This window comes from Deinococcus aquaedulcis, from assembly GCF_019693445.1.
Taxonomy (GTDB): domain Bacteria; phylum Deinococcota; class Deinococci; order Deinococcales; family Deinococcaceae; genus Deinococcus; species Deinococcus aquaedulcis.
In genome coordinates this window covers 166403-220429 of sequence record NZ_JAHRBL010000004.1, presented here as the reverse complement: position 1 = coordinate 220429, position 54027 = coordinate 166403, and the positions used below count along the sequence as shown (strand labels likewise).

57 protein-coding genes and 2 tRNA genes (1 of these 59 running past the window's edge) are annotated in these 54027 nt (G+C 68.8%); 26 read left to right on the top strand and 33 right to left on the bottom strand.

The features are described 5' to 3' along the window. The 3 genes from treZ to KMW22_RS07780 form a co-directional block, all read left to right on the top strand. Positions 1-1748 carry the 3' portion of a malto-oligosyltrehalose trehalohydrolase gene (gene treZ, locus KMW22_RS07790; RefSeq protein ID WP_221089460.1) on the top strand. It extends 97 nt beyond the left edge of the window, so only the last 1748 of its 1845 coding nucleotides appear in the window; its start codon lies beyond the left edge, outside the window; the stop codon is at positions 1746-1748. 26 nt (positions 1749-1774) lie between these two features. Continuing rightward, the gene (gene treY, locus KMW22_RS07785) at positions 1775-4600 is read left to right on the top strand and encodes a malto-oligosyltrehalose synthase (RefSeq protein ID WP_221089459.1); all 2826 of its coding nucleotides are present in this window, start codon (positions 1775-1777) and stop codon (positions 4598-4600) included. A 505-nt stretch (positions 4601-5105) separates the two neighbouring features. Then, complete coding sequence (locus KMW22_RS07780; protein WP_221089458.1) at positions 5106-5792, top strand: Bax inhibitor-1/YccA family protein; 687 nt, start codon at positions 5106-5108, stop codon at positions 5790-5792. Positions 5793-5958: 166 nt separating this feature from the next. Here the strand turns inward: KMW22_RS07780 and KMW22_RS07775 are convergent, their stop codons facing one another. The 3 genes from KMW22_RS07775 to KMW22_RS07765 form a co-directional block, all read right to left on the bottom strand. Next, positions 5959-7062 (bottom strand): hypothetical protein, encoded by a 1104-nt coding sequence (locus KMW22_RS07775; RefSeq protein WP_235692748.1) that lies wholly within the window; start codon positions 7060-7062, stop codon positions 5959-5961. Between the two features lie 131 nt (positions 7063-7193). Beyond that, positions 7194-7931 carry a metallophosphoesterase family protein gene (locus tag KMW22_RS07770; protein WP_221089457.1) on the bottom strand — a complete coding sequence of 246 codons (738 nt, stop codon included), beginning with the start codon at positions 7929-7931 and terminating at the stop codon, positions 7194-7196. Between the two features lie 179 nt (positions 7932-8110). Beyond that, positions 8111-8401, bottom strand: coding sequence for a hypothetical protein (locus KMW22_RS07765; RefSeq protein WP_221089456.1), 291 nt, complete (start codon positions 8399-8401; stop codon positions 8111-8113). A gap of 114 nt (positions 8402-8515) precedes the next feature. Here KMW22_RS07765 and KMW22_RS07760 point away from each other — a divergent pair, with 114 nt between their 5' ends. The 3 genes from KMW22_RS07760 (at position 8516) to KMW22_RS07750 (ending at position 9770) form a co-directional block, all read left to right on the top strand. Then, positions 8516-9010: a GNAT family N-acetyltransferase gene (locus KMW22_RS07760; protein ID WP_221089455.1), complete on the top strand. Its 495-nt coding sequence runs from the start codon at positions 8516-8518 to the stop codon at positions 9008-9010. Positions 9011-9085: 75 nt separating this feature from the next. After that, positions 9086-9310 (top strand): hypothetical protein, encoded by a 225-nt coding sequence (locus KMW22_RS07755; RefSeq protein WP_221089454.1) that lies wholly within the window; start codon positions 9086-9088, stop codon positions 9308-9310. Between the two features lie 70 nt (positions 9311-9380). Next, positions 9381-9770: a DoxX family protein gene (locus tag KMW22_RS07750; RefSeq protein WP_221089453.1), complete on the top strand. Its 390-nt coding sequence runs from the start codon at positions 9381-9383 to the stop codon at positions 9768-9770. Positions 9771-9881: 111 nt separating this feature from the next. On the opposite strand, the gene KMW22_RS07745 is transcribed toward KMW22_RS07750, so the two are convergent. Genes KMW22_RS07745 through KMW22_RS07730 form a run of 4 tightly spaced genes read right to left on the bottom strand, consistent with a single transcriptional unit; the run spans position 9882 to position 11771 of the window. After that, complete coding sequence (locus KMW22_RS07745) at positions 9882-10103, bottom strand: helix-turn-helix domain-containing protein (protein ID WP_221089452.1); 222 nt, start codon at positions 10101-10103, stop codon at positions 9882-9884. Beyond that, complete coding sequence (locus KMW22_RS07740) at positions 10103-10786, bottom strand: hypothetical protein (protein WP_221089451.1); 684 nt, start codon at positions 10784-10786, stop codon at positions 10103-10105. The genes KMW22_RS07745 and KMW22_RS07740 overlap by 1 nt, the downstream gene beginning before the upstream one ends. Continuing rightward, on the bottom strand, positions 10783-11244 hold the full coding sequence (locus KMW22_RS07735; RefSeq protein WP_221089450.1) for a hypothetical protein: 462 nt from the start codon (positions 11242-11244) through the stop codon (positions 10783-10785). The genes KMW22_RS07740 and KMW22_RS07735 overlap by 4 nt, the downstream gene beginning before the upstream one ends. After that, positions 11241-11771, bottom strand: a complete 531-nt coding sequence (locus KMW22_RS07730; protein ID WP_221089449.1) for a hypothetical protein — start codon at positions 11769-11771, stop codon at positions 11241-11243. Before KMW22_RS07730 ends, KMW22_RS07735 begins: the two co-directional genes overlap by 4 nt. 164 nt (positions 11772-11935) lie before the next feature. On the opposite strand from KMW22_RS07730, the gene KMW22_RS07725 reads away from it, so the two are divergent. The 3 genes from KMW22_RS07725 (at position 11936) to KMW22_RS07715 (ending at position 14531) form a co-directional block, all read left to right on the top strand. Next, positions 11936-13105 (top strand): acetyl-CoA C-acetyltransferase, encoded by a 1170-nt coding sequence (locus KMW22_RS07725; RefSeq protein ID WP_221089448.1) that lies wholly within the window; start codon positions 11936-11938, stop codon positions 13103-13105. A gap of 169 nt (positions 13106-13274) precedes the next feature. Next, positions 13275-13949: an ankyrin repeat domain-containing protein gene (locus KMW22_RS07720; protein WP_221089447.1), complete on the top strand. Its 675-nt coding sequence runs from the start codon at positions 13275-13277 to the stop codon at positions 13947-13949. Positions 13950-14018: 69 nt separating this feature from the next. Beyond that, a complete protein-coding gene (locus KMW22_RS07715; protein ID WP_221089446.1) occupies positions 14019-14531 on the top strand; it encodes a hypothetical protein in 513 nt (170 codons plus the stop codon). Between the two features lie 70 nt (positions 14532-14601). On the opposite strand, the gene fabF is transcribed toward KMW22_RS07715, so the two are convergent. From fabF to KMW22_RS07685, 6 genes are all read right to left on the bottom strand, one after another. Continuing rightward, a complete protein-coding gene (gene fabF, locus KMW22_RS07710; protein WP_221089445.1) occupies positions 14602-15846 on the bottom strand; it encodes a beta-ketoacyl-ACP synthase II in 1245 nt (414 codons plus the stop codon). 135 nt (positions 15847-15981) lie between these two features. After that, positions 15982-16212, bottom strand: a complete 231-nt coding sequence (gene acpP, locus KMW22_RS07705) for an acyl carrier protein (protein ID WP_221089444.1) — start codon at positions 16210-16212, stop codon at positions 15982-15984. Positions 16213-16362: 150 nt separating this feature from the next. Further along, the gene (gene fabG, locus KMW22_RS07700) at positions 16363-17124 is read right to left on the bottom strand and encodes a 3-oxoacyl-[acyl-carrier-protein] reductase (RefSeq protein WP_221089443.1); all 762 of its coding nucleotides are present in this window, start codon (positions 17122-17124) and stop codon (positions 16363-16365) included. Next, positions 17121-17648, bottom strand: a complete 528-nt coding sequence (locus KMW22_RS07695) for a DinB family protein (RefSeq protein WP_221089442.1) — start codon at positions 17646-17648, stop codon at positions 17121-17123. The genes fabG and KMW22_RS07695 overlap by 4 nt, the downstream gene beginning before the upstream one ends. Further along, the gene (gene fabD, locus KMW22_RS07690; RefSeq protein ID WP_221089441.1) at positions 17645-18550 is read right to left on the bottom strand and encodes an ACP S-malonyltransferase; all 906 of its coding nucleotides are present in this window, start codon (positions 18548-18550) and stop codon (positions 17645-17647) included. Before fabD ends, KMW22_RS07695 begins: the two co-directional genes overlap by 4 nt. Then, positions 18547-19596, bottom strand: coding sequence for a beta-ketoacyl-ACP synthase III (locus KMW22_RS07685; RefSeq protein ID WP_221089440.1), 1050 nt, complete (start codon positions 19594-19596; stop codon positions 18547-18549). Before KMW22_RS07685 ends, fabD begins: the two co-directional genes overlap by 4 nt. 667 nt (positions 19597-20263) lie before the next feature. On the opposite strand from KMW22_RS07685, the gene KMW22_RS07680 reads away from it, so the two are divergent. Further along, complete coding sequence (locus KMW22_RS07680; RefSeq protein ID WP_221089439.1) at positions 20264-20476, top strand: hypothetical protein; 213 nt, start codon at positions 20264-20266, stop codon at positions 20474-20476. A gap of 82 nt (positions 20477-20558) precedes the next feature. Here the strand turns inward: KMW22_RS07680 and KMW22_RS07675 are convergent, their stop codons facing one another. From KMW22_RS07675 to KMW22_RS07625, 11 genes are all read right to left on the bottom strand, one after another. Continuing rightward, positions 20559-24005 (bottom strand): ATP-binding protein, encoded by a 3447-nt coding sequence (locus tag KMW22_RS07675; RefSeq protein ID WP_221089438.1) that lies wholly within the window; start codon positions 24003-24005, stop codon positions 20559-20561. Positions 24006-24130: 125 nt separating this feature from the next. Beyond that, positions 24131-25459: a trigger factor gene (gene tig / locus KMW22_RS07670; protein WP_221089437.1), complete on the bottom strand. Its 1329-nt coding sequence runs from the start codon at positions 25457-25459 to the stop codon at positions 24131-24133. 427 nt (positions 25460-25886) lie between these two features. After that, complete coding sequence (locus KMW22_RS07665) at positions 25887-27032, bottom strand: hypothetical protein (protein ID WP_221089436.1); 1146 nt, start codon at positions 27030-27032, stop codon at positions 25887-25889. Between the two features lie 139 nt (positions 27033-27171). After that, positions 27172-27257 (bottom strand) — tRNA-Leu (locus KMW22_RS07660). A 62-nt stretch (positions 27258-27319) separates the two neighbouring features. After that, positions 27320-27396: transfer RNA gene (locus KMW22_RS07655), tRNA-His, on the bottom strand. A 165-nt stretch (positions 27397-27561) separates the two neighbouring features. After that, a complete protein-coding gene (locus KMW22_RS07650; RefSeq protein ID WP_221089435.1) occupies positions 27562-27978 on the bottom strand; it encodes a c-type cytochrome in 417 nt (138 codons plus the stop codon). 2 nt (positions 27979-27980) lie between these two features. Then, on the bottom strand, positions 27981-29708 hold the full coding sequence (locus KMW22_RS07645; protein ID WP_328774632.1) for a b(o/a)3-type cytochrome-c oxidase subunit 1: 1728 nt from the start codon (positions 29706-29708) through the stop codon (positions 27981-27983). Between the two features lie 5 nt (positions 29709-29713). Beyond that, entirely contained in the window at positions 29714-30292 is a 579-nt protein-coding gene (locus KMW22_RS07640; protein ID WP_221089434.1) for a cupredoxin domain-containing protein, read from the bottom strand. 1 nt (position 30293) lies between these two features. Further along, positions 30294-30446 carry a cytochrome c oxidase subunit 2A gene (locus KMW22_RS07635; protein ID WP_221089433.1) on the bottom strand — a complete coding sequence of 51 codons (153 nt, stop codon included), beginning with the start codon at positions 30444-30446 and terminating at the stop codon, positions 30294-30296. Between the two features lie 309 nt (positions 30447-30755). Beyond that, complete coding sequence (locus tag KMW22_RS07630) at positions 30756-31595, bottom strand: DUF72 domain-containing protein (protein WP_221089432.1); 840 nt, start codon at positions 31593-31595, stop codon at positions 30756-30758. A 62-nt stretch (positions 31596-31657) separates the two neighbouring features. Next, on the bottom strand, positions 31658-32083 hold the full coding sequence (locus tag KMW22_RS07625; RefSeq protein ID WP_221089431.1) for a response regulator: 426 nt from the start codon (positions 32081-32083) through the stop codon (positions 31658-31660). 310 nt (positions 32084-32393) lie between these two features. On the opposite strand from KMW22_RS07625, the gene hisF reads away from it, so the two are divergent. From hisF to KMW22_RS07595, 6 genes are all read left to right on the top strand, one after another. Then, entirely contained in the window at positions 32394-33194 is an 801-nt protein-coding gene (gene hisF, locus KMW22_RS07620) for an imidazole glycerol phosphate synthase subunit HisF (RefSeq protein WP_221089430.1), read from the top strand. 63 nt (positions 33195-33257) lie between these two features. Beyond that, complete coding sequence (gene hisIE / locus KMW22_RS07615; RefSeq protein WP_221089429.1) at positions 33258-33923, top strand: bifunctional phosphoribosyl-AMP cyclohydrolase/phosphoribosyl-ATP diphosphatase HisIE; 666 nt, start codon at positions 33258-33260, stop codon at positions 33921-33923. A 369-nt stretch (positions 33924-34292) separates the two neighbouring features. After that, entirely contained in the window at positions 34293-35147 is an 855-nt protein-coding gene (locus KMW22_RS07610) for a DUF4394 domain-containing protein (protein WP_221089428.1), read from the top strand. 341 nt (positions 35148-35488) lie between these two features. Then, positions 35489-36280 carry a phosphodiesterase gene (locus tag KMW22_RS07605; protein WP_221089427.1) on the top strand — a complete coding sequence of 264 codons (792 nt, stop codon included), beginning with the start codon at positions 35489-35491 and terminating at the stop codon, positions 36278-36280. Further along, the gene (locus tag KMW22_RS07600; RefSeq protein WP_221089531.1) at positions 36277-36834 is read left to right on the top strand and encodes a 5-formyltetrahydrofolate cyclo-ligase; all 558 of its coding nucleotides are present in this window, start codon (positions 36277-36279) and stop codon (positions 36832-36834) included. Before KMW22_RS07605 ends, KMW22_RS07600 begins: the two co-directional genes overlap by 4 nt. Further along, positions 36831-37511: a lysoplasmalogenase family protein gene (locus KMW22_RS07595; RefSeq protein ID WP_221089426.1), complete on the top strand. Its 681-nt coding sequence runs from the start codon at positions 36831-36833 to the stop codon at positions 37509-37511. The genes KMW22_RS07600 and KMW22_RS07595 overlap by 4 nt, the downstream gene beginning before the upstream one ends. A gap of 143 nt (positions 37512-37654) precedes the next feature. On the opposite strand, the gene KMW22_RS07590 is transcribed toward KMW22_RS07595, so the two are convergent. Genes KMW22_RS07590 through KMW22_RS07575 form a run of 4 tightly spaced genes read right to left on the bottom strand, consistent with a single transcriptional unit; the run spans position 37655 to position 39946 of the window. Then, positions 37655-38290, bottom strand: a complete 636-nt coding sequence (locus KMW22_RS07590) for an SDR family NAD(P)-dependent oxidoreductase (RefSeq protein WP_221089425.1) — start codon at positions 38288-38290, stop codon at positions 37655-37657. Positions 38291-38336: 46 nt separating this feature from the next. After that, entirely contained in the window at positions 38337-38960 is a 624-nt protein-coding gene (locus tag KMW22_RS07585; protein ID WP_221089424.1) for an NUDIX hydrolase, read from the bottom strand. Positions 38961-38969: 9 nt separating this feature from the next. Continuing rightward, a complete protein-coding gene (locus tag KMW22_RS07580; RefSeq protein ID WP_235692747.1) occupies positions 38970-39479 on the bottom strand; it encodes a 2'-5' RNA ligase family protein in 510 nt (169 codons plus the stop codon). A gap of 23 nt (positions 39480-39502) precedes the next feature. Next, positions 39503-39946, bottom strand: a complete 444-nt coding sequence (locus KMW22_RS07575) for a DUF6979 family protein (protein WP_221089422.1) — start codon at positions 39944-39946, stop codon at positions 39503-39505. A gap of 70 nt (positions 39947-40016) precedes the next feature. Here KMW22_RS07575 and gcvT point away from each other — a divergent pair, with 70 nt between their 5' ends. The 5 genes from gcvT (at position 40017) to KMW22_RS07550 (ending at position 45344) form a co-directional block, all read left to right on the top strand. Further along, the gene (gene gcvT, locus KMW22_RS07570) at positions 40017-41087 is read left to right on the top strand and encodes a glycine cleavage system aminomethyltransferase GcvT (protein WP_221089421.1); all 1071 of its coding nucleotides are present in this window, start codon (positions 40017-40019) and stop codon (positions 41085-41087) included. 106 nt (positions 41088-41193) lie between these two features. Then, complete coding sequence (gene gcvH / locus KMW22_RS07565; RefSeq protein ID WP_221089420.1) at positions 41194-41556, top strand: glycine cleavage system protein GcvH; 363 nt, start codon at positions 41194-41196, stop codon at positions 41554-41556. A gap of 119 nt (positions 41557-41675) precedes the next feature. Next, positions 41676-44543: an aminomethyl-transferring glycine dehydrogenase gene (gcvP, locus tag KMW22_RS07560; RefSeq protein WP_221089419.1), complete on the top strand. Its 2868-nt coding sequence runs from the start codon at positions 41676-41678 to the stop codon at positions 44541-44543. 191 nt (positions 44544-44734) lie between these two features. Next, positions 44735-45145 (top strand): hypothetical protein, encoded by a 411-nt coding sequence (locus tag KMW22_RS07555; protein WP_221089418.1) that lies wholly within the window; start codon positions 44735-44737, stop codon positions 45143-45145. Positions 45146-45164: 19 nt separating this feature from the next. Continuing rightward, positions 45165-45344 carry a hypothetical protein gene (locus tag KMW22_RS07550; RefSeq protein WP_221089417.1) on the top strand — a complete coding sequence of 60 codons (180 nt, stop codon included), beginning with the start codon at positions 45165-45167 and terminating at the stop codon, positions 45342-45344. Between the two features lie 408 nt (positions 45345-45752). Here the strand turns inward: KMW22_RS07550 and KMW22_RS07545 are convergent, their stop codons facing one another. Together KMW22_RS07545 and KMW22_RS07540 are read right to left on the bottom strand one after the other, a co-directional pair. After that, positions 45753-46328: a type 1 glutamine amidotransferase domain-containing protein gene (locus KMW22_RS07545; RefSeq protein WP_221089416.1), complete on the bottom strand. Its 576-nt coding sequence runs from the start codon at positions 46326-46328 to the stop codon at positions 45753-45755. A gap of 128 nt (positions 46329-46456) precedes the next feature. Next, positions 46457-46771: a cupin domain-containing protein gene (locus KMW22_RS07540; protein WP_221089415.1), complete on the bottom strand. Its 315-nt coding sequence runs from the start codon at positions 46769-46771 to the stop codon at positions 46457-46459. 206 nt (positions 46772-46977) lie between these two features. Between KMW22_RS07540 and dnaG the strand changes: the two genes are divergently transcribed. Continuing rightward, on the top strand, positions 46978-48753 hold the full coding sequence (gene dnaG, locus KMW22_RS07535) for a DNA primase (RefSeq protein ID WP_221089530.1): 1776 nt from the start codon (positions 46978-46980) through the stop codon (positions 48751-48753). Positions 48754-49337: 584 nt separating this feature from the next. On the opposite strand, the gene zapE is transcribed toward dnaG, so the two are convergent. Both zapE and KMW22_RS07525 read right to left on the bottom strand, forming a co-directional pair. Further along, positions 49338-50345 (bottom strand): cell division protein ZapE, encoded by a 1008-nt coding sequence (gene zapE, locus KMW22_RS07530; RefSeq protein WP_221089414.1) that lies wholly within the window; start codon positions 50343-50345, stop codon positions 49338-49340. A gap of 10 nt (positions 50346-50355) precedes the next feature. Next, positions 50356-51054, bottom strand: a complete 699-nt coding sequence (locus tag KMW22_RS07525) for a S4 domain-containing protein (protein ID WP_221089413.1) — start codon at positions 51052-51054, stop codon at positions 50356-50358. Between the two features lie 56 nt (positions 51055-51110). Between KMW22_RS07525 and KMW22_RS07520 the strand changes: the two genes are divergently transcribed. The 4 genes from KMW22_RS07520 to KMW22_RS07505 all read left to right on the top strand — a co-directional run bounded on the left by KMW22_RS07520 (position 51111) and on the right by KMW22_RS07505 (position 53581). Beyond that, a complete protein-coding gene (locus KMW22_RS07520) occupies positions 51111-51521 on the top strand; it encodes a DUF3197 domain-containing protein (RefSeq protein WP_328774630.1) in 411 nt (136 codons plus the stop codon). Between the two features lie 73 nt (positions 51522-51594). After that, positions 51595-52122: a DinB family protein gene (locus KMW22_RS07515; RefSeq protein WP_221089411.1), complete on the top strand. Its 528-nt coding sequence runs from the start codon at positions 51595-51597 to the stop codon at positions 52120-52122. Then, complete coding sequence (locus KMW22_RS07510; protein ID WP_221089410.1) at positions 52119-52559, top strand: hypothetical protein; 441 nt, start codon at positions 52119-52121, stop codon at positions 52557-52559. Before KMW22_RS07515 ends, KMW22_RS07510 begins: the two co-directional genes overlap by 4 nt. A 185-nt stretch (positions 52560-52744) precedes the next feature. Further along, positions 52745-53581, top strand: coding sequence for a sulfurtransferase (locus KMW22_RS07505; RefSeq protein ID WP_221089409.1), 837 nt, complete (start codon positions 52745-52747; stop codon positions 53579-53581). Between the two features lie 30 nt (positions 53582-53611). Here KMW22_RS07505 and KMW22_RS07500 read toward each other — a convergent pair whose 3' ends face one another. Beyond that, positions 53612-53890 (bottom strand): hypothetical protein, encoded by a 279-nt coding sequence (locus tag KMW22_RS07500; protein WP_221089408.1) that lies wholly within the window; start codon positions 53888-53890, stop codon positions 53612-53614. Between the last annotated feature and the right edge of the window lie 137 nt (positions 53891-54027).

Here is a 54027-nt window from a genome sequence, read left to right as displayed (position 1 = left end):
GCACCCGCGCCCAGACGGTGCAGGTGCGCCTGAATGGACAGACCCTGCCCCTGCAACCGCAGGGCGACGGCTACTTTGAAACCACGCTGCCCGTGGGGGCCGGCACCCGCTACCAGTTTGTGCTGGACGGTCAGGCGCTGCCCGACCCCTACGCCCGCTTTCTGCCGGATGGCGTGCACGGCGAGGCCGAGGTCGTGGACCTGCAGGCCTACCCGTGGCAGCACCAGGACTGGGCGGGGCGGCCCCTGCACGACTGCGTGTTTTACGAGCTGCACGTCGGCACCTTCACGCCCGAAGGCACCCTGAACGCCGCTGCCGAGCGCCTGCCCGAACTGGCGGCCCTGGGTGTGACGGCCGTGGAACTGATGCCACTGGCCGCCTTCCCCGGCCAGCGCGGCTGGGGCTACGACGGCGTGGCGCTGTACGCCCCCTTTGCGCCCTACGGCCGCCCCGAGGACGTGATGGCCTTTGTGGACCGCGCGCACGGCCTGGGGCTGGCGGTCTTTCTGGACGTGGTGTACAACCACTTTGGCCCGGACGGCAACTATCTGTCGGCCTACAGCCCGTCGTACTTCACCGAGCGCTTTCACACCGCCTGGGGCCAGGGCCTGGATTACGCCGAGCCCCACATGCGCCGCCTGATCACCGACAACGCCCGCATGTGGCTGCAGGACTACCGCTTTGACGGCCTGCGGCTGGACGCCACCGCCTCCATGCAGGACGACAGCCCCGAGCACATCCTGGCGGAACTGGCGCGCGAGGTGCACGCCCTGGGCGGCCATCACCTGCTGCTGGCCGAGGACCACCGCAACCACCCCGAACTGGTCACCGAGGACGGCCTGGACGGCATCTGGGTGGATGACTTTCACCACGAGGTGCGGGTGGCGATCACCGGCGAGCAGGAAGGCTATTACGCGGGCTACCGGGGCCACGCCGAGGGGCTGGCGCGGATTCTCAACCGGGGCTGGCTGTACGAGGGCCAGTTCTGGAACGTCAGCGGCGAGGAACACCACCGGGGCCGGCCGGCCGACGGCCTGGAAGCCCCCAGCTTCGTGTACTGCATCCAGAACCACGACCAGATTGGCAACCGGGCGCTGGGCGACCGCCTGCAGGCCCACGAGGGGGTCACGGCGGCCGAGTTCCGGGGCGCCAGCACCCTGCTGCTCTCGCTGCCCATGACGCCGCTGCTGTTTCAGGGCCAGGAATGGATGGCGGGCACACCCTTTCCCTTTTTCAGCGACCACTACGGCGAATTGGGCCAGATGGTCACCGAAGGGCGGCGGCGCGAATTTGCGTATTTCTCGGGCTTCAGCACCCTGGCGGTGCCGGATCCGCAGGCCCAGGGCACCTTCGAGAGCGCCAAGCTGAACTGGGCCGAGCGCGACCAGGGCGAGCACGCCCGCACCCTGGCCCTATACCGCGCCCTGCTGCGGCTGCGCCGGGAAGACCCGGTGCTCGCTGGGCGCACGCGCCGCGCACTGTCGGCCGGCACCTTCCGCGCCGCCACCGAGACCGAGGGCCTGTGGGTGCGCTGGCAGACCGAGCACGGCGAGCGGGTCCTCGTGTGGAACCTTACGGGCGAGGCACTGACCCCCCGCACGCTGGCGCTGCCTTTTGCCCTGCTGCCCGCCGTGGCGCTGTATTCGGAAGGCGATCCGGCCCAGCCGCCCGCCCTGGACACCCTGACCCTGGGCCCCGGCGAAGCGGCCCTGTTTGCCCCGGCCGAAGCCGAACAGGCGCGCGCATGACCAAAGGCGGCATGATGGCAGCCGTCATGACCGAACCCGCCTTCACGCCCCACCTGCCCGGCAGCACCTACCGCCTGCAGCTGCACGCTGGCTTCGATTTCGCGGCGGCCCGGCGCACGCTGCCCTACCTCGCGCGGCTGGGGGTCACCGACGTGTACCTCTCGCCCATCTGGGCCAGCACGCCGGGCTCGACCCACGGCTACGACGTGACCGACCACGCCCAGGTGAACCCCGAACTGGGCGGGCTGGCGGGCCTGCGCCGCCTGTCGGCCCGCGCCCGCGAACTGGGTCTGGGCCTGATTGCCGATTTCGTGCCCAACCACATGGGCATTCAGGGGGGCCATAACCCCTACTGGGAAGACGTGCTGAAACACGGGCAGGCCAGCCGCTACGCCCATTTCTTCGACATCTCCTGGCAGCCCCTGAAGCGCGCCCTGGAAGGCAAGGTGCTGCTGCCGGTGCTGGGCGACCAGTACGGGCGGGTGCTGGAACGCGGCGAACTGCAGCTGACCCAGGAGGGCGGGGAGTTCGCCCTGCGCTACTGGGAGCGGCGCCTGCCGCTGTCGCCACGCTCGGTGGCGCTGCTGCTGGCGGCCCTGCAGGACGCCCTGCGCGGCAGTGACCCCGAAACGCTGGGCGAACTGGCCAGCATCCGCCGTTCGGTGGACCACCTGCCGCGCAGCACCGAGCCCGGCCTGGCGGATGAAGACCGGGTGATCCGCGCCCAGGAAGCCCAGGTGGTGAACCGGCGTCTGCAGGCGCTGCTGGAGCGCAGCGCGGCCGTGCGCCGGGCCCTGGATGACACGGTGGCGGCCATCAACGCTGACCACGCGCAGCTGGACCGGCTGATCAGTGAACAGAATTACCGCCTCGCCTTCTGGAAGGTGGCGGCCGAGGAAATCAATTACCGGCGCTTTTTCGACATCAACGATCTGGCGGCGCTGCGCATGGAGGACCCGCGCGTGTTTGCCTGGGCGCACGCCACGCTATTCAGCCTGCTGCGCGAAGGAGTGTTGCAGGGCGTGCGGCTGGACCACACCGACGGCCTGTACGACCCCGCCGGGTACTTCCGCGCGCTGCAGGCGGGCGCCGCGCACGCGCTGGGCCAGGACCCGCTGATCACCACACGCGGCGAAAAGGCCCTGTACGTGGTGGCTGAGAAGATTCTGGAACCCGGCGAGGCATTGCCGCGTAACTGGGCGGTCCACGGCACCACCGGCTACGACTTTCTGGCGCAGCTGGGCGGCGTCTTCGTGGATCAGAGCAGCGAGGAGGACCTGAGCGCCATCTACCGCCGCTTTACTGGCGACCGCGCCAGTTACGGCGAGCACCTGTACCGGGGCAAGCAGCTGATTCAGCGCCTCAGCCTGCCCGGCGAGGTGAATGTGCTGGCCGAGCACCTGGAGCGCCTCTCGGAAGCGGACCTGCGGGCCCGGGACTTTACCCTCAGCACCCTGCGGCAGGCCATCCGCGAGGTCATTGCCACCTTTCCGGTGTACCGCACCTACGTGCGCGAAACCGGCGAGCGCGAGGCCGGCGACGACGCCAAGATTGACCACGCCATCCGCGACGCGGCCGGACACAACCGCCGTGAGGGGGGCGCGCTGGACCCCAGCGTGTTCGAGTACCTGCGCGCCGTGCTCACCCTGGACGCCCCAGACGACACCACCCGCGCCGCCTACGCCGAGTTCACCCTGAAGTTCCAGCAGCTCACCGGGCCTGTCACGGCCAAGGGGGCCGAGGACACCGCCTTTTACCGCTACGGCCGCCTCGTGTCGCTGAATGAGGTGGGGGGCGACCCCGCGCTGTTCGGCACGCCGCTTTCGACTTTTCACGCCGAGGCGGCGGCGCGCGCCCGCCACTGGCCCCACGCCATGCTGGGCGGCAGCACCCACGACACCAAACGCGGCGAGGACACCCGCGCGCGCATTCACGTGCTGTCCGAACTGGCCCAGACCTGGGCCGCGTACCTCAGCCGCTGGTCGCCGCTGATTCGCGGCCTGGAAACGGAACTGGACCTGGGCCCGGCCCCCACCCGGCTGGACACCTACGTCTTCTTGCAAAACGCGCTGGGCGCCTACCCGCTGAACGGCAACCTGGACGGCTTTGCGGGGCGCCTCAGCGCCTACATGCTCAAGGCCGCCCGCGAGGCCAAGCTGCGCACGAGCTGGGCCGCCCCCGACGCTGACTACGAAGCTGCCCTGGACCGCCTGGTGCGCGGCTTGCTGGAGAGCAGCGACTTCCTGGCCTCGTTGCGCGAATTGCATGAGCGCGTTAGCCCCTACGGCGCGCAGAACAGCCTCTCGGCCACCCTGGTGCGCCTGACGGCCCCCGGCGTGCCGGACACCTACCAGGGCAGCGAGGGCTGGAACCAGAGTCTGGTGGACCCGGACAACCGCCGCCCTGTGGACTACGCCGCCCTGGCCCGCACCCTGGGCCGCCTGGAACGCGGCGGCGCAGGCACCGACCCGGCCCGGCTGCTGGCCCGCTACGAGACAGGGGACGTGAAGGTGATGGTCACCCACGCGGCCCTGCGCGCCCGCGCCGAGCGGCCAGAACTGTTCCGGCACGGCAGCTACGCGGCGCTGGGCGGCGGGCGCCACGTGCTGGGCTTCGTGCGCGAACACGGGGGCCAGCGCGCCCTGACCGTGGCCCCGCGCCTGACCCTGAGCCTCACCCGCGAGCGTGCGCCGTGGGCCCTGGGCGGGGTGTGGGGCAACCGCCAGCTGACCCTGCCCGCCGGCACCTACCGCAACGCCCTGACCGGCGAGCGCCTACGCGTGCGCGGCGACAAGACCCCGCTGGCCAAGATTCTGGAGGACTTCCCACTGGCCCTCTTGCTGAGCGAGTAGGAACAGGCTGGGCAGCAGCGCCTTTTGGGAAAAGCCCGGGAGGCGCTGGGCGTTTCTCTAGAGCAGTTGACATCAAGATGATGTTGGTTCTCGACCCTCTCCCCTCGTGGGACTCGAAGAGCTGCGCCGCAGAGAGGGCCTCGCGCAACAAGGGGTGACGGGGTTCTTTGGTCAACCGCTCTAATGGTTCGGCCAGATTCAGCATCCACGGCAAGGAGCAGCGATCAACACGGCACTTTTGCCCCTCCCCCCTTGCGGGAGACTGGGACAACTCGCACTGCGAGGGGCTGGGGCTCGAAGCTGCGCAGCAGAAGGGATGGACGGGCTCGGCGTCCCAAAGGACGTTTTCGGAACTGCCCCTTTGACAGCCTTGAATCGTGTCCAAACGATTGTTCTCTCGTCTGCCCAGGCAAGGGGACACACCCCTGTCCCCCCACCCCCAATCTTCAGAATCTTGAACGAATCTGGGGAACTTTGGCGCGCTGTAGCCCGTATCCTGAGGCGTATGCAGACCTATCCCACCACTTCGGCCCGAACCACGGACCTTGTCCGCACGTTCATGGCCCGCACCTATTCCTGGATGGCGGCGGGGCTGGCCCTGACCGCTGGCGTGGCCTACCTGACCGCCCAGAACGAGGTGCTGGCCTACCAGGTCATGAACCTGCGCCTGCCGCTGCTGCTGGCGCAGCTGGCCCTGGTCTTTGTGCTCAGCATGTTCGCCCAGCGCCTGAACAGCGCCGTGGCCGGCGCCCTGTTCATCGCCTACGCGGCCCTCACCGGCCTGACCTTCTCGGCCCTGCTGATGGTCTACGACGCCAGCGCCGTCACGGCCGCCTTTGCCACCACCGCCGGCACCTTCGGCCTGATGAGCGTGGCGGGCTTCATGATCAAAAAGGACCTCAGCGCGATGGGCCGCTTCTTTATGTTCGCCCTGATTGGCCTGTTCGTGGCGATGATCGTGAACCTGTTCGTGGCCAGCGGGCCGCTGACCCTGATGATCTCCATCGTGGGCGTGCTGCTGTTCGCGGGCCTCACCGCCTACGACACCCAGATGCTGCGCAACCTCGCCCTGAGCGGCGTGCAGGGCGAAATGGCCGAGCGCGCGGCGATCAACGGCGCCCTGGCGCTGTACCTGGACTTCATCAACATGTTCCTGTTCATCCTCCGCCTGTTCGGTGCCAGCCGCGACTGAGCGCTGAAAAGCAGAAAACACCCCCCGAGTGTGACGCTCGGGGGGTGTTTTCTGGCTCTGGGCTCTGAGCCATGAGGAGGCCGCTGTTGGGGCGCTGAACCCTCCTCTAAAGCGGAACTTGCTCGCGTCCCCAAGCGCCGCTGCCCCGAGCCCCATGGCCTGTCTCCTACCGCCCGTACACACTGCTGAAATACTTCGACGCTGAATTCGCCTCGGCGCGCAGGGTGGCGAAGGGAATCACGCCGGTTTCTGCGCAGGCGGCCACCACATGCGGCAGGCCCGACGGGGTGAGGTTCAGGCCTGCTGGGCTCAGGTGGGCGGTGAAGTCGGGGGCCTCTTCACGCAGCACATTCAGGCACTCGCGGTCCATGCCGCTCTGCACGGCCTTCAGGTACAGCTCTTTTTGCCACGCCGGGGTGAGACGAGGCCATAGGGCCTGCAGCGCCACCGCCTTTCCCGTCGTGCGGTCCAGAATCGCGCCCTCGGTGAAGCCGTCCGGATGGGCGCCGCCGCAGTCGTAATACACCTCGTCGCGCAGGCTCAGCAGCTGCCCCTTCTGAAAGGTGAACTGCGTCCGGAGCTCATAGCCCGCCTGGGGGTCGTTCTGCAGGTCCTGCGGCAGCATGGCGCGGCAGTCCAGGGCCATCACGGCATGCTCCAGCTGCCGGTCCTGCAGCGCCGCGTTCAGGGCCGTGCTGGCGCCGGGCAACCGGGGATAGGCCACGCCCGACGCCGGTTCGCGCACGCTGCGGCCATCTGCCGCCTTGACCCACAGGCGGTTCACCTTCAGGAACGCCATGGGGTCGCCCGTGCGCAGCGACAGCAGCCCCGGTGAGGCACTCAGTGCCAGGGGCAGCCCTTCCGGGTCCACCCGGTTCAGGGTCACGGGAAGAGGCGCCTTGCCCGGGGCCTGCCAGGTGCCCTTCACGCCGGTGGCCGTGGGGCTCAGGCGGAAGCAGCCGGTCACGACGGGTTCCGAGGCCCGTGTCTTGCGCACCGTCTCTTCCAGAATCAGGGTCTGACCGCTGCGGCGCGGTGTCAGGTCCAGGTCAATGGCCCGGCGCTCGTAGAAATAGCGGGTGTCGTCCTGTGGGGCCAGCCGCAGAGCAATGGGCAGGCCGCCAATGTCGCCGCGAAACAGCGCCGCGCCCTGGGTGGCCTTGGGCAACCACTCGGGCCAACCGGTCGTGCCGCCGCAACTGCCGGGAGCCTGCGCCCCGGCCCAGCCCATTGTCAGAAGTGCCGCCGCCGTCAGATGCCGCTTTCGCATGGCCGCAGCGTACCGCGCCGCCAGATACCGGTCGGACGACATCCGAAAGTGGTTCGGCAGCGCGGGCAGGGCAACACGTCCCTCCCGGCGTGGAGACGGTCAATCGGCTCTCTCCTGTGATGGACACCGGATCAGCCGTCGTCGCCGCGCCCGTCCATCGTGCCGGTGCGCAGCAACCTCGCCTCGCCTTCGCCAAAGGGCGTGTGGGTGCAGGACCACGCCACGGCCGCCTCGATGTCGTAGGGCACCGTGTGGAAGGTGACGCTCCACTGCCCCCCCACCCGGTCCAACTGCGTCCAGCGGGCGCGGGGGTCGCCGTCCACCTGATCGCTGACGGACCCGGCGTTCACCACCAGCGTGTCGCCCACCCGGGTGGCCCCGGCGCGGTGGGTGTGACCGCACAGCACCACGCCGGCACCCAGCGGCTCGACCAGCGCGCGCAACTCGCGGGGGTCGCGGGCGCGGTAGTACCCCGCGTGGTCCCACACCCACAGCAGGCTCTCCCAGGCGCTGGCAGGCGTGCCGTGGCAGGCGTACAGGTCGCCGCAGCGGGCCCTGAGGGGCAGGGCCGCCACCCGGGCCAGCACCCCCGGCGGTGTGTGGGCCTCCAGCCACTCGCCATACGCGCGGGTCAGCGGGCCACGCCGACCGCCGGGCCACAGCTTCTCCTCGTTGTTGCCGCGCACTTCCAGGGCGCCGTTTGCGGCCAGCTCGGCCTGCCGGGCCAGGGCGCGGGCGGGGTCGGCGCTGCCCTCGGCCTGATCGCCCAGATTCACGATCAGGTCTGGCGCGCTTCTCTCCACCTCGCGCAGCACCGCTTCCAGGGCAAAGGCATTGCCGTGTACGTCGCTGATCACTGCCACCCTCATCTAGGGCCCAGGGTAGCGCGTGGGGTCGGTACCTCCGCTCTGTACAACATGGCGGTCAGAGACAGAGAAAAGACGTGAGGTAAAGGATGTTCCGATCTTGTCCATACCCTTCAGGTCAAGACGTCACCTCGCACCCAGTGCTCCAAGCCCAGTTCATCTTTTCTGTAGAGAGGCGCTGATCAGTTGGGGTGGGCGTAAATCGTTTCACCACCCACCGTCAGCTCAACAGGTTTGCCCGCCTGAACATGGCAGATGGCGCTGCCACCGCCTTCCGATGCTCCGTCAAACGTGTACACCTCGCCGCTCGTCTGTCCGGAAGCACTGCTGCTCCACGATTCCCCCCGCACAAGCTGCAGGTTGGGCTGCCCCTTCTCGGCCAGCAGGGCGCGACATTCTGTCTCCACTGACGCGGAGACCCGTGGGGCACAAGACGCGAGCAGAACCACGACGAAAAGGAAGGCGGCGCGCATTCCTCAGGGTAAGGTTCCACCGGCGGCCAGGACCCTTTCCATGAACATTCGGCCCACCCGGCCTAGACTGCACCCCATGCCCCTTCCCCCACGTTCCCACCATCTTTCTCCTCCATGCTGACCATCCGCCCGCGCACCCCGGCGGACCTGCCGGCCCTGGCGGCGGCGCTGCGCGCTGTGCACGAGGCGCAGGGCTACCCGTCGCTGTGGCCCGAAGACCCCCAGGCGTTCGTGGCTGGGCAGGGGACGGCCTGGGTGGCGCTGCATGCCGGACAGGTGGCCGGGCAGGTGATCCTCTCCCCCATTGCCGACCCACCGCCGGCCTGGACGGGCGCGCTCACGGTGCCTGGGCCCTGGCTGGAGGTCAAACGGCTGTTCGTGGCCCCGCGCGCCCAGGGACAGGGGGCCGCGCGCGCCCTGCTGGCCCACGCGGCTGATCAGGCGCGGCAGGCGGGCGCGCGGGCCGTGCTGCAGGTCAACGAACGCAGCGCGCCCGCCATTGCCCTGTACGACCGCGAGGGTTGGCAACGCCTGGGCACGGCGCGCGGCAGCTGGCAGGAGGCCGACGGCACCGTGCCCACCGTGCTGGTGTACGCGGCCCCGGCTTGAGGCTCGCTTCATCTCTGAACGGCCATTTACGTGGCTTTAGGGTCTTTGTGGCCTTTTCCCTGGCACCCTGAAGCCATGCCAGACAAAGACGACAAGAACAAGGGCCACACCAGCCTGCCGCCGCAGTACGAGCGCAACGAGCAGGAGGTCCACGAGATCGAGGACGGCCACAAACCCTCGCTGAAAAGCGTGAACGACCGCGAGGCCACCGCGCCGCGCAACAACGACAACGGCCTGAGCGCCAAGGAGCTGCGCGACCGCGAGGAAGCCCGCAACGTGCCGGCCACCAAGCAGGGCTAACAGCGTGCAGGCGAAGGGGGCCAGGGGTGAATCCCCTGGCCCTCTTCCCTGGTGTGGCACCCTGAAGGCCATGACGCGCCCCACCCCCGGCATCCTTGCCCTGGCTGGCCTGTTCGTGGTGGCCGGGGCGCTACATTTTGTCGCGCCAAAGCCCTTTGACCGCATCGTGCCGCCTTGGGTGCCCCTCAGCCCGCGCGCAGCCACCCTGCTGAGCGGCGCTGCCGAGGTGCTGGGCGGCCTGGGCCTGCTGCACCCGACCACGCGCCCGGCTGCCCGCTGGGGCCTGCTGGCGCTGCTGGCTGCAGTGTTTCCGGCCAACGTGTACATGGCCCAGCATCCAGAACGGTTCGGCGTGAGCCCCGGGGTGGCCTGGGGCCGCCTGCCGCTGCAACCGCTGCTGATGTGGGCGGTGTGGCGAGCTGGGCGGCGCTCAGTCGCTGTTGATCTTGAGATCAACTGAGCGGGCTGGAACAGCTGCGTTGCAGAGCGAGAAGCGAAAAAAGTGCCTCGGCCCGAGAATGGAAACCTTTCTGCGCTTTGCTGAAACGTTGAAATGGGAGGGGCGAGGCTCTTAATCCGTGTCGGGCGGGCCATCCTCCCAGGCCAGCAGATCGCCGGGCTGGCAGTCGAGGGCGCGGCACAGGGCGTCCAGGGTGGAAAAGCGCACCGCCCGCGCCTTACCTGTTTTCAGAATGCTGAGGTTGGCCAGCGTAATTCCCACGCGGCCCGATAGCTCCGACAGGGTCATACCGCGCGCTTCAAGCACGCGGTCCAGGTGAACGCGAACTGGCATCAGACCGTCAGGGCCTGTTCGGTGCGCAGCCGCCGCTCAGCCTCGCGCAGGTCGTGGGCACGGCGGAACACCACCGAGAGCAGGGCCAGCGCCGCCCAGACCAGCAGCAGCGTGGAGGGCAGTGAAGGCCAGATTCCCCCACCGATCATGACGCGGGCGCCGGTGCTCACCAATTCCGCCCCCGGAATGCCCGAGAGGGCGCTGTCCAGCCCCCTGAGCTGTCCCGTGGCCACCACCTGTCCCCAGCCCAGCAGCGACCACGCCCAGAGGGCCAGTTGCCACAGCAGCGCCATGCGGCTGGCCAGGGCCAGATCCTGGCTGTTGCTCAGGGCGAAGGGATCAACCCACAGGCGGCGCAGCAGCGCAAAGCCCCGGCGGGAGATCAGCCAGGCCGAGGCCAGGGCCAGGGCTGCCAGGCTCGCCATCACCAGCACCTCCTGCCAGGCCGACAGAGGCACCGTGGCGCCCGTCGTCCGGTAGACCGCGTCTCCAATCCTGAGCTTCAGGCTCAGTGGGGCCTCAAACCGGGCGCCGGCCCCTGGGGTCACCAGCAGCCAGACCGTGCCCAACAAACACAGCGCCCCTGTGAGGGCCAGCCCCAGGCCCAGCAGCCCCAGGGCCAGATCAAGCACCGTGCGGGCGGTGTTCAGGGAGAGCGTGGGCAGACGGATCAGGCGGCTCATATGGTCAGCTCCTCGTCCCGGCGCAGGGCAGCGATCTGGCGCAAGGTCAGGGAGAGCGCCACCAGGAACACGCCGGGCAACAGCAGCGGCACAGCCAGCCAGAACCCAAGGGCTGCCACGCCCCAGAAGGCATCTGCTTCAAGGGGCGCGCCCCTCAGGACCTCCAGACCGCTGCTCAACCCAGACGCGGCCAACCAGATCACCCCGGCCCGCCCTAGCTCCCGCGCCGTCACCGAGAGGGCACCGCGCAAGCCTGCCTGAACCGCCCGCCAGATGAACCACAGGGTCAACACCTCGGGCACGGCCCACGCCAGCACCTCAAGGCGCGTCTCCAGTGGCCCGCCAGCGGCCACCCACCACACGGCACTCAGCGCACCCAGCAGCAGGGCGGCCACCCGGCACAACCCGTCCAGCTGGCGCAGCACATGCCGCAGGGGGCCATGGGGCAGAGCAGTCATACGGTCTCCTGCAGCCGGTGCTGCAGCTGATGCCCCTCGCGCAGCCAGTGGGCCAGCGCGATGAGGAGGAGGGGCAGCGAGAGCCCCACGGCGGCCGAAGCGCACCCAGCGGGCGTAATGACCTCGAACCAGGGAAGGGACGAGACGCCCTGAGCCGGCAGGCCCCACGAGAAGCTCCAGACCGTCAGCCAGAACACAGGGGTCCCCAGCAGGAAGCGCCGCCCCGCCGAGAGCAGATGCGCGCTCACCCGTTCGTCAAACGGGCCAGCCACCCTGGCCATCTTCGAAGCCACCACCAAGTGGCGGAATGCCAGGGCACCCAGCATGCCCGCAAGGATCATCAGTGGCAGACTCGGGAGAACGCTGCCCTGCAGGTGCATTAACTCGGGCATGTTCAGGACGGGAAGCAGCGACACCAAACACCAGAGCTCAAACAATGTAGCGAGCACCAGTCCCAGGAACGCCAGCACGCTTCCCAAATGCAACACCCAGAGCAGCCGATCAAACGAACGTGGCACAGCAGTCATAGCCCTCCCCTCCGGCGCAGGGTCAGCCCACGCCGTTTATCGAGAAACAATATTATCGTTTTTCAATATGGCCCTTCCTCCTCGCCCCGTCAAGCGGACGTGCCTCTGGTCCGTTCCCCGCCCGGTACACCCCGCTCTTGCCTAACGCCCGTTAGACTCCAGACATGAGCAAACTGGTGATTGTGGCGGCGCGGCGCACGCCGATTGGCAGCTTTCTGGGCAGCCTGAAGGACGTGTCGGCGGCCGACCTGGGGGTGGCGGCGGCCAAAGCGGTGCTGGACGGCGTGAACGGCCACGACATTGCCGACGTGATCGTGGGGAACGTGCTGCAGGCGGGCGGCGGCATGAATGTGGCGCGGCAGATCGGGATTGGGGCCGGGCTGCCCCACGACGTGCCGGGCCTGACGGTCAACCGGGTGTGCGGCAGTGGCCTGCAGGCGGTCATCAGCGCGGCGCAGGGCATTCGGGCGGGCGACGGCGACCTGTATCTGGCGGGCGGCACCGAGAGCATGAGCCGCGCGCCCTACCTGCTGCCCCGCGCCCGCGAAGGCTACCGGCTGGGCCACGCCCAGGCCCTGGACTCCATCCTGTCGGACGGCCTGACCGATGTGTTCGGCGGCTACCACATGGGCGTCACGGCCGAGGCGATAGCCACCCAGTGGAACCTGAGCCGCGAGGAACAGGACGCCTTTGCCCTGGAGAGCCAGACCCGCGCCGCCGCCGCGCTGGAGGGCAACCACTTCGCCGACGAACTGGTGAGCGTCGAGGTGCCGGGCAAGGAGGGCCCCACCCTCTTCGAGCGCGACGAATACCCCCGCGCCACCACCGCCGAGGCCCTGGCGAAGCTGAAGCCCGCCTTCAAGAAAGACGGCACCGTGACGGCCGGCAACGCCAGCGGCATCAATGACGGCGCCGCCATGCTGCTGATCGCCAGCGAGGATTACGCCCAGGCAAACGGCCTGCCGGTGCTGGCCGAAATTGCCAGCTACGCGGCCATTGGCGTGGACCCGGCGATCATGGGCATTGGCCCGGCCAAGGCGGTCCCGGTGGCCCTGAAGCGCGCCGGCCTGAGCGTGAATGAGGTGGACCTGTTCGAGCTGAACGAGGCGTTTGCGGCCCAGTCCCTGGCCGTGGTGCGCGACCTGGACGCCGACCCGGCCAAGGTGAACGTGACGGGCGGCGCGGTGGCCCTGGGGCACCCGATTGGCGCCAGCGGCGCCCGCGTGCTGGTGACACTGGTGCATCAGCTGCGCCGCCTGGGCAAGGAAACCGGCGTGGCCAGCCTGTGCATTGGGGGCGGTATGGGCATCGCCGTGGTGGTCCGCGCGCGCTGACAGCGGATCTGGGGCGAACGAAGTGAGTCTCCGCCACAGACAGCGGCAGAAGTGGAATGGAAGGGCTGGGGTTTGGCCCTTCCATGGAACTGGCAGCCGCTGTGTGACCACAGGACCCGCTGGCCGCCCCCTCTTTGCCTTCTGGCGTGGGGGCGGCTAGCCTTTGCCCATGACCGAGCGCGCCCCCACCGACCAGGAAGCGGCCCTGTTTCTCGCCATCAAGACCCAGGACGCCGAGCTGCTGCGCCGCTTGGTGCGCGCCGACCCGGGCCTGCTGACGGTGCCCAGCCCTATGGGCGTCTCGCCCGTGCTGTTCGCCACCTACTACGGCCGGCACGAGATGGCGCGCGTGCTGATCGAGGAAGGCGCGCCCCTAAACCTGTTCGAGGCGGCGGCGGTGGGCGACGGGGCAGCGGTGCGCGCGGCGCTGGACGCCGACCCTGCGCAGGTGCATGCCTTCAGCCCCGACGGCTTTTCACCGCTGGGGCTGGCGGCGTTCTTTGGCCGCGCCGAGGTGGCCGAAGACCTGCTCTCGCGCGGCGCGGATGTGAATGCGCCCAGTCAGAACGCCATGCGGGTGCACCCGCTGCACTCGGCCGTGGCGGGCAGGCACGCCGCCCTGGCCCGCGCCCTGGTGATGGCAGGGGCCGATGTGAACGCCGCGCAACAGGACGACTTCACGCCCCTGATGGCCGCCGCGCAGAACGGCGACGCCGAACTGGTGGCCTTTCTGCGGGGCTGCGGCGCCGACGCCGGGGCCACCACCTCTGCTGGGCAGCGCGCCGCCGACTTTGCCCGCGAGGAAGGTCACCACGAACTGGCCGAAGCCCTGACCAGTTCCTGAACGTTCCTGGCAGCCTGCCTGAAGAAAGCCGGAATGCACCCCCTGGGCCCCTGGGCGCACACTGACCCCATGAGCAACGACAGGCGCGATCCCCCCAGCGAGCTGGCTGTGACGAACGTGCAGACCGGCTTCGAGACCCCCGACCCCAAGGACCACGCCCAGGTGACCTACACCACCACCCCGGGCGACGACCGCGTGAGCACCGCGAACGAGGGCAAATACGAGCCTGTGGCGGTGCCCAGCGCCCGGGAGGTCACCGGGCAGTTCGACCATCTGGCCACCCGCGACCCGGCGGCCATGGAGCACGCCCCCCAGGCCCCGGAATTTGCGGGCGCCGAAACGGTGGCCGGGCTGGGCGGCGAAAACCTGGACGCAGTGGTCCCCACCGCCGGTCTTGGCATCAACGCTGGCACGGCGATGGCTTACCAGACCCGTCTGGGCAGCGCCGACCCCAACCCCGGCTACACCCCCCCCAGTGAACTCAGCCCCCCCCACCAGGCCGAGCGCCCCGGCGACCTGCCCCAGGGCGAAACGAGTGAGCTGGAGCACCAGATCAAGGGCGACCGCGAACGCGGGTTCTAAAGGGGCCATAGGCTATGGGCCATGAGCCATGGGGCAACCCCCCAAAGCTCATGGCCCATGGCTCATGGCTCTAGACCCTTTTAAATAGCAGCGCAGCGTTCTGGCCGCCAAACGCAAACGAGTTGCTCAGGGCGTAGTCCACCTGGGCTTCGCGGGCGTGCAGCGGCACGTAATCCAGGTCCAGTTCGGGATCGGGGTCGGTGAGGTTGATTGTAGGGGGCAGGATGCCGTCTTTCAGCGCCTGGGCCACTGCGATGGCCTCGGCGGCGCCAGCGGCGCCCAGCAGGTGCCCGGTCATGCTCTTGGTGGAGCTGACCGCCAGCCGGTAGGCATGGTCCCCAAACACCGACTTGATGCCCTGGGTTTCGTGCAGGTCGTTGAAATAGGTGCTGGTGCCGTGGGCGTTGATGTACCCCACCTGCTCGGGGTTGACCCCGGCCGTTTTCAGGGCCATGCGCATGGCGACCTGGGCACCCCGGCCTTCGGGGGCGGGCATGGTGATGTGGTGGGCGTCGGCGCTGGTGCCGTAGCCCACCACCTCGGCATAGATGGTGGCGCCGCGTTTCACGGCCTTGTCGTACTCTTCCAGAATCACCACGGCCGCGCCCTCGCCCAGCACAAAGCCGTCGCGGGTGGCGGAAAAGGGGCGGCTGGCGAGTTCTGGCTCGTCGTTGCGGGTGGACAGCGCCTTCATGTTGGAAAAGCCGCCGATGGCAATCGGCGTAATAGCGGCCTCGCTGCCCCCGGCGATCATGGTGTCGGCCAGCCCCAGCTGGATATAGCGCGCGGCGTCGCCAATTGCCCCGGTGCCGGTGGCGCAGGCGGTGACCACCGTGCTGCTGGGGCCGGTGGCGCCGTACTGCATCGCCACGTGCCCCGAGGCCATGTTCGCAATCTGCATCGGGATGAACATGGGGCTGATGCGTCCGGCCCCCCGCGTGTGCAGCACCTGCGCCTGATCCTCGAAGGTTTTGACGCCACCAATGCCGCTGCCAATCAGGGTGCCGGTGCCTTCACCGCGCAGTTCCTCGGGGCTCAGGCCGCTGTCTTGCACGGCCAGCGCGGCGGCGGCCAGGGCCAGCTGCACGTAGCGGTCCAGCTTGCGGGCCTCGCGCGGGTCCACATAGGCCGAAAGGTCGTCGTTCACCTCGCCCGCAATCTTGCTGGCCACATCGGCCGGGTCAAAGCGGGTAATGCGCCCAATGCCGCTTTTGCCCGCGCGCTGTGCCTGGGCAAAGGCCTGCGCCCCCACCCCGATAGGCGTGACCGGCCCCACCCCTGTGATCACCACCCGTTTGAGTCCTGAAACGCCCATGCTCTGTGCCTCCTCTGCCGGGGGCCGCCACTGCGGCAGCGCCCGGCCGTGAAGAAGGGGCGGGCAGCGGCCCTGTCCAGCTCCCGCGTCCCGCCCCAAGGTCCTCATCCGCTTCCTGTGGGGAAGCCGGCGGGTTTACTGCTTGCTCTCGATGTAGTCCACCGCCGCCTGCACGGTGCGGATGCTCTCGGCGTCCTCATCGCTGATGGTGATGCCGAACTTGTCTTCCAGGCCCATGATCAGTTCCACGGTTTCCAGGCTGTCGGCGCCGAGGTCTTCCACAAAGCGGGCTTCCGGGGTCACCTTGTCGGCGTCCACACCCAGCTTGTCCACGATCACGTCTTTCACATCTTCAAAAGTCGCCATAAATTCGTACCTCCTGCGGTTGAAGTCTGCGCCAGTCTACACGCGGCGCGCGAAAAGGGCCGGGGCTTTGAACAGAGTTCAAAGGGCGGATGGCCCATGGCAAATGGCATAGGGCCTTTCGCCATCTACCATTTGCCATGGGCCATCGGCTCAATGCGGGTTCAGCCCCCCGTCCACGCCAATGGTCTGCCCGGTGATATAGCCCGCCGCGTCGCTTGCCAGGAAGGCGACGAGGGCGGCCACCTCGTCCGGCTGGCCCAGGCGGCCCAGGGGGATGCTGCTCAGGTAGCTCTGGCGCACCTGTTCAGGCAGTTCGGCCGTCATGTCGCTCTCGATAAAGCCGGGGGCAATGGCGTTAACCGTGATGCCCCGGCCGCCGTATTCCTTGGCCAGCGCCTTGGTCAGGCCGATGAGGCCGGCTTTGCTGGCCACGTAGTTGGCCTGCCCCGGGTTGCCGGTCAGCCCCACCACCGACGCGATGTTGATGATCCGCCCCGTCCGCGCACGCATCATGTGTTTGATGGCGGCGCGGCAGGCGATAAAGGCGCTCGACAGGTTGGTCTGCAGCACGGCGTCCCAGTCCTCGTCTTTCATGCGGATCGCCAGGGTGTCGCGGGTGATGCCCGCGTTATTGACCAGCACGTCCAGGCGGCCCATGTCCCCAATGACCCCCTCCACCAGCGTGCCGGCGTTGGCGGGCGTGGTCAGGTCGGCGCCGTAAACACGGGCCTGCACGCCCAGGCTGCGGGCTTCTTCGGCCACCTTCTCGGCCTCAGCGGCGCCCCGGCCGTAATGCACCGCCACATCAAAGCCCGCGCGGGCAAGGTGCAGGGCCATGGCGCGGCCCAGGCCCCGGCTGCTGCCGGTGACCAGGGCGACTTTGCGGGGAGCGGATTCAGGGGTCTGGGTCATGGGGTCTCCAGTGCGGCGTGCGCGCCGCGCAGATGGTGGTCGTTGTGATAGTGCGTGAAAAACAGCAGCTCGCGCAGGCTGAGTTCACCCAGCGCCGGGTGCGGCAGCGTGGCCGTGTCCAGTTCCGCTTCGTCGGTGTAGGCCAGCAGGTGATGGGCCAGCAGGGCGTGGGACTGCCGGTACGCCTCCACCTGCTCGGCTTGCGTGCCCCGTGGATCAGGCAGAAACCGCCCGGAGGCCCGGAGACCCTGTTCCCTGAGGCGCCGCTGGTACTCGGTGCGCAGGGCTTCCTCCGACTGGCCCGGTGTTCCAGCCGGGCGCCTGCCCCAGCCGAAACGGTCCCGGGGCATGGACAGGGCCATCGCCAGCACGGTGTTCGAGCGCGTCAGGTGGTCCAGATGATAGGCCGGCGACCACTGCTCAGCGGTGCCCCGGTGAAAGGTCTGCTCGTCCAGCCCTGCAAAACCCGAGGCCACCTCCTCGGTGCGCGCGGCCAGCGCCTGAAGCAGGTCGTCCCGGTTCACAGGGCGAAGGCCTGCACCTGCTCGGCGGTGCCCACATTCAGGGTGCGGGCCTCGGGCAGGATGCGCCTCACCAGCCCGGTCAACACAGTACCGGGGCCAAACTCAATAAAGACCTCAGCGCCGGCCTCTGCCAGGGCCTGAATGGTTTCCACCCAGCGCACCGCGCCCGTGATCTGGGCGGTCAGCAGCCCCGGCAGGGCCGCTGCATCGGTATTCGGCTGGGCCGTCACGTTGGCGTACACCGGAAAGGCAGGCGGGGCGAAGCGGGTGGTCTGCAGCTGCGGCGCCAGGCCCTGGGCGGCGCTGTCCATCAGGGCGCAATGAAAGGGCGCGCTCACCTTCAGGGGAATGGCCTTCAGGCCGCGCGCCTTCAGTTCGGTCCCGGCCGCCTCCACCGCTGCCCTGGTGCCGGAAATCACGGTCTGGGTGGGCGCGTTGAAGTTGGCGGGCTGCACGCCGTCCAGCGCGGCGCACACGGCCTGCACGGTGGCCGGGTCGCCCATCACGGCGCTCATGGCGCCCTCGCCCACCGGCACGGCGGCCTGCATCAGCTCGCCCCGGCGGCGCGTCAGGCGCAGGGCGTCGCCCAGGGACAGCGCGTCGGCGGCCACCAGCGCGGAATATTCACCCAGCGAGTGCCCAGCGGCAAAGGCCGGGGTCAGGCCAGTGTGGGCCCGCCACGCGCGGTAGGCGGCGACAGAGGCAGACACCAGCGCGGGCTGCTGGTTGGCCGTCAGGGTCAGCTCGTCCAGGGGCCCGGTTTCAATCAGGGTGCGCAGACCGGGCAGCACGGTGTCAATCTGGCTGTAGACCTCGCCCGCTTCGGGAAACGCAGCGGCAAGGTCCGCCCCCATGCCCACCGCGTGCGAGCCTTGGCCGGGAAAAAGGGCCGCGATCTTCATGCCCAGGCCCCCACTTCGGCCGCCGGGCGCGGGTGCAGGCTGGGTGCGCCGCCCCACCACTTCATGGTGCCCGCCACCCAGCTCAGGCCGCCGCCAAAGGCGATCAGCAGCAGCTGCTGGCCGTCCTGAATCCGCCCGTCGTCGATGGCCTCGCGCAGCACCAGCGGCACGGTGGCCGAACTGGTGTTGCCGTAGCGGTCCAGGTTCACGGTGGCCTTGCTTAGGGGCAGGCCAAAGCGTTCCATCGCCGCCTCGATAATCCGCACGTTGGCCTGGTGCGGCACCACCCAGTCCACATCGGCGCCGGTCAGGCCGCTCTTGGCCAGCACCTGGGTGCCGCTGTCGCCCAGCACCCGCACGGCGAATTTGAAGACCTCGCGGCCGTTCATGCCCACGCCCTCGGTCATGGGGACGCCGCCGGGCAAGCGGGGCGCCACGCAGCGCAGGTAGAGGCTGCTGCCCCCATGGCCATCGGCGCCCAGTACAAAGTCCTGAAAGCCGTAGCCCTGGGGCACCGGGCCCACCACGGCCGCGCCCGCGCCGTCCCCGAACAGAATGGCGGTGTTGCGGTCATCGTGGTCAATCACCTTGCTCAGGGCCTCGGCCCCCACCACCAGCACGCGCCGGGCGCTACCCGTCAGAATCAGGCCCTGGGCCACGCTCAAGCCATACACAAAACCGCTGCAGGCGGTGCTCAGGTCAAAGGCGGCGGCCCCCACCAGGCCCACCTGCATGGCGATCAGGGCCGCCGTGGAGGGCATCAGGGCGTCGGGGCTCACCGTGGCGCAGATCACGGCGTCCACGCCATTCAGGGCGTCCGGGTCGCGCGAGAGCAGGTCGCGCACCGCCCGCACGCCCAGGTCGCTGGTGTACTCGTCGGAGCCGGCGTAGCGGCGCTCGCGAATGCCAGTGCGCGACTCGATCCAGTCGGCGGTGGTGTCCATCCGGGCTTCGAATTCGCTGTTGGGCACCACGCGCTCGGGCACGTAGGTTCCCAGCGCCATGATGCCCAGCGGCGGCCGGGCGGGGGCAGAAGGGTCGCTCATGCCCCCCACGCTAACATTCTTTGAACGCCCGTTCAATGAATTCGGTACAGAGTTCAGAAGAGTGGACGGGGGAGCAAGGGCGGGCACCAAGGTTGAGGTGTCTATGCCGGCGAAAAGTCGAGTTTGCCCGCCTGGAGACAGCTCTTCTCGCACAAAGGTAGCGGGACGGCGACGCGGATCGTGGCGTGAGGCGACCTCCTTTTCCGAGCCGTGCGAGGGCCTGAGGCGTGCCACCGCTTTAACGGTGAGCCTGACGGTACAGGCGGATTGAGATGAGTCTAGGCCAGACATTGCCCATCGGACCCCCTGGACCGTCACCTCGCCGGGCCGCTCCACCAGAGCTGTTCGCCGGCCAGCCTCGGCCCTCTCTCCTTCCCTGGGCCGGACCCTCGGAAGCTCGAAACGCCTCAAAGTTCTGTTCGCCCCTCAGTGCATCGCGGGTCAGCAGTTGTGACAAATCACATTCGTTCGCGGCCACACTTTATGTTTCGCCCACCTCGGCGCCTCGCCCACCCGCACAGATTTTTCAGCGCCAGAACGTCTTCGGGGCGCAGGGTGGGCGGCAGCATCCCCCCTCTTCTCCGCGTGGAGCTCGTGGTGCAAGGCCCTCAACCTGCCTCCGCTTTACGAATGAATTCCGACAGAACCCTTGTGACACAGTCAGGGCGTGGAATCCGACGTTGTCTTGAACCAGCATCAGATCCGGGAGGAGGTGGCCCGCGCTAGCGCTTCGCTGCGGCGACATGCGCGGGGGCGCACCGCGACCGCCCTGGAAGAGTGGTATCTCAGCGCCTTTCACTCGCCGGAGGAACTGAAGTACATCGGCGTGTGGGCGCGGTTTCTGAACCAGCAGGTGACCCGTAAGGACATCGCCGCTTAAAGAGCACCGCGCGGCGCAAGGGGGTTGAGGACCTGTGGCCTCAACCCCCTTGCGCTGTCGGCCCGCTGTGGCCCAGCCCGGCTTACTCGGCCCCCTGCAGAGTGAAGTGAAAGGCCGAGCCCTGCCCCGGCACCGACTCCACCCACAGCCGCCCGCCATGCTGTACGGCAATCTTTTCGCAGATGGCCAGCCCCAGGCCGGTGCCCTCGTAGCGGTCGCGGCCGTGCAGGCGCTGGAACATCTCGAAGACCTTGTGCTGGTACTGTGGCTCAATGCCAATGCCGTTGTCGCGCACCGTCAGGCGCCACAGGGGCCCCTCGCGCTGGGCGCTGATCTGCACCAGCGGCGGGGCCTCGGCGCGGAACTTGACCGCGTTGCCAATGAGGTTCTGAAACAGCTGCGCCAGCCGGGGCACCGAGCCCAGCACCCGGGGCAGCGGTCCCACCTCTAGCTGCGCGCCGGAGTCCCGCAGCGCCGCGTCCAGGCGGCCCAGGGCCTCGCGCAGCGCGTCCTCCACCTGCACGGGCTCCAGGGGCAGGCGCTCGGCGTTCAGGCGGGAGAACACCAGCAGATCGTTCACCAAGAGCTTCATGCGCTCGGCACCCTGTTCCACGGTGCGCAGGTACAGCTGCGCGCGCTCGTCCAGGCGGTCGCCGTAGCGGTGCGCCAGCAGGCCTGCGTAAGAGCCCACGGTGCGAATGGGTTCCTGCAGGTCATGGCTGGCCACATAGGCAAAGCGTTCCAGTTCCGCGTTGCTGCGCGACAGCTCGGCATTGGCCCGCGCCATCTGGCGCTGCAGGGCTTCCTGCTCGGTGATGTCCGATCCCACCGCCACCGCGCCCACGATGGCCTCGCCCTGCCGGATGGGCGCGGCCGCCAGGCGCATCACGCGGTCCTCGCCACTGGTGCGGTGGCGCAGCAGCACGTCGCGCCGCACCTCATGGCCCTGCATGGCCTGCACAAAGGGCTCTTCCTCTAACCGCAGGCGCTCGCCGGTCTGGGGGTCGCGGCTGCTCAGTTCCTCGCTCAGTTCGCCCATCGCGCGGTCAAGCTGCGCCGGGTCAGTAAAGCCCAGCAGGGTCAGGGCCGGACCGTTGGCGCGCTTGATGCCGCTCAGGTCACCCACATACACGGCGTCGGGCAGGCTGGAGAGGATGGCGTTCAGTTCGGCCGCCTGCCGCTCGCTGTGGGCCAGGGCCCGCTGCAGTTCGGCGGTGCGCTCGGCCACCCGCGCTTCGAGGTCCGCCGAGTGCGCCTGCTCGCGGGCCAGGGCCTCGCGGCGCAGCGCGGCCAGGGCCAGCTGGGCATTGACCTTGGCCAGCAGTTCCCGGGCACTGAAGGGCTTGACCAGATAGTCGTCGGCGCCCGCTTCCAGGCCCTGCACCCGCGCTTCCTCGCCCGCGCGGGCCGAGAGCATGATCACCGGCAGGTCGTGCAGCGCCGGATCAGCGCGAATGGCCGCGAGCAGCCCCAGGCCGTCCAGCCCGGGCATCATCACGTCGGTCAGCAGCAGGTCCGGGGCCTGGGCCCGCGCCGCGTCCAGGGCCGCCTGCCCGTCGGCCACCACTTGCAGGTCGTGGTGCGGCGACAGTAGCCGCGTCAGGTACTCGCGCAGGTCGGCGTTGTCGTCGGCCACCAGCACGCGGCGGCGGCGCACGGCGGCCCCCAGCGCCGGGGCCTCGGGGGGGGCGTCCTGCGCGGGCACCTCGTGGGGCAACCAGCGCAGGGCCTCGTCTACAAAGGGCAGGGCGCCGCGCGCGCCGGTCTGCGGCGGCGGGGCGTCAGTCAGGCGCTCCGGGGGCAGGTGGGCCGAGCCCAGGGGCAGGCGCACGGTAAAGGTGGTGCCCTGCCCTTCTGCGCTGCGGGCCTCAATCTGCCCGCCGTGCAGCCCCACGATTTCGCGCACCAGGGCCAGCCCGATCCCGCTGCCTTCAAACGAGCGCCCGCGCTGGCCTTCAACCCGGTGAAAACGCTCGAACAGGCGGCCAACCTCGGCTTCCGGCACGCCCACCCCGGTGTCCTGCACGCTCAGCACCGCGTGGCGGCCCTCGGCGCGCAGGCTCAGCGTCACCTCGCCCTGCAGGGTGAACTTGAAGGCGTTGGACAGTAGGTTCAGGACCACCTTCTCCCACAGGTCGCGGTCCACGTACACGGGCCCCGGCAGCGGCGAGAGCTGCACCCGGAACCCCAGGCCCGCGCGCTCCATGGCCGCGCGGAAACTGCTGGCCAGATCGGCGTTCAGCGCCAGGAAATCCACCGGGGCAAAGCGGGCCTGCGCCCGGCCCGATTCCAGGCGCGAGAAATCCAGCAGGCTATTGACCAGCCGCAGCAGTCTCAGGCTGTTGCGGTGGGCCAGCCCCAGCGTCTGCTGCTGCGCGGGGGCCAGGGCCCCCAGTTCGCCGCTCAGCAGGTCTTCCAGCGGGCCCAGCATCAGGGTCAGGGGCGTGCGCAGTTCGTGGCTGGCGTTGGCAAAAAAGGCGGTCTTGGCGCGGTCCAGTTCGGCCAGGGCCTCGGCGCGCTGGCGTTCGTGCTCGTAAGCCCGCGCCCCCGCCAGCCCCGAAACAATCTGCGCCACACACAATTCCAGAAAGCTGCGGTAGGCGTCGTCCAGCGGCCGGTAGGGGTTGAGGCCCGCGATCAGCAGTCCCGCCGGGCGCTCGGCCCCGGGCTGGGTCAGCGGCAGGCTCAGGGCGCGCGCCGGGGGGCGGGCCCAGGGGCTACCGGGCAGGTCCGGTACGTTGCTCAGGTCGTGCTGTTCGCTGCTCACCTCGCCGGCCAGCACGGCAGCAACGGCCCAGGGGCCGCTGTCGCCCTCGGGCGGCAGCTGGTCCGGGGCCAACGGATGGTGGTCGGGCAGCCCAAAGCGCAGGGCGCAGCGCAGGGTGCCGTCCTCGGCGGGCAGATAGATCAGGGCAAAAGGCAGGTCGTGGGCCTCGGCCTCCAGGCCCACGCGCACCGCGTCCATCACCTCGGCGGTGCGGCGCGCCTCGTTCAGCTGCGCCGAGAGCCGCCCCAGCACCCGCAGGCGGCGCTCGCCCACCACCCGCTCGGTTTCCTCGGTCACCACGCACAGCATCCCGGTCACGGCGCCCGCGTCGTCGGCCAGGGGGCTGTAGGAAAAGGTGTGGTAGGTCTCTTCTGGATAGCCGCTGCGTTCCAGAAACAGCTGCAGGCCCTCGTCCCAGGTGGCCTCGCCGGTCTGCAGCACATGGTCAATGCGTGGGCCCGCCGCCGACCAGACCTCGGCCCACACCACGTCCGAGCGCGTCCCCAGCGCCCAGTCGCCCTTAACCCCCAGCGTGGGCAGGTAGGCGTCGTTGCAGAAGAAAATCAGCTCCGGGCCCCAGGCCATCCACATCGCAAAGCGCGAGGTCAGCATGATGCGCACGGCCGTTTTCAGGCTCTGCGGCCAGCTGGCGGGCACGCCCAGCGAGGTCCGGGCCCAGTCGAAGGCCAGCATGCGCCGCGCCATCTCGCCGCCACCTGCGAACAGGCCCAGCGACAGGTCGAAATCGGGAGGGGTGGTCATGGACAGTCAGGAGCATACGGCACCGCTGCGGCCCGCCCCATGAGTGCGCCTTCCCCTGGCCCAGCGCCCAAACGGCCAGCGGGAACCGTGGCATGCACGGTCCCCGCTGTGGCCCCTACAGGCCGTTATTCGGCGCTGGTGGCTTCGGTGCTTTCTTCGGTGGTGGCCTCGGCGCTGCTGGCTTCCTCGGTGCTGGCCGGCTCGCCGCCCTGCTTCTGGGCGCCGCTCAGCTGGCTCATGGCCTGCTGCAGGCCCTTTTCACGCACGAGGCTGGTGTAGTAGGCGTTGATGCCATTCGGGCCCAGCTGCTTGCTCAGCTCGGCGGGGCTCAGGCCGTTGGCCTGGGCCAGGGCGTTCATGGTCTGGTTGAACTCGGCGTCGCTGACCTGCACGTTCAGGTCCTCGGCCAGCTTTTCCAGCACCAGATCACGCTTCACGCGGGATTCAGCGTTCTTGCCCAGGTCGGCCATGAAGTCCTCGAGCTTGCCCTGCTCTTTCATGAAGCTCTCGTACTCGCCCCACTTCACGCCCTGGCGGCCCAGGTCGTCCTTGATCTCTTCGAGCATGCTCTCGCGGCGGCGGGTCAGCAGGGCCTGGGGAATGTCGGCTTCCATGCCCTCCATCAGGGCGCTGATGAATTCCTCGCGGCGTCCGGCCTCGCCTTCCTGCTGCGCGCGGCGCTCCAGTTCGGCCTTCAGATCGGTGCGCAGGCGCTCCAGGGACTCGAAGTTCAGGCTGCTGGCGAACTCGTCGTTCAGCTCCTGCAGCTGCTTGGTCTTCACGTCCACGATCTTCACGGTGACCGTGTGCTCGGGGTGCTCGTGGTCGCCGTGCGTGTGGGCGGGCACGGTGATCTGCACGGTGTCGCCCTTGGCCTTGCCCAGCAGCGCCTCGCGCACGTGGGGCTCGGCCACGTCGAGGTACACGGGGTAGGTGCCGCCCTCTTCGCCCTCTTCTTCAATGGTCACCTGGTCGCTGGCCTCAATGGGGCGCTCGGCGCTCTCGAAGGTGGCGTTGCGCTCGCGCAGGTCGCTAAGGGTGCGCTCCAGCACCTCGTCGGTGATTTCGGGGGCCTCGGCGCTGAGTTGCAGGCCGCTCCAGTCCGCCAGTTTGACTTCGGGGTAGGTTTCGCCCTTCACAGTGAATTCGAAGGACTGACCGCTCTGCAGGGCCTTGGGGTCAATGGTGGCGTCCACCAGGCTCAGCTTCAGCTCGCGGGCGGCCTGGGGGTAGTGGGTCTGCAGCAGGCGGTCACGCACTTCCTGCTCCACGTAGCCCTTGCCCACGCGGCCTTCAATCACCTTGCGCGGGGCCTTGCCGGGGCGGAACCCGGGCACGCGCACGTCGCGGGCCAGGCCAGCCCACACCTGGTCGTAGGCGCGGTTCACTTCGGCGGCGGGCACCGACACCTTGAATTCCACCTTGTTGCCTTCTCTGCTGATCAGCTCTGCCATTGGGTCTCCCGTCTGCGCCTGGGTCCGGCGGCTTCGCGGCGCGCCCCGCCTGAGGGGGCTGTGCTGGGCGAACCGCCGAACGCGCAGGCGCCCGATCTTGATTCTGCCGTGTCGCGGCACGCCTCCGCTGAGGGTGGGCACGCGACATGCCGCCGAGCATCATAGTGCATTTGCCCAGGGTCTGGGCGCGCGCCCTCACAGCGGAACCCAGGGCCTTGGAGGTGACGCCCCGCAACGGGCCTGGGGCGAGCGAAGTGAGTGTCTGCGACAGAGGGCGGTTGGCGTGGCCTTGAGGGGCTGGTCTTTGATCCCGGGGTAGCACTGGCAGCCACTGTCAGACATCCGGCGCAGGGCGAGCCGCGAGGGGCGCGCGCAAATCCCCCTGGCATACCACCAGGGGGTTCACCGCTGAGGGGCAGCCCTGCCTTCAGCGCTCCTGCACGGCGCTGCAGGCGCCCGCCTCCTCAATGTCTGCGTCCGCATTCTTCCCGTACAGGGCGTCGCCGCTCATCTTGTCCGGGGCAATGGTGCCCAGCTGGTCAATGCGGCATCCAAAAATCCGGCCGTCATCGGCAAAGATGGCCAGCACGGCGCTCGTGGGGGTGATCTTGAGCAGCATCTCGCCGGGAATGGCTCCAGAGACGCGCCCTTGCCACAGGTCGCCCTCGGCCTTCAGGCTGCCCTTCCAGCTGCCCAGCGGGGTGGTGACTGTCCAGGTGTCGCCGTCCCGGGGCGCCAGGGGCCACGAGGGCCGGACAGCCACCACGCGGCTGGCCAGCGCGGAGGCCGGCCCCTGCGCCGCGCTGCACTGGCCCAGCGAACGCTCGCTTTTCATGTCGTAGGCGGTGCCAGTGAGCACGGCCCCGCTGGCCCCTGCGCGCTCAATGACGCACAGCTGCTCGGCCGTTTGCGACACCACCATGAAGGTCAAATTCGTGGTGTCGGCCACTGCGCCCAGCACGGCAGGCGGCGTGCGCGAGATGATGCCCGAGAGGTTTCCCGGCTGGCCCTCCAGGGTCGCCGTCACTGTGCCGCTGGGCATCTTGACACTCCAGGTCTGCCCCGCTGCCAGCCGGTAGGGCCAGCTTGGCGCGCTGGTGTTGGGGGGGGCCGCCCGGCCCTGCAGCTGCCCGGTGCAGGTGCCGCGCGCCTCGCCAGGGCCATCGGTCTTGGCGAAGAACGACAGTTTGCCGCTGTACACGGGCCCCGCACCCCGTTCCAGACGACACGCCCAGTAGCCACCGCCGGGCTGAAGCGTCAGCAAGGACCAGAGCGTCTTGTCGGTTGACAGCACCAGCCAGCCTTTCTGAGTGCCGCGCGGCGTGCCCACCTGCAGTTCGCGGTCACCGTCGCTGTCGAGCTTGCCGGCGGTTGCGGTCCAGGTCTCCCCGGCCGCCGAGAAGATCCAGGTCTGGCCCTCGGCGGTGACTGGCGGCCAGCTGGCCCCGCTCTGGGCCGAGGCCGCTGGACCCATGGCGACCGCTGCTCCCAGTGCGGCGCCCGCCAGCAGACGGGCCACGGCGGCGCGGCGCGGTGAACGGCGTGTGGGCTGGAGCAGTGAGGTGGTGGTCATGGGTCCACCGTACGGACACGGCAGGACACTTGGCGGGACACTTGAGGCGAGCGGCCGGCCGGGTGCCGGGAAGCGCCCCTGCCCCCAACCCGCCCAAACAGCGAACAAGCACCAGGCCACCCGGTGCTTGTTCGCGCTGTGGTGCGAGGAAAGGGACTTGAACCCTCACTCCCTACGGGAACCAGATCCTAAGTCTGGTGCGTCTACCAATTCCGCCATCCCCGCACGTTGTGTTGACTGCCTGCTGAAAAGACTCGGCCCCGGGCATGCGCCTGGGGCCGGGTGTCTGGGGTGGATTATGGGATTTGAACCCACGACCTCCGCTTCCACAGAGCGGCGCTCTAACCGGCTGAGCTAAACCCACCACGCGCCCACGTCTTGCAGGCCCACACAGCTTAGAGGGGGCGGGCCAGGGTGTCAATCCCGGCCCTCTATGCCTGGGCCATTTGGCGGAGCGGGCCGCGTGCCTGCACGCCAGCGGCGCCGCCTGCCCACAGCCGGGCGAGGCGGCGCCGCGAGTGCCGCCGCGCTACTTCAGTGTCTGCACGTACGCCTGAATAGCGGCGATCTGGGCGTCGGTGGCAGGGGCGCCGTCCAGGCCGGTCTGCCGGAAGCGGGGCATGACGGTGCCCAGTTCCCGCCCCTGGGGCGACTGGCCGTCCAGCACGGCGTGGGCGAATTCGGCGCTCGCCCAGGCGGCGGTGTGAACCAGTCCCGGCCCCAGGCCGCCCTCGGCCTTCGCGCCGTGGCAGCCCGCACAGTTGCCTGCGTACAGGGCCTGACCGTTCGGGGTGCTGGGCGCAGCCGCCGCGCTGACCTCGGCCCCGCCCCCGGTGCCGGCCAGCCGCCCCCCGGCCTGGTAGGCGCCCAGGCCCAGCACGGTGCCCAGCACCAGAAAGGTCACGAAACCCGCCACCTGCTTGCCGCTGTAGAACTCGCCGCTCACGCTTACCACAACCTCTGGCCGGGCACGAACTGGTAGTTCGCCAGCATGGGGCCAATCACCGGGGCGTACACCAGAATCACCAGCAGCAGCGAGGCCACCGTCAGGGCCAGCAGGGGCTCGGTGCGGCGCACCAGGGTGCTGGCGCCCGCCAGCTGCTCGCCGGCCGCACTGATCGCCTCGCTGTAAGGAATGGGGGTGCTTTCGGGGTCGTCCACCCGGGGCGAGAGCAGGGTTTTGAACAGCACCCCGAAGAAGAAGATGGCCGCCACGAACAGCACCATGCCGCTCACGGCCGTCATCAGCTTGGGCAGGGCAATGTTCATGCCGTCGTACACCGCCTGCTGGGCGGCGGCGCTCACCTGCGCGCGCCGGGGCACACCCGCCAGCCCCTGCCAGTGCATGCCCACCGCAAAGAGCATCATGCCGCCGAACCACAGCCACACCGAGGCCAGCGCCGCGCGGGGCCACGCCAGCCGCTTGCCGGTCAGGTGCGGCACTAGCCAAAACACCAGCCCCATGAAGGTGAGGGTGGTGGCGGTGCCCACCGTGATGTGAAAGTGCCCGGGAATCCAGGCGGTGTTGTGCACCACGGGCGAAAAGGCCATGGAGGCGTTCACGATGCCGCCCGCGCCGCCGAAGATGAACGAGATCATGGCCAGCACCTGCGCGGTCATGGAGGCGTTGCCCCAGGGCAGGCGCGTGACCCAGCCAAAGAGCCCGCGCCCGCCGCGCGCCCGCGCCGAGTCTTCCAGCGCCGCGCCCACCGAAAAGGCCGTGAGCAGGCTGGGCACCGCCACCAGGAAGGTCAGGAACATGTGAATGACCTTCCAGGTGTTTTGCACGTTGGGGTCGGCGTACTGGTGGTGCAGGCCCACCGGCACGCTGAAAATCAGGAACATGGTAAAGGCCAGCCGGGCCAGCCCTTCACTGGCGATGCGGCCCCCCGCCTGCCGGGGCAGAAAGGCGTACCACGAGATATAGGCGGGCAGCAGCCAGAAGTACACGATGGGGTGCCCGGTCCACCAGAACAGCGTGCGGGCCAGCAGCGGGTCCACGCCGCGCGTGAGGCCCAGCGACCAGGGAATCAGCATGAACACGACTTCTGCCACCAGCCCCAGCGAGGCCACGCCCCACATCAGCCACGTCGCCACGCTCATGTAGGCCACCAGCGGGGTCACGCGGCCCGGGTTGGCGCGCTTCCAGCCGAGCCACAACAAGACCACCTGCGCCGCCACCAGCAGGCTGGCCGCGACCATCACGGCCGCGCCAATGTAAAAGACGGGGCTGCCCTCCAGCGGCGGGTAAAAGGTGTACAGCACGGTGGCGTCGTTGGTCAGCAACGGCACGGCGGCCGTCAGCAGCCCGGCCGTCATCATCAGGTAGGTGAACCACGCAAAGCGCATGTTGGGGCGCACCTGCAGGTCCCGCGCAGGCAGGTACAGCATCCAGCCGCTGATAAAGAACTGGGTGAACACCAGCGCGTTCAGCACGCCGTGCAGGGTCAGGCCCTGGTAGTAGGACTTGATCAGGTTTTTCAGCAGCGGGTACTCGTAGAGGTTGATGCCGCCGTAGTTCAGCGCCTGCAAGGGGCCCAGCAGCACCCCGATAAAGAGCGCCAGAAAGGCGGTGACGATGTAGTACTGGGTCAGCTTTTTCAGGCTGGTCAGGGTGGCCGCGTCCAGGGCCGCAGGCGCGCGGGCCGGGGCCGGTTGCGCAGGAAGGGTGGTCACAGGGGTTACTCCTTGGCCGCCGGGGCAGGCGGCTCCACCAGAAAGCGGGTGATCATGTTGTGGTGGCCCAGGCCGCAGTACTCGTTGCAGATGACGTGCTGCTCGCCGGGGTGACGGAACGTGACGGTCAGGGTGGCGACGTGGCCGGGCAGCAGTTCCACGTTCACGTTCGTGCCGGTGATCTGAAAGCCGTGGGCGACATCGGTGGCGGTCACATGCAGGGTCACGGGGCGCCCGGCGGGCAGCCGCAGGACGGCGGGCTGAAAGGTAAAGTTCCCGGCCACGATGTAGGCGTCCAGCGTGCCCTGGTCGTTCACCACCGGCTGCCCAGCGGCGTCCACCACCAGCCCGGGTTTGGCAAACGGCGTGGCGGCGAGATTGGCGGGGTCAATGCGGCCCTTGGTCACCGCCATGCTGTGGCCGCCGCCCTGACCACTGAGGCGCGGGTAGGTGCCGCTGATCAGGCTGGCGAGCACGCCCACGAACAGCAGCACGCTCATGACCACCGCCAGCCCCAGCCAGATCCGCTCGTAGCGTTCCAGGGCGTGGTGGTCCAGGCGCGGCACGGACGAGGTGCGGCGCATCTCAGGCCCGGCCCTGGAAAATGCCCAGCACCAGCAGCCACAGGGTGGAAATGCTGAGCAGCAGCACGGCAATCACCATCAGCGTGCCCCGGGGCGGCGAGGTGCGCTCCGGGGGGGCCTCGTGGGGGTGAGGCTCGTGGGGCGGGCGGCTCATGACCGTTCCTCCCGGCCCGGTTGCGTGACCTGTGTCCGTTCAAGAATCCGCATGAAAGACCTCCATGCGGCGAGCCTCGCGCCGGAGCGTTACGGGGGCATTACGGGTGTGGGGAATGGGGAGGTGAGCGGCATGGGCAAGCGGCTAGCACAGCCTGGGGGCCGCACTGGCCTGACAAGCCCAGAGCTGGAGAAGCCCAGCGCCTCTGTCTGAGGACGGGCCAAGCAGCTGGGGCCACTGGTGGAGAAGTCCCCACCTCTCCGCTGAGCCTTCAGCGAGATTGGACGCGCAGCGTTGCGGGCTCCTGCTTTACAGCAGACGGCCCTGATCCGCCGAGCGCTCGGCCGGGTCCGGCGTAGCCACCGGCACGCCGTGGGCGTTCAGGGCCTCGCGCAGCATGGGGATGTTTTTCAGGGCGTGCCCCTTGGTGGTGTTCTCGAAGAAGATGTACAGCTCGGAAAGGTCCTCGGCCACCAGGGCAATCTTCTGCGCCCACTCGTCCATCTCGGCGCGGCTGTAGCGGTAGTCGTGGCGCTCGGCGGCGCTCTGGCCTTCCCACCAGCTGCCCGCGTTGCGCCCGTGCAGGCGCAGGTAACCCACATCGCCCGTGGCATGCAGCTGCGGTTCGGGCAGGCCGCCTACCGGCGGGTAATCGGGGCTGACCCAGATCAGGCCGCGTTCGGCCATGCCCTCGCGCACCTCGGGGCGGTCCCAGTCGGCGCCGCGCAGTTCCACGGCCAGTTCGTGGCCAGTAAAGCGCTCGGCCAGGGCCTGCAGGTACTTGCGGTTCTCGGCCGTGCGGTGAAACGAATAGGGAAACTGCGCCAGATACGGGCCCATCACGCCCGCCTCGCGCAGCGGCTGGGGGCTTTGCAGCATGCGGTCAAAGTCGGCGTCGGTGGGGGCGCGGTCGTGGGTAAACACCTTGTTCAGCTTCACCGCAAATCGGGTCTGGGCGCCGCTTTTGCGCACCATGCCCTCAAAGGCCTTCAGACCCGGAATGCCGTAAAAGGAACTGTTCAGCTCTACAGCGTCAAAGTGCGCGGCGTAGGTGGCGAGATAGTCGTCCTTGCGCACGCCCTCGTACAGCAGGCCCGGCGCGGCCCAATCTTCGTTACTAAAGCCCCCACAGCCGATATACACACGCATACGGCCAGGGTAAGCGCCCCCGGGGCCCAGGAGCGCGAAGTCTGAAGATTTCCGTCAGTGGGCTAGTGCGTGCGTGGCACGCGGTTCAGCGAGGTCCAGAAGGCCTGAATGGTGCGCAGCGCCTCGCGGAACTGGGCAAAGTCCAGTGGCTTGACCACGTAGCCGCTGGCGCCGTGCGCGTAGCAGTCGCGGATATCGCGGCCCTCGCCGCTGGTGGTCAGCATGACCACGGGCAGCCCCTGCAACCCCGGCTCGGCGCGGATGGCGTCCAGCACGGCCAAACCGTCCATCTGGGGCATCTTCAGGTCCAGCAGCACCAGGTCCGGCAGGCAGCCGGCCGCGCGGGCCTCGCGCAGCAGTTGCAAGGCAGCGGGGCCGCTGGAGGCCACTTGCACCTCTGGGCGACCAGGAGCGTCGTCCAGCGCGGTCAGGGCCAGTTCAAGGTCGTTGTGGTTGTCGTCAACAAGCAGGATACGGCGGGTGTTCACAGTGCCCCCAGGTGCAGGTGAGACCGAATCCAGAACAGGCCACAGGACAATCGGGACCGGGGACCCACCGCAGGGAGAAAAAGACAGAGGAAAGAAGATGCTGAGAGCAGAGGGAAACAGAGGAGCAAAAAACCCCGGTGAGGACAGAGGGCGGCCGGTGGCGGGGTGCCACCAGTGACCCCCAGTTTAACAAAATCCCGTGAGCGGACCTTAAAGATCCGCTTATCTGCCTGAGCTGCACCCTGGCACCCCCTTCCCCCTCTTGACAGCCCCGCTGCCCGCATGGGCGGGGCCGCGTAGACTGGCGCGCATGTTGACCAAGCGCATCATTCCCTGCCTGGACGTGCAAAACGGGCGGGTGGTGAAGAACGTTCGCTTTTTTGAAAACCACCGCGACGCCGGCGACCCCCTGGTGCTGGCCCAGGCCTACGAGGCGCAGCAGGCCGATGAACTGGTGTTCTACGACATCACTGCCACCCACGAGGGCCGCAGCCTGATGCTGGACGTGGCCGCCCGGGTGGCCGAGCAAGTGATGATGCCCCTGACGGTGGGCGGCGGGGTCAATGGGCTGCCGGATTTCCGGCAACTGCTGCTGGCGGGCGCCGACAAGATCAGCGTGAACAGCGGGGCCCTGAGCCGCCCCGAGCTGATCCGCGAGGCCAGCGACCACCACGGCGCGCAGTGCGTGATGCTAAGTATTGACGCCAAGCGCCGCCCGGAGGGTGGCTGGAACGTGTTCCGCGCGGGCGGCCGGGTGGACACGGGCCTGGACCTGATCGAGTGGGCGGTGCGCGGGCAGGCGCTGGGCGCGGGCGAAATCTGCCTGAACGTGATGGATGCCGACGGCACCCGCGCCGGCTTTGATCTGGAGGCCACGCGGGCGGTGGCCCGCGCGGTGGACCTGCCGGTGATCGCCTCCGGGGGAGCCGGGAAACTGGAAGACTTCCGCGACGTGCTGCGCGGCGGGGACCAGGGCGGCCACGCCGACGCCGCCCTGGCCGCCAGCGTGTTTCACTTTGGCGAACTGACCGTGCCGCAGGTGAAGGCGTACCTGAAAGGTGAGGGCCTGGCCGTGCGGCCGGAATGGGGAACGGGGCGTGGGCAGTGGTAAGTGGGCCGGCGCGTTGTTCCACTGCCCACTGCCCCCTCACCACCCCCTGCCCGGAGGGCCCCCATGACCACTGACCTGCCCAGCACCCTGACCTTTGACCCCCAGACCGGCCTGCTTCCGGTGGTGACCCAGGACGCCCGCACCGGCGCGGTGCTGATGCAGGCGTGGGCCGACCGCGCGGCGGTGCAGCGTACCCTGGACACCCGCGAAGCCACCTACTACTCGCGCAGTCGTCAGGCCCAGTGGATCAAGGGCCAGACCAGCGGCCACACCCAGCGCATCGTGAGCGTGCAGGCCGATTGCGACGGCGACAGCCTGCTGTACCGCGTGGAGCAGACCGGCCCGGCCTGCCACACCGGGGCCTACAGCTGTTACCACCAGCCGCTGCTGGCAGGCGACGACCCCGGCAGCGGCCTGGACGGCACCCTGGAGCGGGTGTACGCCACCATTGCCGAGCGGCTGGCCACCCTGCCCGAGAATAGTTACGTGGCCCGGCTGCACGCAGGCGGCCTGGACCGGGTGCTGAAAAAGATCAGCGAGGAAGCGGGCGAGGTGTTGCTGGCCGCCAAGAACGGGGACCGCACCGAACTGGCCACCGAAGCCGCCGACCTGCTGTTTCACCTGCTGTTCGCCCTGGCCGAGGTGGGCGTGGGCCCAGCGGATGTGGCCGCCGTGCTGCAGGCCCGCGAGGGCAAAACCGGCCTGAAAGGCCCCAAAGAGGTGGGCTGAGCCGGACGGCCTTCCAGTGCTGAGGGTGGAGAACCCAGAGGGCTTGAGGGTGTGGAGTCTCAAACCCTCCCGGGCGACCAGAGCGGGGGCCACAGCAGACAGCGGCGCCGGGCCCGCCTGGGTGGTTGCCGGGGGACCTGCCCCCTTCAGAGCAGGCTGCTGTTCATCTGCAGTGCCGTCCAAGTCCAATTCACAAACATCCAGACTTTGACGGCCGCCGGCTGAAGAGCTGCCCCAGCAGCACAAGCCTAAAGAAGGCATGAACGGCGGGGCTGATCCGCCGTTCCCCGTACCGCTTACCCCTGATCAGGAGTGCCCCGGCCACCTGAGGAAGGGTCTGGGCCCTCCCCCACCTCAGGAGGGACCCTTATGAAATATGCTGCGCCCCTTGCCGTGCTGTCTTCACTCGTTCTGGCTGCCTGCAATCCACCAGTGACCCCGGCCGCCCCCAGCGGTCAGGTGGTCTACGGCCTGGGTGCCGGGGGCCAGCTGGTCAGCTTTGGCCTGGACAATGCCAGTGCCAGCCTGCGCACCATGCCCATTACGGGGCTGGGCAACGGCGAAACGCTGGTGGACCTGGACCTGCGCAACACCGACAACATGCTGTACGCCATGTCCAGCGCGGGGAACGTCTACCGCCTGAGCATGACGGGCGCCGCCACCCGCGACAGCGCGACCCTGGGCGACGCCGCTGTGGCGATGGACTTCAACCCCGTGGCCAACCGCCTGCGGGTGCTGGGCACCGCCGACCGCAATTACCGCCTGACCCTGGCCAGCGCGCCGGTCCCGGGCACCTCGCCCGCTGGAACGGTCACCAACGACGGCACCTTCGCCTACGTAACGGCCACCCCCAACCCCAATCTGGTGGCGGCGGCCTACACGAATTCGTTCAACAACAGCGCCAGCGGCGCGGTGAACGCGGGCACCACCACCGAACTGTTTTCCATTGACGCCGACACCGATGCCCTGGTGCTTCACAGCAACAACCCGACTGGCCCGGCTGGCAACTTCAGCCTGCTGACCACGCGCGGCGCGCTGGGCGTGGACGCCATGCCCGGCATGACCGGCTTTGATATCGCTGGGGCCAGCAGCGCCTACCTCAGCACTGCGGGCAGTGGCAGCACGGCGTTCTACACCGTGGACCTGGGCACAGGCCGGGCCACCCTGAAAACCACGGTGGGCGTGGGCCTCAAGAGCTTTGCGCTGGGACTGAACCCACAGTAAGGCCGCTTTCCACGCCCCGCGTTCCCGCGCCAGGAACGCGGGGCGTGGTCTGACAGCGGTCTTCCGTTCCGCCCAGGGGAGGAAGAGAGCCCCCTCAACGCCACTTCAACCACTGTCTGTCGCGGTCACTCGCTCTGCTCCGCAGCTTTGCAAGTCCGCTCGCCCCACATGACCTGAAGGATTCGCCTTCAGGTCATGTGGTTCCCGCTCTGAATGGCCGCAGCTGTGCTCGCGTGCCCGGGGAGTTCCTGCCACAATGAAGGCCTTCATTCCCCGGCACGCGCTCCTGCTTCTGTTCTGCGCGCCTGCTCCGTCTTCTTCCCCCACGAGGTCCCCCTCCCATGTTCATCGCCCAGCTCAGTGACACGCATGTGGACACCGCCCAGCCGCACAAGGCCGAGGCGCTGCGCCGCGCCGTGGCTTTTCTGACCACCCTGCCCCGCACCCCCGACGCCGTGCTGATCACCGGCGACTGCACCGAGCACGGCCTTCCTGAAGAGTACGAGACGTTCCAGGCCGCGCTCTCGCCGCTGACCATGCCGGTGTATGTGGTGCCCGGCAACCACGACGACCGTGCCCAGATGCTGGCGCGCTTTCCGCTGCCGGGCGAGGGGCTGAGCGGCTTTTTGCAGTACGTCGTAGAGGACGGGCCGCTGCGCCTGATCGGGCTGGACACCCACTGGCCGGGGCAGGGGGCGGGGCAACTGTGCGCCGCGCGCCTGTCGTGGCTGGACGAGGTGCTGGCCCAGGCCCCAGAGCGCCCCACGCTGCTGTTCATGCACCACCCGCCCATCCAGAGCGGCCTGCAGGTGATGGACGCTATTGGCCTGCGGGGGCGCGCGGAACTGTGCGAGGTGGTGCAGCGCCACCCCCAGGTGGTGCGAGTGCTGGCCGGTCACGTGCATATGCCGCTCACCGCTGGCTTTGCCCACACCACGGTCATGACCTGCCCCGGCACCGACGCCACCTTTCAGCCGGACTGGGCGCAACCCCACAAGCTGGTGATCCAGTACCAGCCGCCCCTGGCGCTGCTGCACCACTGGCAGGAGGAGGCGGGGCTGGTCTCCTTTACGGCCGCCCCCGAACGCGCCCCCTGGGTGACCCTGCACGACGGCCAGCGGTGGGCGGGCTGAGGCCCCTTCTGGATGCCCCCAAACCCGAATGGCGACGCTGGGCGCGCGAGGTTCGGGCCGGGCTTCCCGACCCATCCGAGGCGATCACCGCGCACCTGCGGGCCTTTCTGCGATCCCACGGCGCCCGGCGCGTGCTGGCCTACCGCGCGCTGGCGGGCGAGCCCGACCTCTGCGCGCTGGCGGACGAGTTTGAACTGCTGACCACCCGCGCCCGCTTTCGCCCGCAGCCGCACCTGACCCTACACCCCTGGCACACGGCCACCGAGCCCAGCCGCTTTGGCGCCCTGCAACCCCCGGCCGACGCGCCGCAGGTGCCACTGGACACGGTGGATGCCGCGCTGCTGCCCGCCCTGGCGTATGACCGCGCTGGGGTGCGACTGGGCTACGGCGGCGGCTTTTATGACCGTCTGCTGCCCGGTTTCGCGGGCCTGACCGTGGGCGTGATCCCGGCGGCCCTGCTGGTGCCCGCGCTGCCCCGGGACCCCCACGACTGCCCGGTGGCGTGGCTGGCCACCGAGGACGGCGTGCAGGCCACCGGGCGGAGCGAGGCATGAGCCGCTGGCCCTTTCGCCTGGGCGCCGCTGCTACCGTGGCAGCCGGCATGGCCGACCACGCCCGCGCCCACCAGACTGCCGAAACCAGCCTGATCCTGGCCCTGATGACCGAGGTCCTGGCCCAGGCCCCGGCACGGTCACGCACTGATACCGCTCTGCTGCTGGGAGCCCTGGGGGCATCGGGCCTGGGTGGGCTGCACATTGCCACGGCCACGCACCTGCCGGACCCCCAGGGGTATCCCGCTGGCTTCCGGCGTGGCGCAGCGTGGTACGCGCTGGCCCAGACGGCGTATCTCGGTCTGCTGTGGCGTCACGGGGCCCGGCCGCACGCGGGCGCGTGGCCCCTGCGCCTGGGGGCCGCTGGGCTGGGCCTGGGCCTGCTGCTGCGGCACGACCGCGCCAGCCTGCCCACGCTCAGCGGCTACGGCACACTCCTCTCTGGGATGGCGCTGCTGGCCGCCGACCCCCGGCTGGCCCCGGCGGCGGGCCGCGCCTTGCGGGTGGGCGGCTGGCTGTTCGTGGCCTCGGACCTGCTGATTCTGGTGCGGCGCTACCTGCTGCGAGGCCGCCTGAGCCGCGCCCTGGCCGAAGGGCTGATGCTGGCCCTGTATGCCAGCGCCCAGCGCCGGCTGATGGACGGGTTGCTGGAATTGACGCGCCAACAACAGGAGAGGTAAGCGCTCAGAACGGTCACCACCTGACCTGGAGGTTAACCCTTCAGATCATGTGGAGCGAGCGGCGCGAGTCACCGCGACAGAGAGCGGTTGGCGTGGCGTTGAGGGGGGTGCGTTTCTCCCCTGGGTGGAACGGAACACCGCTGTCAGCCCTCTACGCGCAGTTCGGCCTGCGCTGGCCCCGCCCGGTCCGCCACGATGGCCTGCGCCACCGCTTCGGGCGCCAGCGCCCCCTTGGGCGCCCGGCCCACCTGGGCCCACAGCCCCGTGTCCACCGCTGGTGGCAGCACCAGCGTCAGGCCCAGGCCCCGGTGTTCCAGCCGGGCAATATCGGCGGCGCGGGCCAGGGCGGCCTTGCTGGCGGCGTACTGGGTAAAGCCGCGCGCCGTGACCAGTTCGGGGCGGGCGCCCAGCAGATACACGCGCCCGCCCGGATGCAGCCGCCCCAGGCCGTGCTTGAGCACCCACAGCGCCCCAAAATAATTGGCGTTCCACACTGCGCGCACCTGGGCGGGGTCGGCCCCGGCCAGCGGTTCGGGGTGGGCGGCCCCAGCGGCGTAGACCAGGGTGTCTACCGGCGCCGGCAGCCCTTCAAAGAGCGCCCGCACATGGCTCTCGTAGCCCAGGTCGGCCCCTTTGGCATGCGCGCCCAGTTCGCCGGCCAGCGCCGACAGGCGCGCTTCGTCCCGCCCAGAGAGCGTCAGCGAAGCCCCCGCCTGGGCGAACGCCCGCGCGGTGGCCGCCCCGATGCCCCCCGTCGCCCCAACAATCAGCACGTTCATTCCGTCAGTCAAGCCCTTTCCAGCGCGGCAGACGGTAGGCGGGCGTTCAGTCCACATCCACCCCCAGCGCGGGGTGCCGGGCCAGTTCGGCGGCGCGCTGGACCTGCTGGGGCAGATTGCGGCTCAGGCTCAGAGGGGGCAGGGCATCCAGGGGGAAAAAGCCGCTGTCGGTGGTTTCCAGGTTGGCGGCGTGCGCCCCATCTTCTGGCCCGGTCAGCTCGCAGTGCAGGAACAGCTTGTACACCGCCCACAGGTCCGGCGGGTGGGGATGCTGGGCCTTGTCCAGCACAGCCAGCAGGCGCAGGGCACGCACCTGTCGCCCCGTTTCCTCCCAGACCTCGCGCACCGCGATCTGGCGCGGGCTCTCGCCGGGGTCGGCCCAGCCGCCGGGCAGGCTCCAGCGGCCGTCGGCGGCCTCGCGGGTCAGCAGCACCTCGCCCCGGGTGTTCAGCACCACGGCGCGCACGTCCACCTTGGGGGTCAGGTAGCCTTCCTCCACCCGCAGCAGGGCCGCCACCTCGGCGGGGGCCTGCCCTGTCTGCTCGGCCAGCAACTCGGCGGTCAGGTCGCGCAGGCGCTCGAAGCGCTGGCGGTCGTAGGGGTCGCGGGTGTAGGTCAGCCCGGCCTGGGCAATGGACTGCAACTCGCGGAGCTGGGCCAAGGTGGGCATGGGGTGACTCTACCCGCCCTCCAGCGGCCACGCCTCCAACGGAAGATAGACGGCACCGGGCCCGGCCTTTCGCAGCCAGACCAGTTCAGTGGCCGTGAAGGTCAGCGGCTGGGCCTCCAGATCGGCAAAGGTGACCTGCGCGGCGGCCAGCAGGGCCCCCAGGTCCACCCCCCGCCGCCCCAGCGCCACCGACAGGTGCGGTGTCATCCCCGGGCCCTCATAGCCGAAGCGTTCGGCAGGGTTCAGGGCGGCCAGCAGCGCGAGGTGCAAGCCCACCGCCTCTGGACTGTGCACCTGCAGGTACAGCGCCGTCCCGTTGCGAAAGAGGCGCGGCCCGCCGATGGTGAGGGCCACCGGCGAGACCTGTGCCGCCACCGCGCGCGCCTGGGATACCCACGCCAGGTCCTCGCCCAACCCGCTGCGCGCCTTGACCGTGACATGCGGGGTGGCGGCGGCGTCCCGAATGCCGTGCGCGGCCCGGAAGGCCACGACCTGCTCCGCCAGAGCGGGTGGGGGCAACAGGGCCAGGAGGTGCGAGGCGCTCAAGGCTGGGCCCGAAACACGCCCAGCCGGATCAGGGCGCGGAGTACGTCCAGAACACCGTTTTCACCTTTACGTGTTATTCCGCTTCTGCGCTGGGTGGCCTCCCACCAGGCCCGCTTGTTGTTCAGCACCTCAGGGTGCTCGCGCTGCACTGCGGCGGCGACCAGGGCATGCTGCGCGTTCAGGCTCAGCGCTGACGCCGCTTCTCCGGGCAAGTAAACCGTCACATACCCGTGTTCGGCTAGCGACACGAAAGTTGAACGCGGGCAGCCCTTGTTCAGCGTACTCTGGCGGCCCTCCACCTGCGTTTGGGCCCAGGCCCAGGCGTCTGCGGGCGGACGCCCCGCACGTAGGGCGGAGACCGCTTGCTCCGTCAGCCTTTCATAGACCGTGGTGGCTACGCTTTCTGACTGCACCTGCACGTCATTTTTCTGCACCTGCATCTCCTGGCCCCCTTGACCTTTCGTCCAAACCCCCCGGACGGCTGACCACCCGTTCCGCTACGATTTTCCCATGACCGACACCCCCACCGAGCCGCTGAAGCGGACGCCGCTGCACGCCGCGCACCTGCGCGCCGGGGCCCGCATGGTGCCTTTTGGCGGCTGGGACATGCCGGTGCAGTACAGCGGCCTGAAAGCCGAGCACGAGGCTGTGCGCAAAGGCGCCGGGGTCTTCGACGTGTCGCACATGGGTGAATTCCGCGTGACGGGCCCCGGCGCCCTGGCCTTCTTGCAAAGCGTGACCACCAACGACGTGAGCAAGCTGAAGCCCGGCCGCGCCCAGTACAACTGGCTGCCCGGCGTACAGGGCGGGCTGGTGGACGACATTTACATCTACATGGTCCGTGACGGCGAATACCTGATGGTGGTGAACGCCAGCAACATCGCCAAGGACTGGGCGCACCTCAGCGCCCATACGGCGGGCTTTGAGGTGCAGCTGAGCGACGAATCCGACCGCTGGGGTCTGCTGGCCGTCCAGGGCCCGAAAGCCGCCGAACTGCTGCAGCCTCATGTGGACGTGGACCTGAGCGCCAAGAAGAAAAACGCTTACTTTGCGGCCAAACTGTTCGGCTTTGACGTCATGCTGGCCCGCACCGGCTACACCGGCGAGGACGGCTTTGAGGTCTTCGTGGACGCCAGCGAGGCCGAAACTGTCTGGGACAAGCTGCTGGGCATTGGCCTGATCCCCGCTGGCCTGGGCGCCCGCGACACGCTGCGGCTGGAAGCCGGTTTCCCGCTCTACGGCCACGAGTTCAGCGACACCATCCATCCCTTGTCCAGCACCTACAGCTGGGTGGTCAAGGACAAGGCCCATGTGGGCCGTGAGCACATCAGCCTCGCGCCGGCGCACAAGCTGATTGGCCTGAAGCTGGAGCGCGTGCCCGTGCGCGAAGGCTACCCGGTGAAGGTGGCCGGGCAGGTCGTGGGCCACGTGACCAGCGGCACCAGCAGCCCCACCCTGGGCCACCCCATTGCGATGGCGCTGGTGGAGGCCGCCTTCGCCACCGCCGAGACCTTTGAAGTTGAAGTGCGCGGTAAGGACCACCCAGCGACGCGGATGGACCTGCCGTTTTACAAAGGGTAAGTGGGAAGTGGTCAGTGGTGAGTGGAGACCACACCGCAGGACCACCCACTGACCACTTTCCACTCACCACTTACAGTGAACCGAATTCCCCACAGGAGAACCTGATATGACGAACACCCCCTCTGACCTGAAATACGCCGCCTCGCACGAATGGCTCTCTGCAGACGGCACCGTGGGCATCACCGACTTTGCGCAGGAGCAGCTGGGCGACGTGGTGTACGTCGAGCTGCCCGAAGTGGGCCGCGCAGTCGAAGCCGGCGAGACGATTGCGGTGGTCGAAAGCGTGAAGACCGCCAGCGACATCTACGCCCCGGCCAGCGGCACCGTGGTCGCCGTGAACGACGCCCTGACCGCCAGCCCCGAACTGGTGAACAGCGCCCCCTACGAGGGCGGCTGGCTGTTCAAGCTGGATGTGACGGGCGAGGGCGACCTGATGGACGCCGAAGCCTACGCCAGCGCGAACGGCTGACAGAGGCTGTGAGCCATGAGCTTTGAGCCTTGGGGCCGTGCGCCCACAGGCTCCTTTGTTCTGCCGCCTTTTCCTCATGGCTCATGGCCCACAGCCCAGAGCCCTTCCCAGGAGTCCCCATGACCCCCAATCACCCGAGAACCGCCCTGACCGACCTGCTGCAAACCGCTGACTTTACCGACCGTCACATTGGCCCCACCGACGCTGAACAGGCCCAGATGCTCAAGCATCTGGGCGTGGGCAGCCTAGACGAACTGAGCGACTCGACCCTGCCCGAAAGCATCCGCTTTGAGGGCGAGCTGAACGTGGGTGGCCCGGTCACCGAAGCGCAGGCGCTGGCCGACCTGAAGGCCGTGGCCCAGAAGAACAAGGTGTTCCGCTCCTACATTGGCATGGGGTACTACGGCACGCACACGCCCGGCGTGATTCTGCGCAACATGCTGGAAAACCCCGGCTGGTACACCGCCTACACCCCCTACCAGGCCGAGATTTCACAGGGCCGCCTGGAAATGCTGCTGAACTTCCAGCAGACGATCATGGATCTGACGGCCATGCCAGTATGCAATGCCAGCCTGCTGGACGAGGCCACCGCCGCCGCCGAGGCCATGACCCTGGCCAAGCGTGCGGGCAAAAGCAAGGGCAACACCCTGTACGTGGCGCAGGACGTGCACCCCCAGACGCTGGACGTGATCCGCACGCGCGCCGAATACTTCGGCTACGACGTGGTGACGGGCCCCGCCAACGCGGAACTGCCGGAAGGCACCTTCGCGGCGCTGGTGCAGACGCCCGGTACCTTCGGTGAGCTGCACGACCTCTCACCTATTGCCGAGCGCGTGCATGCGGCGGGCGGCCTGCTGATTGCCGCCACCGACCTGCTGGCCAGCGCCGTGGTCAAGCCCGTGGGCGAGATGGGCGCCGACATTGTGATTGGCAGCGCCCAGCGCTTTGGCGTGCCCATGGGCTTTGGTGGCCCGCACGCCGCCTTCCTGGCCTGCCAGAAGGCGTTCGAGCGCTCCATGCCCGGCCGCGTGATCGGCGTGAGCAAGGACGCGCGCGGCCACACGGCCTACCGCATGGCCATGCAGACCCGCGAGCAGCACATCCGCCGCGAAAAGGCCACCAGCAACATCTGCACCGCGCAGGCCCTGCTGGCGAACATGGCCGCCGCGTACGCCGTGTACCACGGGCCCAAGGGCATCCGCACCATCGCCGAGCGTGTGAACCGCATGACCGGCATTCTGGCGAAAGCCCTGACGGACGCCGGGATCACGGTGACCCCCACCTTCTTCGACACCGTGAGCTTTGAGGGTGACGTGAGCGCCATCCGCGAGCGGGCCGAGGCCAAGGGTATCAACCTGCGTTACGAAGGCAGCCGCATTTCGGTAAGCCTGGATGAGACCGTGACGGTGGCCGACCTGGGCGAGCTGATTGAAGCGGTGACCGGGGAGCCGGCTGACGTACTGACCCTGGACGCCCAGGCGGTAGACGGCATCCCCGCTGCTCTTACGCGCACCTCCGAGTACCTCACCCACCCCGTCTTCAACACGCACCACAGCGAACACGGCATGCTGCGTTACCTGAAGACCCTGGAGAACAAGGACTACAGCCTGACGCACGGCATGATTCCGCTGGGCTCGTGCACCATGAAGCTGAACGCCACCACGGAAATGATTCCGGTGACGTGGCCTGAGTTCGGGCAGCTGCACCCCTTTGCCCCCGCCGACCAGACCCAGGGCTACGCCGAGATGCTGGCCGAACTGGAAGCGTGGCTGGCGGACATCACCGGCTACGACGCCGTGTCCCTGCAGCCCAACAGCGGCGCCCAGGGCGAATACGCGGGCCTGCTGGTGATCCGCAAGTACCACGAGGCGCGCGGCGAGGGCCACCGCAACGTCTGCCTGATTCCCGCCAGTGCCCACGGCACCAACCCCGCCAGCGCCGCCATGATGGGCATGCAGGTGGTCGTGGTGAAAACGGACGCCGACGGCAACATCGACATGGATGACCTGAAGGCACAGGCCGAGAAGCACAGCGCCAATCTGGGCGCGCTGATGATCACGTACCCCTCCACCCACGGCGTGTACGAGGAGCGCGTGACCGAGGCCTGCGAGCTGATCCACCAGCACGGCGGGCAGGTGTACCTGGACGGCGCGAACATGAACGCCCAGGTGGGGCTGACCAAGCCCGGCCTGATCGGCAGTGACGTGTCGCACCTGAACCTGCACAAGACCTTCGCCATTCCCCACGGCGGCGGCGGCCCCGGCATGGGCCCCATTGGCGTGAAGGCTCACCTCGCCCCCTACCTGCCCAACCACGCCGTGCGCGCGGTGAACGACAGCCAGACCGGTGCCGTGAGTGCAGCGCCCTACGGCAGCGCCAGCATCCTGCCCATCTCGTACCTGTACATTCGCCTGCTGGGCGCGCAGGGCCTGAAGAAGGCCACGCAGGTGGCCCTGCTGAACGCCAACTACATTGCCCAGGGCCTGAAAGGCGCCTACCCCGTGCTGTACACCGGGCGCAACGACCGCGTGGCGCACGAGTGCATCATTGACCTGCGCCCACTTAAAGCGTCCACGGGCATCACCGAGGAAGATGTCGCCAAGCGCCTCATGGACTACGGCTTCCACGCCCCCACCATGAGCTTCCCTGTGCCCGGCACCCTGATGATTGAGCCCACCGAGAGTGAGCCTAAAGCCGAGCTGGACCGCTTTATTCAGGCCATGCTGGGCATTCGCCGCGAGATTCAGGACGTGCAGGACGAACTGATCGCCGCTGGAGACAGCCCGCTGAAGCACGCGCCGCACACCCAGGCCGATCTGATGGACGCGGCGTGGAACCGAGCGTACAGCCGCGAAACGGCGGCCTACCCCACGGGCACGCAGAAGCTATGGAAATACTGGCCGGCCGTGAACCGCGTGGACAACGTGTATGGCGATAGGAATTTCGTATGCTCCTGCCCGCCGGTTGAGGACTACGTCGAGGCGTAAACCAACCCACGGCCTTCAACCAGCAACGGTTCCTCAGTTTGGGAGCCGTTGTTTTTCGTTGCGGCCTGCCGCACGCCAAGGGGCAGTCTTTAACAGGCCCTGAGCCTTTTCTCGTGGTGCAGCTAGTTTTTTGAGGATGCCGTCAATCTGCTCCCCCTCCGCTTTTCACCTGCCACACCGATCATGCCCCCATGACGAACCCATCCCCGACCACCGTCCTGAACCGCGTCACCAATTTCCTAGGCTACTTCAGCCTGGGCCTGGGCGGGCTGGAAGCGGCGGCGCCAGGGGCCCTGGCCCGCACGCTGGGCATGGAGGGCCGAGAAGGGCTGCTGCGCCTGTACGGGGTGCGCGAGATTGGCGCCGGCACCGCGCTGCTGACCCAGACCGGCACCGGCAAATGGCTGTGGGCACGGGTGGCGGGGGATGTGTTGGACATTGCCACGCTGCTGCCGGCGCTGGGCGCCAGCAACCCCAAGCGCGCGAATGCGGGGGTGGCCCTGGCCTCGGTGGTGGCGGTGACTGGGGTGGACCTCTGGGCGGCGCTGCAATGGGCCAAGCACGAGGCAAAGGCTAAAAAGCCGCTGCCCGCTGGGGCATGACGTTTTAGGCTGATGCCGCATGCCTCGCAAAGCCACCGCCAAGATTTACCAGAAGGGCACCGAGCCTCCAGCTGCAGCCGAATGGCGTGACCGTACGCCCGAGGAACGCATCATGGAAGTGTTTCGCCTACGGGCCATGTGGGGCGCCGACCGCGAACATATGCAGCGCGTTGTCACGATTCGTCTTTTAAAAAAGTAGATCAGCCGCCTGAAGCGTTCCCAACCCTCAAACCACCGCAAATGGCCGCCAGCCCTTGGACGCGCAGCGTCCGGGCCTTCCAGCGGGTTCGGAGGATGGCGTCGAGGCCGGACACGTTACTGAATGGAGCGAGCCAGCCGACTTCAGTAGAAACTCTTGCCTAGCGCAGCGCCGCTCCCCCTGCCCCTTTGGAGTAGGGGGCTGGGGGGTGGGACAAGCCGCAGCCCAAAACAAAAAACCCGCCTTCTTCGGCGGTGATAAAACCAAGATAGCCCGGTATGCACCCGGCGTCAAGCCCCACACGCCCACCCGATTCACGCCGTCCAGCACAGCACTTCTAAACCATCACAAGCCCAGATATGCAGGCAAAAGGCGGGCCGCCCTCTTCCGGCGCCCGCCTCTCCCCCTTTACCGCTTGCTGCTGTGGTCGCCTTCCTGAAACTCTTCAATCATCTTCTCGATGAACGCAGGCAGGTCGTCCGGCTTGCGGCTGGTCACAATGCCCCGGTCCACCACGACTTGCTGGTCCACCCACTCCGCGCCGGCCAGCCCCAGCTCGTGCTTCAGGCTGGGCCAGCTGGTCATCTTCAGGCCCTTGGCAATGCCAGTTTCGCTGAGGCTCCAGGGGCCGTGGCAGATGGCGGCAATGGGCTGGCCGTGGTCGTAAAAGGCGCGCACAAACTGCATGGCGTAGGGGTCCAGGCGCAGCTTGTCGGGGTTCACGGTGCCGCCGGGCAGCAGCAGGCCGTCGTAGTCGCTGGGGCTGGCCTGCGTGACCGTGTGGTCCACGTCGTACTTCTCCCTGGGCACCAGATCGCCTTCCATGCTCTGAATCTGGCCCGGCTTCAGGCTGATCAGGTGGGTGGTGGCCCCGGCCGCTTCCAGGGCCTGCCTGGGTTTCACCAACTCCACCTGTTCCACCCCATCGGCGGCGAGAATGGCGATCACTTTGCCCGCCAGGGGCTGTCCCGTCTGGTCGCTCATGCGCCCCAGCGTGCCGCCTTAAGCTGAGGCGTGGGGTGACGCCGCGCTGAAGGGGGGTTCATGAGGGCCCCCGCAAGGAGAAGGGCCGCGCCAGAGGGACCCTCCGCGCGGCCCGGGGCACAGGCCCCTTATTTGCTCGTGGGGGGCGTGTTCACTTCCACGGCGGTCAGCGTTTCCAGAATGCGGTAATGGTGCGGCGCGTTCATGGGCACGTAGTAGGAATCGCCCGGCTCCAGCGTGACCGTCTCGCCGTCCACCGTCAGCTCGGCGCGGCCCGAGATCACGTAGCCCAGGGTCTCGTACTCGGCGCGGGTGTCGGGCTTGTCGCCCTGGGGTTCCTCGCGGTGCCACAGGCGCATGCTGGCGTGCTGGCCGCGAATCAGGTGGTGTTCGCCGTCGGGGCCGTGGGTGGTGTCGCGCTGGCTCAGCTTGTACTGGGTCATGGGTTCCAGCCTGTCCTGCCCCGCTGCGGGGGGGATGAGGGGGGCCTTCAGAGAAGGTCATGTCGGGCGAACGCCGCCCTGCACAGCCTTGGCAGACGGCCGCCATTTTTTGCTGTCCCAGCGGTCACTTTTGGCCTCTAGCCGGAACTGCAGCGCTGGGGGTACACTGGTCGTCTATCGGGCGGCGCCCAGGGGGGTGAGGACACATCGGCACCAAGGAGGAGGTTCGTTCGCGGCTGAGCATCGCGGACGTGGTGGGCGAGTATGTGCGCCTCGCCCCGGCGGGCAAGGGCCGTCTGAAGGGCCTGTGCCCCTTTCACAAGGAAAAGAGCCCCAGCTTTCAGGTGGACACCGAGCAGGGCTACTTCTACTGCTTTGGCTGCAAGGCGGGCGGCGACGTGTTCTCGTTTGTCCAGCGCACCGAGAACCTGAGTTTCGGGGACGCCCTGCGCAAGCTGGCCGAAAAAGCCGGCGTGCAAGTGGAAGCCAAGTACGGTGAACGCAGCAGCCGCGACCTGTACGACGTGAACGCCTTTGCCCTGGCCTATTTCCGCGAGGGGCTGGCCGGCCCGCAGGGCGCCGCCGCTCGCGACTATCTGGCCCGGCGCGGCCTGAGCCCCGCCACCATTGACGCCTTCGAGCTGGGTTTTGCCCCGGACGGCTGGGACGGCCTGCTGAAGCACGCCCGCGTGAAGGGCGTGGGCGAAAAGCAACTGCTGGAGGCCGGCCTGCTCACCGAGAACCCGGAATCGGGGCGCGTGTACGACCGGTTCCGCGCCCGGGTGATGTTCCCCATCCGTGACCACCTGGGCCGGCTGGTGGGCTTTGGGGGCCGCGTGCTGGACGACAGCAAGCCCAAGTACCTGAACACCCCAGAAACCGAGGCCTTTCGCAAGGGCGAACTGCTGTACGGGCTGGACAAGGCCCGGGGTGGCCTGGGCAGCGGTGCCGAGCTGGTGGTGGTGGAAGGCTACATGGACGTGATCACCATGCACCAGCATGGCTTTACCGGGGCCGTGGCGTCCCTGGGCACCGCCCTGACCGCCGAACACGCCGCGCTGCTGGAGCGCCTGGGCGCCCAGAGCCTCGTGCTGCTGTTTGACCGCGACGAGGCGGGGCTCAAAGCCACCCTCTCGGGGCTGGATCAGGTGGTGGGGGCCAAGTTCCGGGTGCGCGCCACCAGTGTGCCCAGCGGCAAGGACCCCGCCGATACTCTGCTGGCCGGGGACGACGAGAGCCTGCGCCGCGCCCTGAACAGCGGCCTGGATGAAGTGCGCTACCGCGTGCAGGCGGCCGTAGAAAAGCACGGCACCGCCACCAGCGAGGGCAAACGCCGCATCCTGATGGAACTGCTGCCGCGCATGCAGAACCTGGACCCCCTGGACGAGATTGCCGAGGGGGTGCGCGCCGCCGCCTGCGAGACCCTGGGCATCAAGCCCGACGCCCTGATGGAATGGATTGCCAGCAAGGCCAAGCGCCGCACCCTGACCGACACGCACCTGGCCGGCATGAGCACCGCACGCCATGAGGAAGACCGCGAACTGGCGCTGCTCAAGCAGTTGCTGGTGGACCCCACGCTGCTGGCCAAGCTGGACGGCTCTATGCCCTGGCGCAACGAGGCCGTGCGCAAGGTGATGCTGGCCGCACGCGGCGCCCAGAGCCCCGACGACATTCTGGAGGTCTTCCGGGGCCAGCCCGAAGAGCAGCTGCTTATTCGCCTGATGTTCGAGGGCCGCGACGCCGGCACCATTGGGCGCGAGAACAGCCAGCACTACGAGCAGAAGGTCACGGCCTATGCCGCTGCCGCCGTGGACGACATTCAGGTGGGCCTGAGTATTGACGCGCTGCGGGCGGAGGTGGACCTGCTCAAAAGGCAGGTGGCGGGTGCGCCGGCGGCGGAGCAGGTGGGGATGCTGCGGCAGATTCAGGAGTTGCAGCGGGCGATTGAGGCGGAGAAGCGGGCTCGGCGGGGGGGGGCGTAGGGGGGGGTTTTACTGGGTTCGGGGGCGGCGGTGTGGGGCGGAAACGGTTTCGACATTTGCCCCACCCCCCAGCCCCCTACCCCAGAGGGGCAGGGGGAGCAGACGTTAGCACTGGGCAAGAGTTTTTACTGGAGTCGGCTGGGTTTCTCCATTCGTTGACGTGTCCGGCTTCGACGCCATCCTCCGCCCCAGCGCAATGGCCCGCGCCCTTCGGGCACGACGGCCTCGTCTGGACCCGGGCGGTATGGGGGCAAGGGAACTTGGTGCGACCGAGAAGGTTCTACTTTCAAAAGCAGCAGAGGCAACAGCGGCTCTTGCCTTTCAAAAGTAGAACCTCGTGCCCTCAGCGTTCCCACCCTTCACCCCTACGGGGCCAGCAACGGAAGCCGTCGTGCGCGCAGCGCGCGGGCGTCTGGCGATGGGCGCAGGTAGGCCACGGCGTACAACGCGGGGCGAAGCCTGGCCACCCCAAATCGTCAGTCAACGTTTGCCGAGCGCAGCGGAAAACTCCCCCCTGCCCCTCCGGGGTAGGGGGGCTGGGGGGGTGGGGCAAATGTCGAAACCGTTTCCGCCAAAACCACTCCCTAACCTCCCCCCCGCGCCTCCTTCAACAGCTCCGACAACCGGGACAAACACCGGCTGTACTTCTTCGCATACGCCCCATGCCGATACGTATCAATAAACAGCCCCCCCAGACCCTGCCCCGTCAACCCCGCCGGCAACCCCAGGTCATACAGCTTGTCAATAAAGTGCACAAACCGCAGCGCCACGTTCTGGTCCGGCATGGCGGTCAGGTCTGTGACGCCCACGGCGCCCACCCCCTGCAGCAGCCGGGCAAAGCGGCTGGGGTGCACGTTCAGCAGGTGGCGACTCAGGTCCCGGTGGCTGATCCGGGCCAGGGTCGCGGGGTTTTGCCGCGCCTCCCAGGCGGCGTATTCGGCCGCGCTGAGGGTGTCCTCGGGGCGCACGCCGCGCTGGCGGTAGTCCGGGCCGTCAATCCGGTGGGTTTCAAAGCGGCTGGCAATGCCCTGAATCTGCCGCTGAAAGTCTGTGGCGTTAAAGCGGCCCTGGCCCAGCGCGCCGGGCTCGGTGTTGCTGGTGGCAATCACGCTGGTGCCCCCCGGCATCAGCTGGCCCAGAAAAGTGTTGGCCATGTGGGTGTTGCCGGGGTCGTCCAGCTCGAATTCGTCGATCAGCAGCAGGTCGTGCTGCCGGAAGGCGTCCACCGCCCGCGTCATGCCCAGCGCGCCAATGATGTACATCAGGTCCTGAAAGCTCATCAGGGCGGCGGTCCCCTGCGCGGCGTGCCACGCACTGGCCAGCAGGTGCGTTTTGCCCACGCCAAAGCCGCCGTCCAGGTACAGCCCCCGGCCCTCGGGCTTGGCGCGGCGAAACAGCCGGAAGCCCCCGGGCCGCACCTGGGCGCCTTTCAGGAACGCCTGCACCGCTGTGCGCGCCCCGGCCTGACTGGGGTAGTCGGGGTTGGGATGGTAGGTCTCGAACCGCACCTGCGCGTAGCGCGGGCTGGGGGCCAGCTCGGCCGTCAGGTCGCTGGGATTGGGCACCGGGTTGCGGGCCGTGAGGTCAATCACGCCCAGCCGCTCACTTGTGCACGTCCAGTTCAACCTTGAAGTTGCCCCGGCGCGTTTCGTTCACCACACGCTTGAAGTCAATGCGGCCCAGGCCCTCGGCGCTCAGGCTGTCGCCCTCGCGGATCTCGCTGCTGGCCCGTGCGGGGCTGCCGTTCAGGCGCACCTTGCCGCCGTCAATGCCCTGCTGAAAATACGCGCGGCTGACCCCAAAGCCCTTGGCGCCCACCACGTCCACCCGCATGGAGGGCACCACCACCTCGCGTACTTTGCTGCCCCGACCGGCGCTCTCGCCCACCGGCTCCACGTCCACTGGGCGCCCGCCCAGTTCGGTCAGGTCGGCCAGGGTCTGCGCGGCCTTGCCGGTGGCGGCCACCAGAAAGGCGCCGCGTTCTTCCCGCACGTCGCCCAGCTGCTCGTCTTTCAGGCCCAGACGTTTGAGATGCACGCCCAAATCCTGCAGGTCCCAGCCGGGGCCGCCGGGCTCCGGGGTCACGCGGTAGACGGCCACGCCGCTGTCCACCTCGGGAATGTGGGCGGGGTACAGGGTGAGCACCACGCGCCGGGCATCGGGGAAGCCGCCGGCAATCTTGTGCTGCAGGTCGTCACCGCCCAGCAGGCGGCGGTCAATGTCGTCCCCGTTTAAAAAGGGGGTGCGCACGACCCGGCCGCCCCGGGCCTGGGCAATCAGGGTGGGGAGGGCAGTGTTCATGGGGGTCAGGATAGTGCGCCGCATGGTGATCGCGCGCGGGGGCTATGCTGGGAGGCGTGAACCTGCCCGATCCCCTGGGGGTGCCCGGCGCGCCGCGCGAGACGTGGACGGCCGTGCAGCGCCACGTCCAGGCCCCCTCTGCCCACGGCGGCCAGCTGATTCTGGTCACCGACCGCCACGGCGAACGCGAGCGCGCCGCCTACGGCGCCCTGCTGGAACGCGGCGCCGACCGGGTGGTGCTGGCCCGCGCCTTTGGCCCGCACTTTGGCCCGGCCGGGGTTCAGGCCCTGGCCGAGCTGGTGGCCTGGGCGGTGGGTGCCGGGCTGGCCCTGCGCGAAGCGGTGCTGCCGCCCCCCGACACGGCGCAACTGCTGAGTGAGCCAGACGCGGCCCTGGCCGCCCGCGCCGTGGCCGCCAGCGCGCCGCTGGACCCCGGGGTGTTTCTCCCGGGGAAAGGGCGGATGTAGGGGGGCAATGCCGCCCTGGCGCTGAGCCCTGTATCGGCGGCCCCCCTCAGCAGCCCGGCGTACACTGGCGCCCATGACCACCCCCCTGCTGGACCGCGCCGCGCTGGCCCCCCTGGGCGAGACGCCGGCCGCCGTGCGCACGCGCCTGCTGAGCGAACTGGACGCCTTTGAAGCCCACTTGCCGGGCCGTGAGGCCGACTGGACGCGCGTGCAGCCGGGCCGCGACTGGACCCCCGCCCAGGAAGCCGAGCATGTGGCCCTGATCAACGAGTCCATTGCCCGGGTGCTGGCCCTGCTGCTCTCGGACCGCGAGGTGCGCCCGGCCCCCCAGATCCCCGGCGAACTGAGCCCCCAGGGCCGCCGGGTGGCGCCCCCCCACACCCGCCCCAGCGAGACAGGGCTGACCTGGGCCGAGTGGCCGGCCCGCTGGGCCCAGGGCCGCGCGGCCCTGGAGGCGGTCACCGCCGACCTGCGCGCCACGCCGGGGCGCACCCTGTGGCACCCCTACTTTGGCGAGCTGGACGCCCTGGACTGGGGCCGCATGGTGGCGGCCCATCTGGCCGGGCACCGCCGCGCGCTGGAACGGAGTGCGGGCGCATGACGGGCACCCCCCCCACCTCCACCCGCACGGACAAGGGTGTGCGCGGCTTTGAACTGGACATCCACGTGGCCTTCTCGCAACCGCTGCCCGAAGCGCAGGCGCGCGCCGCCCTGCTGGCCCTGGATGGCCTGACGGTGGACCTTTACCGGCCCCACCCCTCGCCCCTGCACGCCGACCCGGCGGCCACGCCTGACCCAGCGGCCGGGGTGCCGTCCGCGCGCCTGACTGGCCCGCTGCGCGACCCCGAAGCGGTGCGCGCCGCGCTGGCCGCGCTGCTGGGCGGCCCCGCCCGGTATGTGGAGGTGGGCGTGCGCGGCTTTCTGCGCAGCGCCGGGGGCCAGACCGAGTGGATGCCGTGGCGCCGCAATCAGGTGCTGCCCCGCGCGCAGGTGGCCGCCGTGACCTTTGAAGAAGGCGTGCGCTTCGTGCTGGAGTAGGGCGGCTTCTGCCTGTGCGCGGCTTCCTTGGCCAGGCACAAAGGCGCGGCGACGAAGCCCCGCAGGACCCCGGCCGCCCGGCGGAAAAGTTGACCTGAACGGCGCGCCAGCTGTGAGTGCGGCCCCCACGTCCCAGCCCCGCTCTGTCCTGTTGCAGTGGACGGCAACGACAAAAGGAGCTGAATGTGACCACGACTTCATCGTTCGTCCGTCCGGATTTTCTTGTTGATCCTGCCGGGCTGCTGGCCCACAGCTCGGACGCAGATCTGCGTATCGTCGACTGCAGCGAGGGCGCCGAGTACAGACGGGCACACATCCCGGGCGCCCACCCGCTAGACCTGCGCCCCTGGCTTAAACACGAGGAGACGCCCCATGTCATCGGTCCCGAGGCCTTCTCGGCCCGCATGACGGCACTTGGGGTCTCGAGCGGCACCACGGTGGTGGCTTACGACGGCACGAACGGGTGGCTCTCGGGGCGCTTGTGGTGGGTGCTGCGTTACTACGGCCATGAGCGGGTGCGCGTGCTCAACGGCGGCTGGCGCGCGTGGGTGCGCTCCGGCTATCCGGTGAGCGTTGATCCTCCTGCTGCCGCGCCAGCAGATGTTCAGACAGCCGCCTTTGACGCCCGGCGCACCGAGGACCATGTCATTCACCTGGAAGAACTCAGATCGGCGCTGAATCGGGAAGACGTGCAGATCGTGAACGTCCTTCCACCGTCCATCTACCGGGGCGACGCCAACCCCTTCGGCAACGCCCGCACAGGCCACCTGCCCGGCTCTGTCAACATCCCAAACGAGACGTTTTCGGGCGAGGGCAGCCTGCTGGAATCAGCGGCGGCCATCCGCGCGGTCTTTGAGGCCGCCGGACTGTCCCCCCAGCGTGAGACCATCGTGCACTGTCAGGCTGGCGTGCGGTCCTCGTACGCGTGTCTGGCGCTGACGCTCGCCGGCTGGGACCGCGTGCGCGTCTACGACGCCTCGCTGGCGGAGTGGGCCAACCGCGACGACACGCCTCTGGCCTGACCTTTTCAGTCGCCCAGCAGGCCCCGGCCCCTACGCGCTCAGTGGGAGCACCACGGCGCGGGCCTTTTCGCCCAGGCCGCAGGACCGGAGGGTCAGCACCAGCACGCGGGTGTCGGGGCGCAGCAGGTACGGCAGGGCGCTGTGGTCCAGGGCGCTCAGGGCACTTTCCGCTTCGGCGGGCGGAATCCCGCGCAGCACCACCACCGCGCGGGTGGCCCCGGCATCGGCCCAGATGTCGGCCAGCCCCAGTTCGTCACGGCCCTGGCCAGAGCGGTATTCGAATTCGTGGGCGCGGCGCAGCAGGTGCATGGGTCTCCTTGGCAAGGGGGAAAAGAGGGCGAGCAGACCAGGGCGGAGGGGCGCCCAGGCCGGGGGCGGCCTGCGGCAGGGGACCAGAGACGGACGTGTGCCCTCAGCTTAGAAGGCCAGCCCATGGCCTTTGTCCC

What these genes read in the sequence shown, in the direction of transcription:
- KMW22_RS07540 (WP_221089415.1), bottom strand. Translation starts at nt 46,771, where the DNA reads ATGACCCAGTACAAGCTGAGCCAGCGCGACACCACCCACGGCCCCGAC.
- KMW22_RS07605 (WP_221089427.1), top strand. Translation starts at nt 35,489, where the DNA reads ATGTTCATCGCCCAGCTCAGTGACACGCATGTGGACACCGCCCAGCCG.
- KMW22_RS07630 (WP_221089432.1), bottom strand. Translation starts at nt 31,595, where the DNA reads ATGCGTGTGTATATCGGCTGTGGGGGCTTTAGTAACGAAGATTGGGCC.
- KMW22_RS07720 (WP_221089447.1), top strand. Translation starts at nt 13,275, where the DNA reads ATGACCGAGCGCGCCCCCACCGACCAGGAAGCGGCCCTGTTTCTCGCC.
- KMW22_RS07750 (WP_221089453.1), top strand. Translation starts at nt 9,381, where the DNA reads ATGACGCGCCCCACCCCCGGCATCCTTGCCCTGGCTGGCCTGTTCGTG.
- gcvP (WP_221089419.1), top strand. Translation starts at nt 41,676, where the DNA reads ATGACCCCCAATCACCCGAGAACCGCCCTGACCGACCTGCTGCAAACC.
- KMW22_RS07515 (WP_221089411.1), top strand. Translation starts at nt 51,595, where the DNA reads ATGACCACCCCCCTGCTGGACCGCGCCGCGCTGGCCCCCCTGGGCGAG.
- KMW22_RS07555 (WP_221089418.1), top strand. Translation starts at nt 44,735, where the DNA reads ATGACGAACCCATCCCCGACCACCGTCCTGAACCGCGTCACCAATTTC.
- hisIE (WP_221089429.1), top strand. Translation starts at nt 33,258, where the DNA reads ATGACCACTGACCTGCCCAGCACCCTGACCTTTGACCCCCAGACCGGC.
- treY (WP_221089459.1), top strand. Translation starts at nt 1,775, where the DNA reads ATGACCGAACCCGCCTTCACGCCCCACCTGCCCGGCAGCACCTACCGC.
- KMW22_RS07640 (WP_221089434.1), bottom strand. Translation starts at nt 30,292, where the DNA reads ATGCGCCGCACCTCGTCCGTGCCGCGCCTGGACCACCACGCCCTGGAA.
- KMW22_RS07745 (WP_221089452.1), bottom strand. Translation starts at nt 10,103, where the DNA reads ATGCCAGTTCGCGTTCACCTGGACCGCGTGCTTGAAGCGCGCGGTATG.
- KMW22_RS07550 (WP_221089417.1), top strand. Translation starts at nt 45,165, where the DNA reads ATGCCTCGCAAAGCCACCGCCAAGATTTACCAGAAGGGCACCGAGCCT.
- KMW22_RS07590 (WP_221089425.1), bottom strand. Translation starts at nt 38,290, where the DNA reads ATGAACGTGCTGATTGTTGGGGCGACGGGGGGCATCGGGGCGGCCACC.
- KMW22_RS07510 (WP_221089410.1), top strand. Translation starts at nt 52,119, where the DNA reads ATGACGGGCACCCCCCCCACCTCCACCCGCACGGACAAGGGTGTGCGC.
- fabF (WP_221089445.1), bottom strand. Translation starts at nt 15,846, where the DNA reads ATGGGCGTTTCAGGACTCAAACGGGTGGTGATCACAGGGGTGGGGCCG.
- KMW22_RS07760 (WP_221089455.1), top strand. Translation starts at nt 8,516, where the DNA reads ATGCTGACCATCCGCCCGCGCACCCCGGCGGACCTGCCGGCCCTGGCG.
- KMW22_RS07770 (WP_221089457.1), bottom strand. Translation starts at nt 7,931, where the DNA reads ATGAGGGTGGCAGTGATCAGCGACGTACACGGCAATGCCTTTGCCCTG.
- KMW22_RS07595 (WP_221089426.1), top strand. Translation starts at nt 36,831, where the DNA reads ATGAGCCGCTGGCCCTTTCGCCTGGGCGCCGCTGCTACCGTGGCAGCC.
- KMW22_RS07780 (WP_221089458.1), top strand. Translation starts at nt 5,106, where the DNA reads ATGCAGACCTATCCCACCACTTCGGCCCGAACCACGGACCTTGTCCGC.
- KMW22_RS07740 (WP_221089451.1), bottom strand. Translation starts at nt 10,786, where the DNA reads ATGAGCCGCCTGATCCGTCTGCCCACGCTCTCCCTGAACACCGCCCGC.
- KMW22_RS07735 (WP_221089450.1), bottom strand. Translation starts at nt 11,244, where the DNA reads ATGACTGCTCTGCCCCATGGCCCCCTGCGGCATGTGCTGCGCCAGCTG.
- KMW22_RS07525 (WP_221089413.1), bottom strand. Translation starts at nt 51,054, where the DNA reads ATGAACACTGCCCTCCCCACCCTGATTGCCCAGGCCCGGGGCGGCCGG.
- KMW22_RS07725 (WP_221089448.1), top strand. Translation starts at nt 11,936, where the DNA reads ATGAGCAAACTGGTGATTGTGGCGGCGCGGCGCACGCCGATTGGCAGC.
- KMW22_RS07765 (WP_221089456.1), bottom strand. Translation starts at nt 8,401, where the DNA reads ATGCGCGCCGCCTTCCTTTTCGTCGTGGTTCTGCTCGCGTCTTGTGCC.
- hisF (WP_221089430.1), top strand. Translation starts at nt 32,394, where the DNA reads ATGTTGACCAAGCGCATCATTCCCTGCCTGGACGTGCAAAACGGGCGG.
- KMW22_RS07775 (WP_235692748.1), bottom strand. Translation starts at nt 7,062, where the DNA reads ATGCGAAAGCGGCATCTGACGGCGGCGGCACTTCTGACAATGGGCTGG.
- gcvT (WP_221089421.1), top strand. Translation starts at nt 40,017, where the DNA reads ATGACCGACACCCCCACCGAGCCGCTGAAGCGGACGCCGCTGCACGCC.
- KMW22_RS07635 (WP_221089433.1), bottom strand. Translation starts at nt 30,446, where the DNA reads ATGAGCCGCCCGCCCCACGAGCCTCACCCCCACGAGGCCCCCCCGGAG.
- KMW22_RS07610 (WP_221089428.1), top strand. Translation starts at nt 34,293, where the DNA reads ATGAAATATGCTGCGCCCCTTGCCGTGCTGTCTTCACTCGTTCTGGCT.
- KMW22_RS07685 (WP_221089440.1), bottom strand. Translation starts at nt 19,596, where the DNA reads ATGAGCGACCCTTCTGCCCCCGCCCGGCCGCCGCTGGGCATCATGGCG.
- tig (WP_221089437.1), bottom strand. Translation starts at nt 25,459, where the DNA reads ATGGCAGAGCTGATCAGCAGAGAAGGCAACAAGGTGGAATTCAAGGTG.
- KMW22_RS07500 (WP_221089408.1), bottom strand. Translation starts at nt 53,890, where the DNA reads ATGCACCTGCTGCGCCGCGCCCACGAATTCGAATACCGCTCTGGCCAG.
- KMW22_RS07585 (WP_221089424.1), bottom strand. Translation starts at nt 38,960, where the DNA reads ATGCCCACCTTGGCCCAGCTCCGCGAGTTGCAGTCCATTGCCCAGGCC.
- fabD (WP_221089441.1), bottom strand. Translation starts at nt 18,550, where the DNA reads ATGAAGATCGCGGCCCTTTTTCCCGGCCAAGGCTCGCACGCGGTGGGC.
- acpP (WP_221089444.1), bottom strand. Translation starts at nt 16,212, where the DNA reads ATGGCGACTTTTGAAGATGTGAAAGACGTGATCGTGGACAAGCTGGGT.
- fabG (WP_221089443.1), bottom strand. Translation starts at nt 17,124, where the DNA reads ATGACCCAGACCCCTGAATCCGCTCCCCGCAAAGTCGCCCTGGTCACC.
- gcvH (WP_221089420.1), top strand. Translation starts at nt 41,194, where the DNA reads ATGACGAACACCCCCTCTGACCTGAAATACGCCGCCTCGCACGAATGG.
- KMW22_RS07730 (WP_221089449.1), bottom strand. Translation starts at nt 11,771, where the DNA reads ATGACTGCTGTGCCACGTTCGTTTGATCGGCTGCTCTGGGTGTTGCAT.
- KMW22_RS07755 (WP_221089454.1), top strand. Translation starts at nt 9,086, where the DNA reads ATGCCAGACAAAGACGACAAGAACAAGGGCCACACCAGCCTGCCGCCG.
- KMW22_RS07575 (WP_221089422.1), bottom strand. Translation starts at nt 39,946, where the DNA reads ATGCAGGTGCAGAAAAATGACGTGCAGGTGCAGTCAGAAAGCGTAGCC.
- KMW22_RS07665 (WP_221089436.1), bottom strand. Translation starts at nt 27,032, where the DNA reads ATGACCACCACCTCACTGCTCCAGCCCACACGCCGTTCACCGCGCCGC.
- KMW22_RS07675 (WP_221089438.1), bottom strand. Translation starts at nt 24,005, where the DNA reads ATGACCACCCCTCCCGATTTCGACCTGTCGCTGGGCCTGTTCGCAGGT.
- KMW22_RS07715 (WP_221089446.1), top strand. Translation starts at nt 14,019, where the DNA reads ATGAGCAACGACAGGCGCGATCCCCCCAGCGAGCTGGCTGTGACGAAC.
- KMW22_RS07545 (WP_221089416.1), bottom strand. Translation starts at nt 46,328, where the DNA reads ATGAGCGACCAGACGGGACAGCCCCTGGCGGGCAAAGTGATCGCCATT.